This is a genomic window from Acidobacteriota bacterium (assembly GCA_016196035.1).
Classification (GTDB): domain Bacteria; phylum Acidobacteriota; class Blastocatellia; order RBC074; family RBC074; genus JACPYM01.
The window spans coordinates 57672-115342 of sequence record JACPYM010000005.1; the positions used below are offsets into that span (position 1 = coordinate 57672).

The window sequence follows — 57671 nt, forward strand, 5'->3', positions numbered from 1 at the left end:
ATTGGTCTACGTTATAGGCTTGGCCGAAGGGTGGGACGGTATCATTCCAGGTGTAAGCATCGGTCAGCGGATACCAGTTGGTCGGATAGGGGTAATAGGCGACGCGGTTGGGGAAGTTGAGATAGTCAGGGCCGCGATACCGGCTGTTGATCGAACAGCTATTCCATTCGACTTTGGTTTGCGCGCAGGGCTGATGCCAGCCTTTGAATTGATCGGCATCCAGGCGCTTGCCGACGTTGGAATTGACGCCCCAATTGCCCCAGGGCACCGAATGAAACCCCACGTCGCACTCTTCGGCGGTTTGATAGGCGTAGCGGTTGTGATTGACGGGTTCGAGGCGGACGACGCAGCGAGGTTGGGCGAAGGCCGGATGCCCCAACAGCAGCATGGGTAACGCCAGCCAGTGCGCGAGGATAAGCGGTTTATACGGCGAAATGTTCATTTCTTGGTCTGCGATTTTTTCCGGGTCACCTTTTCCCCAGGCAGTTTTTTGCCAGGTGTTCGAGTACGTTGCAGCAAGCGTTCTAAGTCGTCCATCATTTCAGGCAGTTCTAGTGTTTCCGCAAATTGCTTGACCCAATACCTGACACGCTCACGGTCAAGGTTGGGATGCACCTCCAGAATTGCTGCAATGTCAGTGATGTCTTTTGTACGCTGGGCGGTCGCTTTCATGATGACGAGGTCTTCCGGGGTCGGGAAAACAAGCCGCACCGATTCAATCTCGACGTGGGTGGATCGCTCAATCATCTCTTGTTCAAACGGTATCGCCGCTAGCGAAATATCCACCTTGATGGTGGCGTCAGGGGTTTGATGTTGTAGCAGGAGCACCCGCCGCTGTTGAGCGAATTCGAGCGTGCCAGGAAAGCGCGGGGTAAATCCATGAGCGCGGCCGGATTCGAGAAAGGTCTTCAAATCCCGCTCCGCCAGCCAGACCGTGACATGAATGTCTTCAGTCAGCCGTGGCTGCGCGACGAAGGAGACTGCGATGCCGCCGATGATGGTGTAACTGACTTGCGTCTCTTCAAACCAGCGGGACAGCGCCGCCAACGGGGCAAGCATCAATGAAACGGCGTCAGGCTTTTTGCGCATAGGCTTCTTGTAACCGCCGCCAGCGCGCCTGTGCCTCTTCCTCGCCCTGGCGCAGTTTCTCTTCCCAACCCATTGCCCGCCCGAATTGGAAAAGCGTGGCGAGTTGCCGCAGCTTGACCGCTGGCGGCGTCTGGCGAATCTCTTCATTGATAAATTCGTTGACCAGCCGCCAGCGTTCCTTAAAGGCCAGCGCTTCTTCTTTCGTCATTAACATCTGTTTGCCTCCTTGCAGCGCGAGTTTTAGGGCAAGTATCTGCAAAAAGCAAAAGAGCGAATGAAGAGCAGCTTCATTCGCCCTGGCTTTCAAGTTGTTTGAGCGGCCCGGCAAACTGCCGAACCTAGTACACCGTTCAGCCCCGGCCTTCCCAGCCGCTTTGTTTATAAACGCCATGCTCGACGATGACGGGCACGACCGGGTCGCCGCCCGTATAGCCGAACATCTCCTGGCGGTAGGCCAGATTGTCCTGCGCATTGCGTTCGTCAAAGGCGATGCCTTGCGCGTTGTACCACGCTTTGGCTTTCGCGCAGTAAGGGCAATCGGGCTTCGTGTAAATGACTACGTTGCTCATAGCTTATATTCAGTGGTCAGTGGTCAGTGGTCAGTGGTCAGTGGTCAGTGATCGCAGCCAAACTGACCACTAGCCGCTGACCGCCGACTGCTACCTCTTCTCCATCGGCACAAACTCCAGATTCAACTCGCCCAGATATTCCGAACGCGGGCGAATTAGTTTGTTGTTGGCGTACTGTTCCAGAATGTGCGCCGTCCAGCCGGACATGCGGCTGATCGCGAAAATCGGCGTATAAAGATCAAGCGCGATGCCGAGTTGGTAGTAGGTCGAGGCCGAATAGAAATCCACGTTCGGATTGAGGCCCTTTTCGGCTTTGACGATCTCTTCGATGCGGCGCGACATGTCGAACCACTTGGTATTGCCCTGGCGCTTGCCGATTTCCTGGGACATGCGGCGCAAGTGCGTGGCGCGCGGGTCTTCGGTGCGGTAAACCGCGTGGCCGAAGCCCATGACTTTCTCTTTGTTGGCGAGCTTGGTGCGAATCCAATTTTCCGCGCCTTCGATAGTGTTGACGTCCAGCAGCATGCGCATGACCTGTTCGTTGGCGCCGCCGTGCAACGGGCCCGCGAGCGCGCCCATGCCCGCCGTGACCGCCGCATAAACATCGGCCAGCGTGGCCGCCGTGACGCGCGCGGCAAAGGTCGAGGCGTTGAATTCGTGATCGGCGTGCAGCGTCAAGGCGATGTCAAACGCGCGCTCTTCGATGTCGTCCGGCTCTTTGCCGGTGAGCATGTAAAGGAAGTTGGCGGCGAACGAAAGGTCGTTGCGCGGCGCGATGGGCTGCCGTCCGTTACGGATATTGTCGAAGGCGGCGACCAGCGTCGGCGTTTGCGCCATCAGGCGCATGGCTTTGCGCTGATTGGCCTCCATCGTCGAATTGCCAGTGTCCGGGTCGTAAAACGCCAGCGCGGACAAGGCGGTGCGCATGGCGGCCATCGGCACGGCGTCTTTGGGAAAGGCCATCATCAAGCCCAACACCTGAGCCGGCGCGGCGGCGTTGGCCTGGAGTTGCGCCTTGGTTTCAGCGAGTTCGGCCTGGTTGGGCAATTTGCCATGCCAGAGCAGGTGAATGACTTCTTCAAAGCTGCAATGGGTGGCGAGATCGTGGATGTTGTAGCCGCGATAAGAAAGATAGCCTTCGTTACCGTCAATATAACAAATGCTGCTCGGTGCGGCAGGCACGTCGCGTAAACCTGCGCCGGCGGTTGCTGGTTGACTCATAGATTTATTCGTCCTGAATTCAAAATTTCGTTTTTGTGCAAGCTTTTCGTGCAATTTGGCGGACGCCAGATTGCGAAGAACCAGATTGTGAGCGCCAGATCGAGAGCGGTTAAAACGATGACAATGCAAAGATAACAACGCCAGCAAAGACTGTCAAAATAACTGTAGGAAAGAGCCTCATGCAGTGAAGGGAGAAGCCTTTGGCCTCTCCCTTCATCCTCACACTATGCTTTCGGTTTTGGCGGCGCCAGCGTGGTGGCAATAACGACCGAATCGAATCCACATTTGGCGTGTGAGCCGTCGCAGAACGGCTTATTGCTGCTCTGGCCGCAACGGCACAGGCCGACAACGCTACGACCCGCGAGATCGTATTTGTTGCCGTCGCCGTCGTACAGTTCAATCTCGCCTTCCACCCGCAGCGAGCCATTTTTATTCACCGTAATTTTGACTGACATGCATTCTCCGGTTGAGAGCGGTTGGGCAGGCGCGCCGCCTGCGATCCGGCAATTACTTGCCCTTCTTGGAAGCCTTAATCGGGTTCAAGGCGCGTGGCGCGCGCTCTTTCGCCAATTGGTCGGCGTAGGCTTTGCAATCATGGTTGTCAGATTTGTCTTTCATCCAGGCGCTCACATCAATCGAATGAAAGAGCGAAGCAAAAACCGGAAATTCGTGGTTGCATTTTGGGCAATGAATCAAATAGCGCTTTACAGTTGCCATAATAATTACTCCTTAACTTACTGGGTTCTTTTTCGTGATTGTCTTGATGGGATGACCTGCCCGAATCGTGCTGATGAGCCACTGTCAGCTACCACCGACCCTGAGCAAAGGCGAAAGTATACACGACGACCCCTTGTCGGGCTAATCCACCGAAAAAATTTTCTTTCTGAGGCAGTCCGTCGAGATGGGTAGGCTGCCTCAGCATCTGGTTTGCGCTTAAGGCCAGCTTACGGTTTCGCCGCGAAACTGGTTGCGCGCTCAATAAATTCCGCAATGTTATTGTGCAGTGCGGTGCGGTCCTCGTCGCGCAGATACATCATATGCCCGGAGTTGTAGTAATTCAGTTTGACGTTTTTCTGCAACTCGGCGGGCAAGCCCAGATGCAGCATCGTGAACTCGGTCGCAAAGAACGGCGTCGCCATGTCGTAATAGCCGTTCTCGACCTGCACCAGCAATTTGGGATTGGTAATCATCGCTTGCGTCAGGTCGCGCTGCGAGTTGGGCGCGCTGGGAAAGCCGCCGCCACCGCCGCCACCGCGACCGCCACCGCCGGTACGTGTCCAATTCCACGCGCCGCCACCGCTGCTGTTGTTGTATTGCTTGTCTTTGCCGAATTTCAATTCATCGTGGTTGTACATATTGACGAGTGCCGTATATGCGCCGCCGACTGCTGGGCCTTCTGGGTCGCCTTGCGCGGTCGCGGACAGCAAATCCGCAGTGTATCCCGTAAAGCGCGCGTCAATGCGGCCGCTGGTCAATCCGCGACTGCGCAACAACTCGACATTGAATTGGCCGAGCGTGGGGCGCAAATTCGCTTTCAGCAAATAATCTTCGCCCAGCCCGGTGAAGTAGGCGAGCTTCTTCGCGACAGCGGCCTTTTGCGCGGCCGTCAATGCGCTGCCCTTGAAAAGTGCGTCGGCATATTCGGTTTGGGCGTACTTGCGCGCTTCTTCGATGAATTCAGCCTGATTGGCCGGACGAGTCTTGAGCGCCTTGTGGTACCACGCGACGGCGGCGTAACTCGGCAAGTAAAAGATGTAAGGCCGATCATCGCCCGCCGCAAACGTGATCGTCGCCAGATCAAGCACCGAAGAGATCAGGCAAATGCCGTTGAGGTGCATGTTGTAACGGCTTTGCAGCAGATTGCCCAGCACGGCCGAACGGAACGTGCCGTAGCTTTCGCCGATCAGGAACTTCGGCGAATTCCAGCGGTCGTTACGGCTGATGTATGTGTTGATAAAATGACCAAAGGCGGCGGCGTCTTCGTCCACACCGTAAAAATCGCGCTCCGTCCCTTTGCCCGCCGCGCGGCTGTAGCCCGTCCCCATCGCATCAATAAAGACGAGGTCGGTTTTGTCCAACAGGCTTTCGGTATTGTCTATGAGCCGGTACGGCGCGGGCGGCGTGAATTCGCCATTCACCGTCCAGGCGCGGCGCGGCCCAAAGGCGCCCATGTGCAACCACATCGTCGCGGAGCCAGGCCCGCCGTTATACAGAAACGCGACGGGCCGCGTGCTGGGGTCTTTTACATCGCTGCGCGTGTACGCGACAGAGTAAAGCAGCCCTGTTGGCTCGCCCGCATCATTCTTGAGCAGCGTCGTCCCGGCGCTGGCCTTGTAAGGAATCGTTTGTCCACCGATTTGAATCGTATGTTCGGTGACGGACCATTCTTCGCGCGGCGTTTCAGTGGGTGTGGGCCGCGCTTCTTGTGCACGGCCTTCAGGCGCTTGGGCTTGTTGGCGGCCCGGCGGTTGTGCGTAGGCGGTTAGCACCAGCAGGCTCATTCCGCAGGTGCGCAACAGTATTGCGGCCAGACGTTGTATAGACTTCGGCATCTTCTCGTCCTCCAAAAGAGTGGGCAGATTGTTAGGCAATTCGTTGGATGTAACTACGGCGCTCGGCACGAGGGCAGACGCCTTAGCCCGAGCAGCTTGCTAACGGTGGGCGCATTCTATGTGTCTCGTGCTGGCAACGCAATTCGCCAGGCGTCTTACGACAGCCCGACACGCCGTAACAGGTCGGCAAAACGCGGATCGCGGCGCAACGGTTTCAAGCGCGGATCAACTTTTAGCCAAGCCATCTGATCCACGCGTTCCTGGTATCCCTTTTCCAGCCAGGCAAACGCCTGATCCAGATCGCCCAGCGCGCCATAGGCGAGCGCGGCGTCATACGGATAAATGTAACCGCCTTTGGCCGTCGCGATGGTTTGTTTGAGTGTGCGTTCAGCGGTGGTGTGGTCGCCCGCGCTGGCGTAGGTATAAGCGAGCATTAACCCCATATCCATCGCCAAGCCTGCGTCGTTTTGCCGCACGCGTTCGAACAAGGCGATGGCTTTGGCGTATTCGCCCTTCGCCGCATAACAAACCGCTAGGTTCATCTGAATCTGTGGGAGATTCGGCTCAATGGCGAGCATGCGTGTATTCCCGGCGATGGCGGCGGCGTAATCGCCTTTGAGAAAATACGGGAAGGTGTATTCCGGGGCGGTCAGGGGCGAAACCGGGTCGAGCGCGGCGGCGCGTTGCAGCACGGCGATGGATTCATCAAAGCGCCCCATCAACGCCAGATATTTGCCATACCACATCTGCCCATCGGGCAAGCCGGGATTGAGCGCGACGGCGCGTTTCAATTCCTGTTCGGCGGCGGCGAATTGCCAGTCGTACATGAAATGCACGACACCCAGCGCGGTGTGTGCCTCGGCGAGTTCGTTGTCCAACGCGATGGCCTGTTGCGCCGCCGCTTTGGCTTTTGCCATGGCTTCGCCCATGTTCGTGACCGAACTCGATGACCAGTAATAGGCTTCAGCCAACGCCGCATAGGCCAGCGCAAATTTCGGATCGGCCTGGAGCGCCTGCTGAAACGAAGCGAGCGCCTTTGCATACCCTTCGGTGCCGGCGCGATTGCGGTAGTAACGCCCTTTGGCATAAGCCTCCCACGCGGCCTGATTGCTGCTGTAAGGCCGCGCGATGCGCTCGCGTTCATTACCGCTCAGCTTCAACGCCAGCGCCTCGGTGACTTTGGCCGAGATCGTGTCTTGCAGTGTGAAGACATCGTTGCATTGTTGATCGCATTGATAGGCCCAAAGCGATTGGCCGTCGGCCACACGCACCAGCCGCACGGTCACGCGCACGCGGTCGCCGATTTGCTGAATGCTGCCATCCAGCACCGCGTCCACTTGCAAGTCGCGCCCGGCCTGCAACGGATCATTGCCTGCAAATTTCAAGACGGAAGTCGTCGGGCGCACGGCCAGCGCACTGACATTGCTCAGCCGCGTAATCAGCACATCGGCGAGGCCTGTGCCCAGGTAGTCTTCTTTGGCGGGCGCGGTGAGCGATTTGAAGGGCAGCACGGCGAGCGAATGGATGATGGATGGCGGATTTGCAATTTGAGATTTGAGATTTGAGATTCGCTTGGCCTGCCACCAGTAAGCCGCACCCGCCAACAGTAGAACGCAGGCTGTTGCTACCACGATTGTCGCCTGCCTGGCGTGGGGCGGTGGCGCTTCAACAAGCGCGCGTTCGCGCGGCTCCCACTCGCCCAATCGCCCGCTCTCCCCGTCTTCTTCCTCCTCGACCACCACCCGCAGCTTCGCTTCTTGCACGACCAGTTCGGTGACTTCTTCCGCCGCCTCGCGCACTTCGGCCACAAAGCGGTAGCCGCGTCCGGGCACGGTGACGATGAACTGATGTTCGTCTTTGCTCTCGCCGAGCGTCTTGCGCAGGACGGAGATGTTCCGCGTCAGGCCGCTCTCTTCGACAATCGTGTCGCCCCAGACCGCCGTCATCAATTCGTCTTTTTCGAGCACGCGCGCGCGTTGCTCGACCAGCACGAGCAGCGTGTCGAAGGCCTTCGGCGTCAGCGGCAAGACCTCGCCGTCGCGCAGCAGAAGGCGCTTGCGGCCGTCAATCCGAAACTTGCCGAACTCGTAAAAGCTGTTGGCTGGCATAGACATATCCCGCTGTAAGAAATCCGCAGAATTTGTAAGGGCGTTTGTCAGGACTTGTCAGCGGCCGTGTTGCTACTGTCCGCCGCGTCGGAGCCGGGGCGCGTTCCCCAGGTTCATTGAAGACAGCGGCGGGCGACTTTAGCACTGTCGTCCCGGCACGCAAATAACGAAACCAGCGACCGGCAACGGTCAGCGACACACAAGCGTATGACAATCAGACGCCGCGTCGAAATTACGGTTGAAAGCAAGCTCCTGGGTTTGCGCCGCCCGCCGACGGGCAGCCCCACCGCTGCCGTCTGGTGTCCGCACTGTTCGGCGCCGAGCCTGATGCTCGCGCCGGACGAAGCCGCCGTGCTGGCAGGCGTCAGCACGCGCACGATCTATCGCTAGGTAGAAACCGCGCAGCTTCACTTCACGGAAACGCCCGATGGAAGGTTGCTAGTCTGCCCGAACTCGTTGACACAATAACTTTCCGCAAAAGGAGTAAATCATGATGAACTTACCGAAAACATTTATTGCGTTGGTTGTCACCGGCTTGCTGTTGCTGAGCGCTGCCAGCGCGCAGGCCCAAACTGCCAACCCCGTGCTGGCCGCACTCAAGCGCCGCGCGTTAGAAACACCACCCGCCACGTCAACCGACGAGCCAGAACAAAGCAACCTTGAACGCCAAGCTGTCGCGCAATCCGGCATCCTCGACATTCTCGAACGGCAGAAGAAGGCGCTGGTGGGCAGTTGGCTACGCAAAACGCACGCGCCCGATGGCGACCCGTTGACCGACTTCCTGGGCCTCGTTACCTTCCACGATGACGGTACGCTTACTTCAAGCACCGCGATTGACATCACCACCGAGCCCCCCTTTGTCACCAGCGTTGCGCACGGCGCGTGGATGCATCAGGGCGGGCGCGTCTTTGACGTGACCTTTGTTTCTACCGTCAACGATCTGAAAGGCAACCTCATCGCCATAGCCAAATTGCATCAGCGCATCACACTAGATGAGAGCGGCGACAAATATACGAGCCGCTTTACCGTAAGGGTTACAGATGCGGAAGGGCATAGCTTCGATCTCGCGCCGGGCACGGAAGACGGCACGCGCATCAAGGCTGAGCCTTTTCAATAATCCGGCGGCTGGCATCGCGGCCTGACCGTCAAGTGCGAAAGCTCTTTGACAATTGAATCGCTGAAGCAACGGAAAGAAGTGTAGTTGCGATGCGGGGACCGTTAACGCTCCCCGCATCGCAGTGCGTTCAACGGCAAACAAAGCTATTGCGCCAACCCTATGCGTTTTACCAACTCAGCAAAGCGCGGATCGCCGCGTAATGGGTCTAGCGGCGCAAAGGACTGCAACCAGCCCATCCATTCGCATTGATCTTCCCGTGCTTTTTCCAAATAGGCGAACGCCTGATCTTTATCGCCGAGTCCCACATAAACCATCGCCACATCAAACGGCGAGACATATTGTTGCTGCGCCATTTGCTGTAATTCGCGCAACATTTGCAACGCCTCAGCGCGCCTGCCTGCCAGGGCATATTCCCAGCCCAAGGCGCCCACAACTTGCGAAATCGGCATTAGCGGTTTGACTTTCTCCAGTTCGGCAATCGCAGCAGCGTAATTACCTTTGGTGCCGTAAGCCAGCCCCAACATTTCGCGCGAAAACGGATTGTTCGGATCAAGGTCAAGCGCCTGCTGTGCTGCGCTGACTGCTTCGTCAAAGCGACGAGCCATCATATAAGTTGAGGCGATGAAGCTGCCAGCGGTGGGCGAAAGCGGATCAAGTTGTTGCACCCGGCGCAACACCGCGACGCCTTTGTCGGCGTCTTTACCCATAAAGTATTCGCCATAGAAAAACATGGCGGCTACCGAATTGGGACTCAAGGCCATCGCGCGTTGAAATTCGCGTTCGGCGGCAGGATTGAGTTGATGGACAAAAACATGCCCCAACGCGGCGTGGGCTTCGGCCAGCGTGTCATCCAACGCGAGCGCTTTTTCGGCAGCGGCTCTGGCTTTGGGCAAGGCTTCGCGCGGTGACATCAGCCAATCGGAGGCTGCCGCATACGCATCCGCCAGTCCCGCCCAAGCCAGCGCATAATTCGGGTCGAGCCGCAGCGCTTCATTCAATTCTTTGACCGCTTGCCGATTGCCTTCCGGGGTGTATTGCAGCGTGTGGTAACGGCCTTTGAGATAAGCCTGATAGGCGGCGGCGTTGTCGGTGTAGCGCCGCGTCAGCCGCTGCCTTTCTTCGCCTGACAACTGCAACGCCAGCGCGTCGGTCAGCCGCGTTGAAACCATATCCTGCAAGGCAAACATGTCTGTGCATTGCTCGTCGCACTGAAAGGCCCAGAGCGGCTGGCCGTCACTCGTGCGCAGCAAGCGCACCGTCACGCGCACGCGGTTGCCGATTTGTTGGATGCTGCCGTCCAACACTGAATCCACTTTCAAAGCCTGTCCGGCTTGCAGCGCATCTTTCCCGCCGAACGGCAGCACCGAACTGGTCGGGCGCACGGCCAATTGGCTCAGGTTGCTCAGCCGCGTAATCATCACGTCGGCCAGCCCGATGCCCAGGTATTCGTCATTGCTGTTCTGGCCTGGCTGCGGATTGAGCGATTTGAAAGGCAGCACGGCCAGCGTCTTGATTGCGGATTGCGGATTGCGGATTGCGGATTCTTGCCCTCGCCGCCAGTAGGTTGTGCCGATTGCCAGCACGGCAAGCAAGGTTGACGCTAGCGCAATGCGAGCAGTGAGGCGGCGAGGCGCGGGAACGCTGGTGGCAAGGGCTTTCAAAGTCTCCCCCTCTCCCCGTCTCTCCATCTCCCCATCATTCTCTTCTTCTTCAATCACGACGCTGACCTTCGATTGCTGGACGATCAACGTCTCAGCCTCGGCAGCCTCTGGGGCTAGCTCGCGCACCTCAGCCACGAAACGATAGCCGCGTCCCGGAATCGTTTTGATGAAACGCTGTTCGTTCGGCTTTTCGCCCAGCGCCTTGCGTAGCGCCGAAATGTTTTGGGTCAGGTTGTTTTCTTCGACCACCGAATCGGGCCAGAGCAGGGTCATCAACTCTTCTTTTTCGAGCACCCGTTCGCGGTGTTGCAGGAAAACCAGCAGCGTTTCGAGGTTTTTTGGCGTGAGCGCGACTGGCCGTCCCGCGCACAGCAGCGTGCGTTGTGCCGCGTCGAAGCGGAAACCGCCAAATTCATAGCTGGATTTACTCGTTGAATCCACAGGGTTTCAGGCGCCTTTCAGAACTTTCAGCACATTCATACGGCCCGCTAAGGACTTTCAGATTCGTGCTGGCCGATGCTCAGCGCGTATCAAGGCGGTGTTCCGCTGTAGTCGCCAGATGTCAGGCGCCCACCGGCGGAACACACGCACCTTAACCCAAACAGGAGGCGCACGTGAACAGGAAACGGAGAATTGAGATCACGGTTGAAAAAACGCTGCTGATCGTTCGCCGCACTTCGTCGCTGCCGGTTTGGTGCCCTGCATGTCCGGCCCCGGCGCAACTGATTACGCCGGAAACTGCCGCCGCGCTGCTCGGCGTGAGCACGCGCACACTCTATCGCAAGGTAGAAGCCGGTCAATTTCATTTTGTCGAAACGGCGGAGGGCAAGCTGCTGGTTTGCCCGAACTCGTTAATCACAGCAACACCTTAAAGGAGAAAAATCATGCCTAACTTGAAACAGAACCTGAACGCGAAAACTTTTACCCTCACACTGCTCTTTGCCGCGGCGCTCTGCCTGGCCGGGCTAGCGCGGCCAAGCCAGCTTGTGACCAGCGTCCACGCCCAAAGCGCGGGTGAGGGAACGCCAGATCAAGCGCAGGAAAAAGCCGCCGCGAACCAATTCCCGCGCCAGCGCACCTGCAATCTGGGCAGCCTGCAAGGCAATTACGCCGATCAGGCTTCGGCCACGGTGATTCCCGGCGGCCTCGCGCCCGCCGCCTGCACTGGCATCGTGACCTTTGACGGCAACGGCAAACTCACAGCCCGCGAATCGCACAGCTTCAACGGCTTCATCGTGCCGGTGGCGAATTACATCGGCACTTACACACTGAAGGCGGATTGCAGCGGCACGATGACGCTCACGTCGGTGGAACAGGGCTTCACCACCAAACAGAACTTCGTCGTCACCGAAGACAACAAGGAGATTCCCTATGTCGTCCAGGACGAGGGCGTCGTCTCGTTCGGCACGATGAAGAAAATGTAGCTAAATCGAAACACGCAGGATAGGTACACGCCAGCGCTGTATTTTCTATCAGTGTTCCAAACTCGCTTGTTCCGATTTAGCTGGTGATTGTCGCAAGGCCGCCGTTTGGCCCTTTGAGCCAAACGGCGGTGCGCTACAAAATGCTGCAAAAGGAAATCACTTCATGCAACCTCATCACGATGAAAAGGCACTGCTCGCGCGCCTGCAAGCGGGCGAACAAACGGCGCTGGCACAACTTTACGACCATTATGCCGGGACGCTTTACGGGCTGGCATATCGCATCACTGGCAACGCCGCTGACGCCGAAGAAGTCGTGCTCGATGCCTTCACGCAAGCCTGGCGGCAGGCGCAACGCTACGACCCCGCGCGCGGCAGCATCGCCGCCTGGCTCGTCACCATCGCCCGCAGCCGCGCGCTCGACCGCCGCCGCCAACAGCCGCGCGAAAGCTGGCCCGCGCAACCCTGGGCGGCCTTGCCTTTCGCTGAAGACCCTGAAGCTATCGCTACGCAATCTGAGCAGGCCGCTCGCTTGCGCGCCTTGCTCAACGGGTTGCCCGCGAGTCAGCGGCAAGTCTTGGTGTTGGCGTATTTCTACGGCCTGTCGCAGCACGAAATCGCCGCGCAGTTGGGCGAACCGCTGGGCACGGTCAAGACGCGCGCGCGTTTGGGCATGCAAAAGCTGCGCGCGTGGCTGCCAACACCGGCGTGGTCACAGCGTGAGGCGGCTTGAAGCGCGGTTGAGGGCGGCTTCTGCGGCTTCCTCCTCAGAGACCGACGCAGTGCAGCAACGCGGCAAAACGCGCGTCGCCACGCAACGAGTCAAAGGCCGCATCCACCCGCAATTCGGTGAGTTGATCGGAATGTTCCTGCAAGGCGCGGTCGAGCCAGGCCAGCGCCGCTGCGGGTTCGCCCAGCGCGACGTAAACCTTGGCGAGGTACACCGGCGGGACGTAGCGGCGCTGCGCCATTTGCAACAACTGCGCCAGCCGCTCGTGCGCTTCGCGGCGCTGGCCGGCGAGGGCGTAGGCGCGGCCTAAATCCGCGATGAAGTACGGATGCGCCTCGCGCGCGATGGCTTGGCGCAAGGCGGCGATGGCTTCGGCGTAGCGGCCTTGTTGCGTGAGCGCGCGCCCCAGGCCGCGTTGCGCGCGGGTCGAGGCCGGGTCCAGTTCCAGCGTCTGGCGATAGGCCGCCAGCGCGCGATCATACTGGCGGGCGTTGTAATAGACCTTGCCCAATGCGCTGCTCACATAAACCGAGAGCGGGTCGAGTGTCAGCGCGCGTTGCGCGTGGGCCGTGGCTTCGGGGAAGCGCCCTTGCGTCGAGAGAAATTCGCCGTAAACCGCGCGGATCGTCGCATTGTTCGGCGCGAGTTCGAGCGCGCGCCGGAAACCGGTCTCGGCGGCGGGCCAGTCCCAATCGGCCCACCAATTGACCAGCGCCAGCGCGAAGTGAGCTTCAGGCAAGGTGTCATCCAGCGCCAGCGCGCGCGTGGCGGCCTGACGCGCCTGGCGCATGGCTTCGCGCGGATTCTCGTATTGACCGGAGGCGACGGCATAGACATAGCCGATGCCAGCGTGAGCGGGCGCGTAGTTGGGATCGAGCGCGATGGCCTGCTCAAACTGGCCGAGCGCCTTGCCGCTGCCCTCCGCCGTGAATTGCATGAAAAAGTAACGGCCTTTGAGATAGAGCCGGTAAGCCTCGCTATTCTCGGTGTAGCGTTTGCCCAGTTGTTTGCTTTCGGCGTCGCTCAACCGCAGCCGCAAGCCGGCGCTGATGCTTTGCGTGAGTTCTTCCTGCACGAGCATCAGGTCGGCCAGATGGCGTTCGTAATGCGCGCCCCAGAGGCGGCTGCCGTCGCGCGCATCCACCAGTTCCGCGCTGATCGCGAGGGCCTCGCCGCGTTGGGCAATGCGCCCGGTCAGCACGGCGCTGACGCCCAGGCGGCGCGCGACGGCGGGTGGATCGCTCTGTTGTTGTTTGAAGCGCAGGACGGAACTGAGCGCGATCACTTTGAGGTGGGGTAGGCGCGCCAGGCTGTTAATCAATCCGTCGGTCAGCCCGTCGGCCAGATAGTCCGCTTGCGCTTCGGCGCCTGCATTGACAAAGGGCAGCACGGCCAGCGATTCAAGGGCGGGTTGCGTGTGGAACCGCGCGAAAAAATAGGCAGCCAGTCCAAGCGCTAGACCGAGCGCCAGCAGCAGCGGCAAACGCCACGCACGTTGTCGCCACGCGCGCGCCAATGGTCTGACGCCGCGCGGGCGCGTACCGCTTTCCGCAGCCGTGGACAGTTCGGCGGGTTGCGCGTGGGTGTCGAGCCGCGCGTGGCTGGTGGTCAAGGCCGCCTCGCGCCAGGCCGCCGGTTGATGGGGCAAGGCGAGATTGCCGCTCGCGCGCAACTCCTGTTTGAGCGGTTGCAGGTCGGCGAGCAGTTCCTCGGCTGATTGATAACGCGCGGCGCGCTCCTTCTGTAATGCCCGGTCAATGAGCGCGCGGAGCGCCGCGGGCGTTTCAGCCGCGAGCGGTGGCGGTTCGTGCGAGGTCACCGCGCGCATGACTGCTTCGCGTGTGGCGCCCTCGAAGGGGCGACGTCCGGCGATCATCTCGTAAAGCATCACGCCCAGACTGAAAATGTCGGTGCGTTCGTCCACCGCCAGGCCGCGCGCCTGTTCGGGCGACATATATTGCGCTGTGCCGAGCACCGTGCCGGGCATGGTGGCGAAGGGACGTGCTGGCGCGACGGCCTCAATACCCGCGTTATCGCGCGCCGGTTCACCGGCTTCCGCGCGCTTCAATTTGGCAATGCCGAAATCGAGAACCTTGAGATAGCCGTCGGGCCGCAGCATGACGTTTTCGGGTTTGATGTCGCGGTGCACGATGCCGGCGGCGTGGGCGACGGCCAGGGCGTGGGCGACTTGCGTGGCGACATCGAGCGCGCGCGCCAATGACGGCGGCGCGTCGGTCAGCAAGCGGCGCAAGGTGCGGCCCGCGACGTATTCGGTGGCGATGAAGTGCCGGTCGCCCAGCACGCCGATTTCGTGAATGGTGATGATGTTCGGATGGTTGAGCGCCGAGGCGGCTTTGGCTTCCTGCGTGAAGCGGCGCAGGTGCTCGGCGTCCTGCGTGAATTGCGCGGCGAGCAGTTTGAGCGCGACCTGGCGTTCCAGCCGCGTGTCGAAGGCGAGATAAACTTCGCTCATCCCGCCCGCGCCCAACCACGAGAGAATCCGGTAATGGCCGAGCATCTGGCCCACCAGTGCATCTTCGCGCGGCTCGTCCTGTGTTTCAGCCGCCGCGCGGGCGGCGATTTCGAGGGCGGGCGCTTCGATGAACTGCGCGGCGCGCGCATCGAAGCGGAGCAGCGATTCAACCTCACGGCGCAACGCCGCATCGCCCGCGCAAGCCTGTTCGAGCCAGGCCGCGCGTTCGCCAGCGGGTAATTCCAGCGCCGCGTGATAAAGCTGCTCGATGCGTTGCCAGCGTTCCGGCGCTACCTGTTTAGGCCGCATCGCCCTCCTCCTCGCTCAGCTCGCGCAAGAGCCAGGCTTTCGCCAGCCGCCAATCGCGCAGCACGGTGTCGGGCGAGACCTGCAACACCTCGGCGGTTTCTTCCACACTCAAGCCGCCAAAGAAACGCAATTCGATCACACGGCCCTTGCGTTCATCGAGCGCCGCCAGCGCGTGTAGGGCGTCATCGAGCGCCACCAGATCGGGGGCGCGTTCCAGGGTGAACGTCAGCGCTTCGTCGAGCGCGAGAAGCGGCTGCCCGCCGCCGCGTTTGGCGTAGTGCTGGGCGCGCGCGTAATCCACCAGAATCTGCCGCATCAGCCGCGCCGCGATGGCAAAGAAATGCGCGCGGTTCTGCCATTGCACCCGGCGCGCGTCAATCAACCGCAAGTACGCTTCATTGACCAACGCCGTGGTTTGCAGCGTGCGCGCGGCGCGCTGCCCGCGTTCGCGGCGCATATAGCGTTTGGCGAGCCGGTGCAATTCGTCGTGTACCAGGGGGATTAACTGTTCGAGTGCGGCCTGATCGCCCTGGCTCCAGGCGATCAATTGTTCGGTTACTGCTGCTGCCGGAGCGGTCATCGTATTTGCTCCTCTTGGAAAGCGCCAGTCCTCAAATGCTGGCACGTCTGCCAGACGCGCCCAAAATTTGGTAGTGGTGAAATGAGGTGGGATGACGAACCCAACGTAGGGGCAGACCTGCGTGTCTGCCCCGGTGGCATCTACAGCCTTCGATTCCGTCTGACGCGACCGGGGCAGACACGCAGGTCTGCCCCTACGTTATCCCACCCCATTTCACCACTACCCAAAATTTAATTTCACCGGCGTTCAAGTTTTCAGCCACCGCTCCCGCATTAGACCAGCGAGGACGTCAAACCGCGACGCCTTCACAACGCAAGGAACGACGAAAGAGCTTACGAAAGGAATACAACCATGAAAACGAAGACAATGAAAGCAAACCCGCGCGCGCTGCTAGGCGCGCTTATGCTGAGTCTGTGTGTGTTGCTGGGACTGACCGGGCCGGGCCGTTTCCACCCGGTGGCGCAGGCCGCGCTTGCCCAAGCGGGCGCGCCGGAACAACCACCGCCAACCCTCGACGATCGGCTGGCTGAAGTCGCGCGGCGCGTGCCCGCTTTCGGCGGCATGTACATCGGTGAGAACCGGGCGCTGCACGTTTATCTGCTCGACACCACGCAACGCGCGGCGGCAGAGGCGGCCATCATCGAAGTCTTTGGCCGCCCGCGCCTACCCGAAGGCGGCATCGAAGTCGAGCAGGGGCAGTACAGTTTCCTGGCGCTCAAAGCCTGGCACGACCGTCATCGCCTGACCACGCTGACCATTCCCGGCGTCGTCACGACTAGCATCCGCGAATCGAAAAACCGGCTGCAAATCGGCGTGGACAGCGCCAGCGTCATGCCCGCCGTTGAACGCGCGCTCGCGCAATTCGGCGTGCCGCGTCAGGCCGTGGACATCGTCGAGACGCCGCGCGTCGAGTTTCTGCAAGGCTTGCAAGACACACAGCGCCCGGTGCTGGGGGGCTTGCAAATTGATTTCGGCCTCGGCCTTTGCACCACCAGCTTTCTGGCGGCGCGCGCGGGTGCGGCGGGTTTCGTGACCTGCTCGCATTGCACGGCCACGCGCGGCGTGGTGGACGGCACGGTCTATCATCAAGCCGTGAAAAACGGCGTAGCCAATCGCATCGGCGCGGAAATCGCCGACCCGCCGTTTATCGTCAACGGGCCTTGTCCGGGGGGGCGGCTGTGCCGCTTCAGCGACACGGCCTTCGCGCGGCGCAGTCACGGGTTGAATCAGGCGACGCCGCTAATGGCCGGCGATTTCGGCCACATCGCCACGACGCCTTACAACAGCGTTTCGCCCATTCTCACCAAGTTCCGCATCTTCGACGAAGTGGCCTTTCCGCTCGAAGGCGAAACGCTGGCAAAGGAAGGCCGCACCACGGGGATGACTGAAGGCCAGGTCTCTGACACCTGCACAGACATCAATGTCTCCGACAAGAACGGCAACGACAGCGGCATCACGATGCTCTGCCAGAACCGCGTGCAGGCCAATTCCATGCCGGGCGACAGCGGCTCGCCGGTCTTTCGCTGGGAAAGCTCCGCGCTGCAAGGCGGCCTGCCTTCGGCGCATCTTTACGGCACGCTCTGGGGCGGCACCAAGGCGGGCGGCGAATTCGACTTCAGTTCAATGGGCCTGATCGAATCTGAATTGGGCGCGCTGCGTACTTCGATCTTCGATGCGCCCGCCAACAGCGCCCCCGAGGCGCGCATCATCACGCCGTTGACGAACAGCAACGTCGGGCTGGGCGGTTTCGGTATACAGTTGCAGGGCGAAGGTGTGGATTACGAAGACGCCAACCTGACGCTGAAATGGACGTCGGACAAGGAAGGCGCGCTCGGCGGCGGCACTTCGATCTTCCATGCGTTCACGATTCCCGGCACGCAACTCATCACCCTGACCGTGACCGATAGCAACGGCGCGTTTGATGTGGACACGATCACGCTCAAAGTCGGCGCCAACACGCCGCCGACGGTGAAGATCATCACGCCGACGCCGGGCCAGACCTTGTACAAGGGTTTCCAGTATTTCTTCGACAGCAGTTCCTTCGACCCAAACGAAGTGGGCTTCTCACTGGACAAGAACGCGATGAAGTGGACAAGCAGCAATCCCGGCGATCCGTCGCATACGGGTTATCAACCGAGCTTCACTTTCTCGACGCTCGGCCAGCGCACCATCAAGCTGACCGGCACCGATTCGCTGGGCGCGATGGGCACGGACAGCGTCGTCATCAACGTCGTCAACCCGCCCGCCAGTGGGCCGCCGGTCGTGACGATTTCCAATCCGCTCAATAACAACTACCTCGACCCTTACAAGGTCGTGAACTTGCAAGGGACGGCGGTTGACCCGGACGGCAAGAATCCGGTCTCGTACAAATGGGTGCTGCAAAACAGCAACATCACGCTGGGGCAGGGCACGGTCGTCAACGGTCAACAAATCTTTCAGTTGATCAGCACGCCCTGGAAGCCTTCGACCAACACCATCTTCCATTGCGGCGGCTACACGGTGCGCATCTATCTTTACGCGACGGATGCGGACGGGATGACCGGCTCGGCCTTCGTGGATGTTTACCTCGGTTATCCGCCTTGCTAGTCGTGCGGGCGACAGCGCCCGCACGACGTGGTCTGGAAACGCTGTCGCCATTACCGCAAGGCCAATGAGGTTGAATGAACGCTCACCCTTGTCGTAGCGCAGAAATGCGCTACGACAAGGGTGAGCGATTTTCAGCCTAACGCCTTAATTCCGGTAATTCTCAGTTTGGCGTTGTACCGCGGACGAACAGTCCACTGTACAAGTAGCCGGGGTGTGGATTACGCGAGCAGGTAAAGACGGCGGTTTAGCCGATCTCGATCCAGCGTTGTTCGGCGTGCGCTTGTTTGATGGCGTCAATCACTTCCTGACAACGCAAGCCGTCGGCGAAGGTCGCCGCGTGGGCGATCTCGGTGCGGTTTTCGCGCACGGCCTGCACGGCTTCGCGCGCCAGGTGGTAAAACGAGCGCGCCCAGATGTTGTCGGGCAGCCAGGACACTTCGCGCGCGCGGTCGCCCAGTGACAAATCTTCAAAGGGATGATTGAAGCCTTGCGCGGCGGTGAGCGTTTCGTCGCCGTCGAGCACGATGGTGCCGTTGCTGCCGACGATGGTGATGTTGTTTTTGCCGCCGCTGGCATAGAGCGCCGACAGCAGCAGCGTGCCGTGAATCAGCTTGCCGCGCGGCGGCACGATGCGCAGCAGCGCCGAGACATAATCGTCGGTTTCGTTGAGACGCATTTCGCCGGTTTTGGAGTCTTTGCGTTCGGCGACCAGCGTGGTGACGGTGCTGCTGACGGCTTCGATTTCGCCGAAGAGCCAGCGCACGGCGTCAATGGCGTGCGAACCGAGCGCGCCCAGCAAACCGCCGCCCGCGGCCAATTGCGACCACCAATTCCAAGGGCGCAAGGCCGAATGCCGAAACCCGGCGGCAATTGTCAGGCTGACGTGTTGAATGTCACCGGCAAAGCCGCTGTCAATCAGCATCTTCATACGCCGCCAGGTCGGATTGAAACGCAGTTCGTGATCAATGACAGCCAATTGACGTTGATGGCGCGCGGCGCTGTTGAGCATGGCGCGTGCCTCGGCGGCATTGAGCGCCATCGGCTTTTCGCAAATGACGTGTTTGCCCGCCTCCAACGCCGCGAGCGCCATTTGCTGATGCAAATAGGGCGGCGCGCTGATGACGACGAGGTCTACTTCAGCGAGGGCGAGCAGTTCCTGGTAGGTGTGGCAGGTCTGCGGGATGTGGAACTCGGCGGCGGTCTTCTGGGCGTTCTCGTAACTGCCGCTGCACACGGCGGCGAGTTCGGCGCCCTCACACGCGCGAAAGGCGGGCGCTTGCGCGCTGCGCGCGAAGCCGGTGCCAATCAAGCCAATGCCGACAGTGTCACTGTCCATGAAGTTTCCTTGTGAGGTGTTTTAGGCTTTGTTCATTGTTCATTGTTCATTGTTCATTGTTCATTGTTCATTGTTCATTGTTCATTGTTCATTGCGGAATGCGCTGTCGGGCAATGACAAATGAACCCCATGCCTCGCAACGCCGCCTGCCGCGCCCGCGCCGCCTTACGGCCTTACGGACGGATAACGCCGGGCGTGGCGTCAGCCAGATAATTCAGGTCTTGTTGAATGGCCTGCCAGCTTTGCCGGTAACCCGCCGGAAAATTCGGCACGTTGCTGAGCGCCCGTTCAACTGCGTCGGCGCGATTGAGCAAGCGGCTGACCGCCACGCGTTTGGCCTCTGCCGCCATGGGTTCGCGCAAGGGGCGGGCCGCTTCGGCGGCGCGATTGAGCGCATCGCGTAAAACGAGTTGGCTGGTGCTGGCGCCACGCAAGCGCTGCAAGCCGCTGGCGAGCGGGTCAGTGCTCCGGCTCACGTTCGCCCCCACATCCCGTTCATAGGATTGCGCCAACACGTTTAACTGCTGCGCCACCCGCTGGGCCACCGGATCAACCTCGCCTGTTCCGAGTTCTGTGGGAATGAGGTTCCCGCTGCCCAGTGGATGAATGTAGGACTGGGCCAGCGTATTTTGGGCGCCGCGAATCACCACACGTTTGACGCGATGATAAGGATCAGCCCAATTGAAGCGGGTTTCCTGCCGCTGCGGCGCACGCTGATTGGCTGACCAGTTTTGCGTGGCGTAGCCGAGCATCCTGAGATTGAGGATGCCGTTCTGGACACCGAGGCTTTCGATAAACACATCCCAGGTACCATTGGGCGCTTCGGCAACTGCCTGCACTTGAATTTCGCCGCTTTGCGCTTGTGATGCGCGCATACTCAGCACGCGCACGGACTGGCCAAAGCCGCCGCCTGGGGAGCCTGGGTAAGACGCGGGTAGTCTTGAGCCGGGCGGTCTGGGGCCGGGCGGCCTGTAGCCACTGTAGCCGGCACCGCCCGTTGCGCGCCAGCCACCGCACAAGCGCAGGCCGATGGGCAAGTTGGCGGGAATCACGGCATCACGCCCTTTGGCCAGCAACGCGAAGACTAGCCCCGCACCCGCGCCGATCCCCATCCCCAGGCCTGCTCCTAAGACCGTGCCGGTGACTGCGCCGCCCGCCGCGCCGCCCAAGCCCGCCCCACCGGCGATCAAGACCGTGTTGCGTTCGACGTTGGGGCGGCGGTCGGCCAATAGATCGGATCTTTGCCGGGCCGAAGGCGCAGAGGTGAGCCATTGCGATTTTGGATGGGCCGGATGCGCCGCCAGCGTCGCGGCGGGGGTGAGCAACACGACGCGTTGATTGCGTCCTTGTCCAATCAGATATTGCGTAAAGACCACTTCAATCAGCGCGGGCCGCCGCCGTGATTCAGCGGGCGCCTTGAGCGAGGCGATGCCCATAAAGACGCTCCCGCGCGGCAAAATCACCCGGCCATTGTAACCAAGGACATCCTTTTGCGTCGTCGCGGTCACGCGAACGGGGCAGCAGGTGCGCATCTTCTTGGTTTCAATCTCTTGATCCAGGCAAGCCTCGATGACGGTGCACGCGGACACGCCGGGGCCTGCGGGCGGTATACAGCAATCGGGGTCTTGTGACTTCTTTTGCGCGTGGCTGCCCTCTCCCACACCTAACAAAAGCGTGAGGCCGAGCAGCAGGGACAAACAAATTGGCCTGGACAGTTTCATAACGCACCTTTCTGAAACAGACTGAGCGCCCCAGCGCCACCCCAGTACCACCACGGTAATGGATGCGCGCTGTGCCGCCGGCTATTGGTTGAACAGCAGTGGCAAGTTTGCCCGCTCACACCGCTGCAATTTCCGGCTTTTACGCAAAGTGCCTTTTTCGTTGTACTACTTAATTTCCGCTGCGGCGCGCGCAATGTAGTCGCTCATTGCGCCCTTGTAAAGGGGTTGGTTCGCAGCCCGCGCCGAGCTGGCGAGCGCATTGTTTTCGACTCAGCGCGGCGTTACTTGCCCCCCGCCGCAGCGCCTGCGAATTGATTGATCTCGCGTTGAATATCCTGCCAGCGTTGCGTGAATTCCGCCGGAATGCGCGTGCTGGGCAGAATGCGATTGGCGATGGGGACGCCGTTGGTCAACTCGCGCACCGCACGGCGGCTCACGTCCGCAGGCAGCGCCCCACGCAGCACACGCGCCGATTCGGCCAGCCGGTCAAAGGCGTACAGCAACTGCGCTTCGGGTTTGTCTTTGGTGCGCGCGTCATCAAAACTGTAGGTGCCGTCGCCAGCCCGCAACGCCTGCATCCAACGCGCATAATCTTCCACCAGCGCATCCAGTTTGTCAGAGATGCGCGTGCCTGCCGCCGAATACGTTTCTTTGGTCGTGCCGCCGCTGCTCGCGCTGGTGCCGCCGCCACCGCGCGTCAAGGGCACGGTCGCCCGCGCGGTGGTCGGCCCGCGCGCAATGATGCGTTGAATTTTGCGCTCGGGATCATCCACCGTGATGACTTTGGTCGGATAGGAAATCACTTGCGCGGCCATGCCCTGGGGCGGAAAGCCTTTGAGTTTGATTTGCAGGACGCCGTTTTCGACGCTGGATTCCGGCGCCAGCCGCCAGCCGGCGGTCGGCGCCTGACCCGTGATCGAAATCAACAGCTTGCCGTCAGCGTTGCGTTCGGCCAATAGATTGCTGACGTTGACGGCCTGCAACTCCCCGGCGTCGCGTCCGGTCTCCAACGGGACGGGCGCTTTGACGGGGCGGGCTGCCGGACTGTTTTGCGCTGGTCTGGTGGGGCTGGCGCTGCCTTTCGGTGACGACCCCTGACTGTTTTTGTTCGCGGCGCCTTTCAACGGCGGCGCCGGACTAAAAGTGGTGTTCGCCTGGGGACGCGGGCGCGGCACCGAGGTCTCATAGCCTGCTGGCGGTGGATTCTCGTAATTACCGCCGCGTGTTCGTGGCGTTTCATTGAGTGGTTCGAGTGCGCCAGATTCCGCCTGCGCGCCGGACGTGCCGTACAACGCGAGCGGCTGATTTAACTCAACCCCGATGGACATGCCTGGTTCTGCCACAGCCTGTTTACCTTTGGCGAGCAAGGCCGCCGCTACGCCTATGCCCGCGCCCAGTCCCGCGCCCAACACCGCCCCTACAGTGACCGCGCCGATCAGCGCACCCGCGCCCGTGCCCGCGCCGATAAAGGCCACCGTGCGCTTTTTGGTGGAACGCTGGCCTTGCAACGCGCCTTCGTTATCCAACTGCAATTGTGTCTGGCCTTCGGCGGGCACCAGCAGGGCGTTGAGCGGATAATGCTGGTCGCCGATGAGCAATTCGCTGAAGCCGACCTCAATGATGCCGGGCTGGCGATGCATGCGGGCGCGTTGCACAAATTCGACCCGCCCGGTGACCAGGCTGTCGCGCGGCACCAGCAAGCGCCGTTGCTCGTCGAACACAGAAGCTGTCACGCGCGCGCGAAAAACATCGCCGACACGCGCGGACTTGGAATCCAGCCGCGTTTCGACGGCGCAAAGCAAGGTCATGCCTTTGGGCAGGGTGGCCGCGCTCGTCAACAACTGGGCGGGCTGCGGCGCGGCTGTGGTGTCGCTGGTGGGCCGACGCAAACGGTCTTGGGCCTGTGCCGTCAAGGACGGCACGGCCATCAGGGCCATCAAGGATTGAAGCAACAGGGCAGCGCACAATAAGAAGCTACGCCCGGCCAGCCAATAAAATTTCATAACGCACCTCGGGAAAAAGCTGGTTACAAGTCACGTTCGCGGGTCAGCCCAATGCAGGCCTGGCAAGCGCCCAGTGGGCGGAACAGACACCCACGGCAATTGCTTACCTGCATGGTCAAAGGACAAGCTGTTTGATTTGTTGAGGGGGAACCAAGTGTATGCTGGCGGCGTAGGCTTGTAAAGCTGATCTGGCTTGCACCTTCCGCCAAACTTATGCGGGCAGAAGGTGCAAGCCAGGGTTGCGTAAAGTTTTACTTCAGGTTGTACGCGCGGCGACCGCAGTGCTTCAGACGACTGCGCGCACGCGGTTGCAACGCGCTTTAGAGCGGTTCGCATTTCGATGTACGGGAAAATTCGCGGAGCGGGGCGGTACCGCGCGCGTGAGCAAGCGGTGACTAGGCGGTTCGGCCAACGGCATAAGCTCGACGCGCCGCTTGCTCACGCGCGCGGTACCGCCCCAGCGCTACACGTTATCCCGTACATTCAATTATAACCTGCTTTAATTGTCTACTTCGTCGCCTTCCGCATCTTCTTTGCCCTTGAGTGCCTTGGCGACTTTTTTCTCGGCGCTCGAACGGCTCAACTCATAGATGATGTCCTGGCCGTCCCACACCTTGCGCAAAAAATACTGATCGCCATAGCGGCGGAACGAGAGGCGCGATTTCATCTTTTTGTTTTCTTTGTCGCGCACGGCGGTGAAATTGATCGCTTTTTTGCCCTTGTTATTGCTAATGCGCATGACGCCGGTCTCGCTGACCGATTCGATGATGTATTCGCCTTTGGGAAACTTCTTGTTGCCAATGTGAAAGTCAAAGGGAACTTTGGCTTGGATGCGGAAACTGATAAGCGGCACGGCCAGGGTCGAAGCCGAAGCCATAAAAACCATAGCGCCCAACAGCGCCAGTTTGACCAATTGCTTTTTCATAACGATCTCCTGAAAAGAAAAGGCCGCCTCTGTTGGCAGAGAGCCGCACGAACACCTTGCGCTGCCAAAAGCGGCGGCAGATTTGTGAGTTAGAATCCGCGCCCGAGGGTGAAGTAAATTTTATTGGCCTCGTTCGTGTGCGCGAAATCCAAACGAACGGCGAAATCTCTGTTGTAACGGTATTGCACGCCGATGCCGGTGCCGAAGCGCCAGTTACGTGAGTCAAAACGGTCATTGCCGCTGAATTGCGCGGGCAGCCGGGGCCGCTTATCGCCCCAGACCTGACCGCCATCGCCGAAGCCGACGAGATCAAGACCACGCCGGTCTTTCTGTTTCCAGACGGTCTGGCGCAACTCGGTCGAAAAGAGCAGCAGGTTGTTGGCGCGAAAACGGAAGGTATGGAAGCCGCGCACATAGCTGCGCCCGCCCAGTGCAGACTCATCGTAGAAGGGAATCAGGTTGTTGCTGCCGGTGGGGTTCTTCAACTCGACATAATTGCGGACGGCGAGCGAAGTCCAGGGGCTGCCCAAGGGGAGATAGCCGCGCAGATCGGATTCAAATTCCGTCCAGCGATACCCGGTCGCGCGGTCGCCCGTGCCCCGGTTGCCGCCGAGGCGTTCGTACACGTAAAACCCTTTGGTCAGCCCCTTTTCGTTGTTGCGGAAATTGGCCTCGGCATAGACACCGTAAGAAAAAATGTCGAGGTTCGTGCGCAAGCCGGGCGCAAAGCGCAGCGGCTCCGGCGTGGCCGGGTTGCCGGTGAACAGTTGATCCACCGGTTTGTCCTTCTTATCCACGCCGCGATAGGTGGCAGTGTTGGCTTGGCGCACGTAGCCGCCAAGCTGGAAATGTTTCGAGAAATCATAAAAGTAGGCGCCAGTGACGGAGCGTTGTTCAAGATCAAAGTTCGTCTCGAAGGCATCCGTCGTGCGCGGGCCGATGCCGAAGAAGTTGTCCTTGGTGCGGCGCAGGTAGGTGAAATAAACCTCGGCGTGCGAGTTTGCCGAACCGAGCTTGGGCACGTAAAAACCAACCTCGCCCTTGCGGTAAAGCCTAGTCGAAGTCAGCGCGCGCGCCCGCAATTCAAGGCCCGGCAGGCTGTCGGCGGTGGTGAATTCAACGCCGAAGCCACCGAAGCCCGCGCCTTGCTCGAAGCCGCCGAACAAGCCGTTGACATGCTTGACGAGTTTGATGCCGAGCAGGTTTTCGCGGCGCGGGGCATTGCGGTCATAGGTTTTGACGCGGTCGGCGAGTTGGTTGGGCGTTTGCGAAGCCGGTTCGGAAATCGGCGTGGGCGTTGGCGCCGCTGAATTCAGCGGCGCCAACGTAGAGCGCTCTGGCGTGCTGCTCAAGGTCGAAGCGGTTGTGAGCTGCGTGCTCACCTGCTTCAACGGTTGAGAGACATTTGATTGGGCATAGGTGGCGATGGTAAAGGTGAAGGCGCAGAATGCACCGGTGATTGCGCAGGCCGTAGCCTGTATTTGTGGGGTTGTTTTCATAATCCATTCTCCTTAGTCGTTTGCCGCAGTTTTATCTTTTATCTTTGTGTTTGAGGTAGTCAGCGTGCGTTTTGCAATACGGAGAGCGCCCGCTGGCTGGATTCAGTACGTTGCTGCAATTACGCTGTCATCAAGCCTGCGTAGTTTGCCAGATTCGTTTTATTTTGGGCAAATTGATCTGGCGTCGAGGAGTAACGATGGAATTCACGATTGCACCGCTCACCGTGCGCGAGTGGCCGCAAGTGCGCGCGATATATCAAGCGGGCCTGGTGACGGGCCAGGCGACGTTTCAGACCAGCGCGCCCGCTTGGCCGGAATGGGACGCCGGTCATTTGCCGCAGTGCCGTCTGGTTGCTTGTGCGGGCGAAGCCGTGCTGGGTTGGGCGGCGTTGAGTCCCACCTCCAAACGGGCATGCTATGCGGGTGTGGCCGAAGTCAGCGTTTACATCGCCGAAGCCGCGCGTGGCTGTGGCCTCGGCACGGCCCTGATGACCGCGTTGATTGCTGAATCTGAACAGCAGGGCATTTGGACATTGTACTCATCCATCTTCCCGGAAAACGCGGCCAGTTTGCGCTTGCACCTCCGGCATGGGTTTCGCGAAATCGGCAGGCGCGAGCGCATTGCTCAGTTGCACGGCGTCTGGCGCGATACGGTTTTGCTGGAGCGCCGGAGCCGCGTCGTTGGTGTTGATTGAACGGGCCTGAAGTTTGCACTTGTCGCTTCGGAGCGGCGTGTGCCCGTGACACGCGGCGGCCTTGCCAGCTTGCCAGCTTGACAGCCGCAGTGTTGCGGTTAAAGATCGTGCCCGCATTTCATCCCCACAAACAGCAGTAGCCACACCAGCGTTTCCCCCCGCAAAGCCTCTCTTACCAGCAACGTCGGGAGCGGCTCGCCTCGCGCTGCTTTTGAGAAGGCGTCTCACTGACCAACCAGAATTTAGCCAGCTTTTAGGAGGATTTCGGCATGTGGAACGAGTTCAAGGAGTTTATCAATAAAGGCAACGTCTTTGATTTAGCGGTCGGCGTCATCATCGGCGGCGCCTTCGGCAAAATCGTCTCGTCCGTGGTGGACGATTTGCTGATGCCGCTGATCGGCAAGGCGCTGGGCGGCGTGGATTTCGCCAGCGCCAAAATCGTGCTGGGCACCAGGCTGGAAGGCGACAAGGTGGTCGAAATCGCGCTGCGTTATGGCAGTTTCATTCAACACGTGATTGATTTCGTCTTGCTGGCCTTGGTCGTTTTTCTGTTGGTGCGGGCCTACAACCGGATGCGCGCCGCCGCGCCGCCGCCGCCGCCTTCTTCGACCGAGGTGTTGTTGACGGAAATCCGCGATGCCTTGAAAGCGCGCTGATCTCAACAATAGTGCGGCTTACAAAAGGCAGGGTGAGAGGCCCTGCCTTTTGTTTGAGAGTTGCTGAAAAGGTCTGTGGTGTTCTCATGCTCGAAGTCATTGCCTGTTCGGTGGCCGATGCTCTGGCCGCTGAAGCCGGGGGCGCAGACCGGCTTGAATTAGTGCGCGATCTGGAAGTCGGCGGGTTGACCCCGCCCTTCGCGTTGGTGCGAGAAGTGTTAGCGGCGGTGCGTATTCCGGTGCGGGTGATGTTGCGCGAGGAGGAAGATTTTTTTGTCCAGGACGCAAAAAAGATTGAAAGACTTTGCGCCCAGGCCCGTTCATGCGCTGAGTTGTCGGTTGTCCGGTCAAAGGCAGCCACAGCGCAAGTGGATGGGTTGGTGTTAGGGTTTTTGACAGGTCAACGAGATGCCCCGCGCATCAATCACACCTTGCTCGCGCAAGTCTTGGCGAGCGCGCCGGGGACCAAAGCGACGTTTCATCGCGCGTTTGAGGCCGTGCCGGATTCCTGGCAGGCGATTCGAGAACTCAAACGCCATCCGCAAATAGATCGCATACTGACGAGCGGTGATTCCAAAGACATTAACAAAGAATGGCCGCAACGATTGACAGGGCTGGCTGAGTTGGCTCGCGTGGCCGCGCCGGAGATCGCGATCCTGGTGGGCGGCGGCGTCGAGCGGAATACTATCGAGGCACTATGCCAAAAAAAGACGAAGGTCGAATTTCACGTGGGGCGGGCGGTACGCGAACCGTGCACGAACAGCGGAGCGGTGCGCGCCGCTCTGGTGCGGAAACTGGTCAAGTGCTTGCAGGACGGGGCGGCTGTGTGCGGGGGAGAGTTGGAGAGTTGAAGAATTTCTCCCTTGCTCCCCGCCCCTTTGTCGCCCCGTCTTTGCCTGGCGTGCTAGAATGCGCGCGGCTTTTCACCCTTGCAAAGCCCTTAAGTGTTTGGAGTTCGGGCCTGAGCGCCGCCGTGACCAGCGCCCTGGGCGGTGATGGTCTGGTGTGGGCGAATGAAACCGGATTTGGCGCGGGCGATTTTGCCGTCACGAGCGAGACCGCCGCAGAGGCCGAACCCCGATTCGCTCCGGTGCGCGACCGGCTGGCAGAGGCGAAGTTGGCGGAGATGAAGACGGACGATTTCACAGCGCGTTACGCACGCACCATTCAGTCTCTCTGGGAGGGCGTGGTGGAGCGTTACGGCGTCACGCAAGCCGAGTTCGCTCAGCGCTTGCAAGCTGTGCTGACGCGCGCCAACAAAAACGCCGACACTGCCGCAGAACTCGAACACGCCGCCGACGCTTTGACCAGCCTGCGCGCTGACGAATTATGCCTCGCCGTTGCCTGCGAAAAGGGCGATGAAAAAGCTTGGCGCACCTTTGAGACCGAATACAAACACGGCATGCACGCGGCGGCGCGGGCCTTGACCAAAGACGATGCCGAGGGCGAAGACCTGGTGCAATTCGTCTTCGGCGAGCTTTACGGCATCCGGCAGGAGGGCGACCGCCGTTTGAGCAAGCTCGCGCATTATTCGGGGCGCGGTTCATTGGGCGGCTGGTTGCGCGCGGTGATCTATCAGGCCTTCATTGATCGCAAGCGCCAGACGGCGCGCTTTGAGCAGGTCGAAGAGGTCAGCGAATTCGACCGCCTGGCCAATCACTACGCCGATTTGGCGAACGGCGCGAACGGCTATCACGCGCCGCTGCACGCGCCCATAGTGCATCCCGATGACATCGAAGACACGCGCTTGCGCCGCGCCACCGAAGAGGCGATGTCGCAGGCCTTTGCCGCGCTCGATCCCAAAGACCGGCTGATGCTCAACTATTACTATTTCGATGACCTGACGTTGCGCGAAATCGGTTTGCTGATGAGCGTGCACGAAGCGACCATCAGCCGCTGGCTCGCCAAAGCCCAAAAACAGGTCAAAAAGAAAACCGAAGAAATTTTGCAGCGCAACTATGGCTTACGCCGCGCCGAGATCGCCGAGTGTCTGGCCCTGGCGGCGCGTTCAGAAGTGGATGTCAGAAAGCTGATCAGCGAGGCGAGCGCTGCCGTCGTCGAGCGCGCGCCCTGATGATTGCGGCTGAAATTTGATCCGAGTTTGACCGACACGCTTTTCGTCAATACGCAAGCTTAGGCTCTCAAGACGTTCAAGTGGCGACAGGGAAACGGGAGCAGAGCCAGTCTTAACGGTTTGCACCTTTGGAAACCCCCTTTACAAAGTGAAACAGCAGTGGCACACAAACAATACAATCCGGCTGATGATTTTGACCTGATGCTGCGGCGGCATCTGCGGCAGGGCGGCGCGCCGGTTGCGCCCTGTGCGGGCTTCGATGCCGACACGGCCAGCGCCTATGTCGAGCGCGCCCTCGCAGCGCCCGGCCAGCTTCGATTTGAAAAACATTTGGCAAATTGCGCCGCTTGCCGGCGTCACATCGTGGCCTTGGCGCGCTTGAGCGATCAACTTAGCCCCTTGCCCGCGGCGTCACCAGCCGCGCCCGTACAGGTTGCCGAACCGTTGTGGACGCGCGGGCGGCGGGCCGTGGCGCAATGGCTCGATTTCAGCGCCTGGAATTCAGGTTGGACGGCGGCGGCGGGCGTGGCCTGCGCCGTGTTATTTGCCGTGCTGGGCGCGGGCGTTTGGTGGCGCGCACAGGCGCCGCAAGCCGGGCAGGCTGCCAAGGTCGCAGCGCGGCTTGCCGAAACGCCTGCGGCAATGTCCGATACCGCTGAAAGCACGCCGCCACTTTCCGCCAATTCGTTAAATGACGCGGCGAAGAATGCCGCAGCGAACGTGGCCCCGACGACCCCGACAACATTGAACCAGCCCGCTACCAACGAGCCGGTGGTGACCACACAGCCGGGCACGCCACTGATTAGTTTGCTCAAGGCTGAGTCAGCCGCCCCCGCGCGGCCTGCCATTCCGCCGCCAGCCACCACGCCGAATTTCCCGGTCACGGGCAATCCGGCGGCGCTGACCGCCCACACGTCGGAATTGCGCGCGCTGGCAATGGAAGCCAGCGCGCCAACCGTGGCCGCGCCGCCCGTGCCAGCCCCGGCGTTCAATCCGCCCGCGACGGCAATTTCATTCAATCATCAAAATGGCAATCAACCGGCTGGCGGGGTTAGCCCTCTGCATCTGGGTGGTGTCATCCTGCCGGGGGAGATGGGCTTGCAGCCAAGCCAGCCTGAGACAAAAGAGATGGCGAAGGAACTGCTTTTGCCAAAACCGCGCCGCCCTCGCTCAGGAGAAGCGCTTGCGACCAAGGCGGATGCCGGCAAGACCGCCAGCAACAACGAATTATTGAAAGCGCTCAAGGGCCGTTCGCTCGGGTTTATGCCGCTGAAAGGTTCCGATAAGGAAGCCAAAGGCATTGACGCCCGCACTAAAGAGGCCGACCTCAAAGAAGCCCAGGAGCAACCAAAACTCTTGATGAAGCGGCTCAACGGGCACGTCTTTTATTTCGACCACGGTTTCTGGATTGATGAGGATTACAAGTCTGAAACTTCAATGACCATCAAGCGCCTGCAACGTGGCAGCCAGGAATACCAGCAAATCCTGATTCAAAACCCTTCGCTCGAACAGTTCTTCCAACTCGGCCAGGTCATCGTCGTGTGGAAGGGGGTTGTTTACGAAGTTCGGAAGTAGTCAGTAGTCAGTAGGCGAGAGCTGTAAGCCTGACTTGTTCCCTTCTGGCTGTTTCGCCTACTGACTACTGACTACTGACTACTGACTACTGACTACTGACTACTGACTACTGACTACTGCTTCCTATTCCAAACCTTCCCGCCTATAATCCCCGGCGTAATCCCGCTATCTGGCAAAAATACCGTCCGTTCCAAATGAGAGAGGAAGATCAATGAGACAAGCGCTCCGCTTGAGTTTCGGTTTTGTCTTGCTGGCCAGTCTGGCTTTGCCCGTGGCGCAAGCACAGCAGGTGCAAAGCGCCGCCAAACTCAATCCCCAGATCGAAAAGATCGTCGCTGAAATTTCGGCGGCTAACATCGAAGCCAACCTGCGCAAACTGGTGAGCTTCGGTACGCGCCATACCTTGTCAGATCAGGAAAGTGAAACGCGCGGCATCGGCGCGGCGCGGCGCTGGATCAAGGCCGAGATGGATAAATACAGCCGCGAATCCGGGGGCCGTTTGCAAGTGACCGAAGACGAATTCATGCAACCCGCCGGGGGCCGCGTCACCAAAGAAACCAAACTCGTCAACGTCGTCGCCACGTTGCCGGGTGTCCAAGCCGAAGCCAAAGACCGCCTGGTCGTAGTCAGCGGCCATTACGACTCCTGCGTTTGTAAGCAAAGCATGACCGATGCCGAAAGCGATGCGCCGGGCGCGAGCGATTACGCTTCGGGCACGGCGGCGGTAATGGAAATGGCGCGCGTGATGTCCAAATACGAATTCGACGCGACCATCGTGTTTATGACCGTGCCGGGCGAAGAGCAGGGCTTGTTGGGCGCGCATCATTGGGCCGAAGAGGCGAAGAAGAAAAACCTGAACATCACGGCCATGTTCACCAACGACATTATCGGGAACACTCTGGGCGACAACGGCGTGCGAGATAACCGGCGCGTGCGTGTTTTTGCCGAAGGCGTGCCCACGACCGAAACGGAAGCCGAAGCGCGCGCGCGCCAATCGAATGGAGGCGAAAACGACGGCCCTTCGCGGCAGTTGGGCCGTTACATCAAAGAGATTGGCGAACGCTACGTGAGCAATTTTGAAGTGACGTTGATTTTCCGTCGAGACCGTTATGGACGTGGCGGCGATCACAGCGCCTTTTTACAACGCGGCTTTCCGGCGGTGCGTTTTACCGAACCGAATGAAGCCGACACCCGTCAGCATCAGAAAGTGCGCGAGGAAAATGGCATCAAATACGGTGACGTGTTCGAACTGGTTGACCCGGCTTACATTGCGCAAGTCACGCGCGTGAACGCGGCAGCCCTGGCGAGTATGGCGCTGGCGCCAGCCGCGCCCAGTTCTGGCAACGCAGCGTCGAAACCGGCGCGGTGAACGATTTCGTCGTAAAGGGGTATTCCAAAGACGATTACTTTTTTGCGGTGCAAGCCGTGGACAAAGACGGCAACGCCAGTGTGCCAGTGTTCCCGCGCGCGCCGCAAAACAATCGGGGGAGTGCATCAGCAGCGAATCCGGCCACGAACCCGATTCGCTGAGGTCTTGATAATTTAAGTATAGCAATCATCCGTAGTCTTTCCGCAGTGCGAGAGTGTAGTAGTTGCTCCGAAGCGGGCTGGCTGGATAAGCATCCACCCCTTGCTGGCCGCTTCATTGACTAACACCAGTGATCTGAAGGGAGAAAACAAGATGAATTCATGGCTTTGGTTTTTGATTATCGGCGCCGCCGCGGGTTGGTTGGCTGGCACATTGATGCGTGGCGGCGGATTCGGTTTACTTGGCGACATCCTCGTGGGAATCGTGGGTGCGGTAATTGGCGGTTGGTGTTTTGGCTTTCTCGGCATTCATGCTGGCGGCCTGCTTGGTTCGCTGGTCACCGCGACGGTGGGCGCGATCATTTTGATCTGGATTATCCGCATGCTCAAAAAAGCTTGAGGCATTCGGTTGACTGGCGGGCAGGGCGGAGCACGCCGCCTTGCCCGCCGTTTTGAGGTTTTATGCAGTATCGCAAGTTATTATTCGCCATTTTTCTTCTTTGTCTGAACGTTACTTACGCGGCGGCCCAGCAACCTGCCAAAGTGCGCAAGCCTGTCAAAAATCCGCCGCAATATCCGAACATCATTGATCTGGAAGGGCAGCAGCCGCAGCCCACGCAACAGCCGCAAACACAAGTGCCACCCCCCGCCGCTACGACGCCCGCGTTGCAATCCGAGGCGCTGGTGCAAGCCGTGATGGTGTTGGCGGGCGAAGTGCACACGCTGGTGGGCGAAATGCGCGCGCTCAATTTGCGGCAGCAGACGCAGGTGGAAATGGCGCGCATGACGCGGCTGGATTTGCGCGTGGATCATTACGAGCGCGAGTTGAAAACGGTCAAGGACCGCCTCGCCGCGCTGGAAATGGAAGAACAAAATCTGAATCAGTTGATGTCGCGCGAAGGCTTGCTGGCGCAAACCGCGAACATGGCTACGCTCGACCGCGACGCCACCATGCGTCAAATCAAACAGCAACAAGAAACCCGGTTGCGGCTGGTGCTGGAGGAAAAGGAACGCTTGCGCCGCGTGGAAGCAGACCTGACCAAAGAGTTGAACGCGGTGAAAGCGGTTGGTACCGAATCGGAACAACGTATCAAACAGGCCGAAGAGTTGTTGAAAGGCATTTCACCCACGTCACCATCTGACAAACCGTAAAACACCTTGGTTCAAGCATGAAGGAAATGCGCCGCAGCTTGATGCCGATTTACGCAGACTGGGGATGATCTGATGTGCGTAATTCGGCGTTGAGTTGCGGCCAAACTGTTTTTCACTGAGCCATTGCCATCAAAAGACAAACATCATCAGGAGGCACGATGAACGAAGACAATTTGAAACGGCGTGATTTCATCAAAGGCTCGGCGCTGGCGGGGCTGGCGGCACCCTTTCTACCCACTGAAGCATTGAGCGCTACCACCCCACAACGTGCTGCGCTTGGACAAGCCTTGCCCGTCATCATTTCCAGCGCGAACGGCGCGAACGTGCCGAAACGCGGCGTCACCCCGGCAGGCATCAGTTGCCTGGAACGTGCGATGCAAATTTTGAAAGCGGGCGGCGATACGCTCGATGCCGTCGTCGCGGGCGTCAACATTGTCGAGGATGACCCCGATGACAATTCGGTCGGTTACGCCGGGCTGCCCAACGAAGAGTGCGAAGTCGAACTCGATGCCAGTGTTATGCACGGTCCGTCGCGGCGCGCGGGCGCGGTCGCCAGCATCAAAAACATCAAGAATCCGGCCTCCGTCGCCAAACTCGTGCTCGAACGCACCAGCCACATCCTGATCGTCGGCGAAGGCGCGCAGAAATTCGCGCTCAAACACGGTTTCAAAAAAGAAGACCTGTTGACCGAAGAGTCGCGCAAGGCTTGGCTGGCGTGGCGCGAAAGTCTGAATCCCAAAGACAGTTGGGGTCCCAACTGGCACAAGCCCGCCTCCGCTTCCACGCGCAAGGTTTCGCAAACCAACCTTTCGCCTGAAGACGCGCGCCTGCAAAACTGGATTGCCGAGGTTTTGCACTGGCGTCCGACCGGCACCATCAATTGCCTGGCCGTAGACGCCAACAACGACATCTCCGGTGTCACGACGACTTCGGGCCTGGCCTGGAAGATGCCCGGCCGCGTCGGCGATTCGCCGGTGATTGGCGCTGGACTTTACGTAGACAACGAAGTTGGCGCCGCCGGGTCAACCGGGTTGGGCGAAGAGAATATCTACATCAGCGGCGGGCACACCGTTGTCGAAATGATGCGCCAGGGTAAATCGCCGACCGACGCCGCAATGGAAGCCTGCAAACGCGTGGCCGCGCGTTACGGCAACAACCAGCAGGAACTGGCCGACATAGACATCATCTTTTACGCCGTGAATAAGAAGGGCGAATACGGCTCGGCAGCGTTGTGGAACGGGCACCGTAACACACGCGGCGAACTGCAACGCAACAAATTCGCGGTGCACGATGGGAAAGCGGCGAAGCTGTTGGAGACGGCGTATTTGTTTGAGCGGAAGTAAAACGTGGCATTGAATGCTGGCGTATGGGTTACAGATTCAAATGGGATCCAAACAAGGCGGCGGCCAACCTCGTCAATCATCAAGGCGTGAGCTTTGACGAGGCCAGCACTGTCTTCGACCATCCGCCGGCTCGAATCTTTGACGACGAAGTTCACTCGTTTGATGAGCGGCGCGAGATTATCATCGGGCCTTCGATAAACGAGCGGTTGTTGCTGCTCTGCTTTATCGAACAGCCCAACGAAATTATTCGAATCATCAGCGCGCGGTTGCCGACCCCGCGCGAACGTAAAGCTTATGAAGAAAACACCGGTTTCTAAAACACCACCGGCGGAATCACAGGAGATGCTGCCGGAATACAATTTTGACTATCGTCAGGCGCGGCCGAATCGTTTTGCGGGACAGCTCAGTGAGGAACGTCTGGTGGCGTTGGTTGACCAAGACGTTGCACAAGTGTTTACGACCGCAGAGTCTGTCAACAATGTCTTGCGCGCTGTGGTTACAGCGCTGCCTAAAGCTGCAAAGCCAAAAACGGCTCGGAAACAAAAGCACGCCTAGCCCAGCCGCGAACAAGCGGGGCGAATGCGGCTCGGCGTCTCTGTGGAACGGGCAGCGGCACATGCGCGGCGAATTGAGCCGCAACAAATTTGCGGTGTAAGGAAGCGAGGCTGTTGGAGACGGCGTATTTGTTTGAGCGGAAGTGAAGAGTGGCAGTGCGAAGTTCACTTCTAGGTAGGTGGCATGAGGTGTCTAGCATTAGACACCGGTGTCTAGTATTGGATGCTGGTGTCTAATGCTAAATCGGAACAACCAACATTGGGACAGTGCGCCGGTACGGAACCGGGAGCGATAGCGACCGGGTGCTGCCGAATAGGTCTAACACGAAGTCACCCGGTCGCTATCGCTCCCGGTTCCGTACCAATGTTGCGTGTTCTGATTTAGACACCAGAACAGCGGTCGAATTTAACAAGAGGAAACGATGAAGCGAACATGGACAATCATCGGCGTTGCTGATGTTGCTCGCAGCTTTAAGTGGTATCAGTCGCTGTTCGGCCAACCGGAAACGACTCCCGCTCATGATGACTTTGGGCAGATCCTGGACACAGATGGAACGGTCTTGCTTTGCCTTCACCAGTGGGGCGCCCACGAACATCCACCCTTGACTAGCCCCGCTCACGCTCAGCCTGGCAATGGACTACTCTTGTTCTTCCGCGTGGATGACTTCAATGAAACGCTGCTACGGGCTCGCGCGCTTGTCGCTGGATTTGAAGAGGAACCTCATTTGAGCCCCAATACTGGCACCAGCGAGTTCGCACTCCGTGATCCTGATGGGTATTACGTCATGGTCAGCGCGCTTCCTGCGGCTTAATTCAGACTTTAGGCGCTTGAGAGCAAGAGAAAGAAATGGGTGATATGGCAAGGAGTGTGTCAACGCCTTCTTGCTTTCAATTACGAATAAGGCAAGGGAATGAGTGAGAATGACTATCAACAGCTTGTCGAGCGTGTACTGCAAGACTCCGCCAAGCTGATGATTGCCACTGATACCGGCATCGAAGCCGCGCAACAATTGGGCCGACTCGCGGCGCAGGAAGAGATTGACTGGGCCTTGGCGGGCGGGTTGGCGATGCACCTTTATGGCAGCCCGCGCCTGACGAAAGATGTCGACATTATTGCCTCGCGGGACTTGTCGCTGACGCCGCAACATCGGCTGAACTTTGGCGGCAATAGCTATACGCAGCAGGTCGGCAAGTACGCCGTCCAAATTGATTGGATTGTACGGAACGATGGGTATCAGAAGTATTACCGGGCGGCTTTGAAGGAAGCAATTAAACTGTCAAATGGTTTGCGTTTGGTGACACCTGAATGGCTGGTGATTCTCAAGCTCAATGCCGGGCGGCAAAAAGACCTCGACGACATCGTCTTCCTGCTCAGGCAGCCGAACATGGTTGATCGTCCAACCATTAAACAGAAAGTCGTTGAAACGGCTGGCGAGGACGCCTGGCTTGCGATGTTGCCGAATTTTCGCCGCTTATGCGATCTGGCGGATGGCAATACGAAAGAGCCGGGCAAATATTACGATGAGGAGTAGCGCCAGCGTATGCCAAGGCGCAACGCAAATACCTATGGCAATCGAGCTGACCAAAGAAGCAAAGCAGAATGCGCTTGAGTCGCTGCAAAAATACTTTGAGTTGAACATGGAGGAGCCGCTCGGCAACCTGGCCGCAGGCGCGCTGCTCACCTTCATCCTCGAAGAAATCGGGCCGAGCATTTACAACAAAGGCGTCGCCGATGCGCAGGAACGCATGCAGGCGCGCCTGGGCGAGCTTGACTACGAAGTGCACGAAGACGAATTTCAGTACTGGCGCAAGCCTGAGCGGCAGCATAAAGGCCGTCGGTGAGATCGCCTAGATCGGTTTTCACTTCGGTGTATGGCAAAAAGCCGCGCAGCGGTACTGTCCCGGCGCGGCGCGCCTACCGTACACGCAAATGAAAACCGATCTAAGATTCACAGGGGGGAACGCGTATGAAGAAACTTTCCTTGCTCCTTTTGACTTTCATCCTGGGCGGCTTGGTTGTCGTCCCGGGGCTGAGCCGCCCGCAGCGTGTGAACGAACGCCAGGCCATCGAGGCGGAGATGCAAGCCTATGCTCGCGATTTGCGAAGTGGCACGCCAGCCGAAGTCGCCGCGCATTTTACCAAGGATGGCGAATTGCTGTTGCCTGGTACGGACACGCTGCATGGCCGCGAGGCAATTCGGAACTTTCTGACGCCGCTGGCCGGGGCTGTGGAAGTCGAGGCGGTGACGATTACGACTGATCTGATTGAGGCGAGCGGCGCGAGCGCGACGCAATGGGGCGCGTACAAGCAAGTGGCCGGAGAACGTGGGAAAGAGAAGCAAACTTACACCGGGCGTTACGCCGCGCTTTGGCATCAGGAAGACGGACACTGGCGGCTGGCGAAGCTGCTGATGCAGCCGAAATAGAAGGCGGAGGTGACCTATGGCAGACGATGGTTCAAAACAAAGTGCGAGCGTGTGGCCGTTACCGAAGTTTTACTTCCAGGTCAATTGGGGCGGGCAGGTCATGAATTTCCAGGAGGTCTCGGGGCTTGATGTCGAAGCGCAGCCAATCGAGTACCGTCACGGCGACAGCCCTGTGTTCTCAACGATCAAAATGCCGGGAATCAAGAAGTACGGTAACGTGACGATGAAAAAGGGCGTTTTCAAGGGCGATCAAAAGTTTTGGGACTGGTTCAACCAGATCAAGCTGAACACGATCAAGCGCGAGACGGTCACCATCAGCCTGCTTGACGAGACTGGCGCGCCGACGATGGTCTTTACGCTGACCAACGCCTGGCCGACCAAAATCACAGGCACAGACCTTAAATCGGACGGCAATGAAGTTGCCATCGAAACCATCGAGCTTGTGCACGAAGGTCTCACGATTCGCAATGCTTGAGCGTAGAAATGTCGAACGTCCGGTCAGGCGCGCACCGCCCAGGACTTTTGTTCAAAGGTTTGACCACGCGCCGCAACTTTTCTTGAGTGACAGCCAAACCGGCCCTTTGCTATAGTCCCGCTTCGTTCACCTCATCCCCGATACGTTATGGCTCACCAATCGCATCGCAGTTGATTCAAGGAGGAAAAAATTCGTGGAAGTATGTGTTGTCGGTACCGGCTATGTCGGCTTGGTCACGGGGACGTGTCTGGCTTATCTGGGGCGTTCGGTCGTTTGCGTAGACATTGACGAACGTAAAATTGAAATGTTGCGCGCGGGCAAATCGCCGATCTATGAACCGGGCCTGGATCAGTTGATCACCGCCGGCATGCAGCGCGGCAATTTGCGTTTTTCGACCGAGTTGAGCGCGGCGGTCAAAGGGGCCGAAGTGATTTTCATCGCCGTGGGCACGCCGCCGCTGCCGACGGGGAAGGCTGATTTGTCTTACGTCGAGGCCGTCGCGCGCCAAATCGGGCGCGCGCTCGATTGCGAACGCCGCCGCATCGTGGTCAACAAATCCACCGTGCCCATCGGGTCGGGCAATTGGGTTGAGATGATTTTGAAAGAGGGCTTGCAGGACAATTCGGCCTATCGGGAAAAGCTGGCGAGCATGGCTGCGAGCAATGGCGGCACGTCAATGACTTCAGTGAGCCGCAAACTGCCAGGGCTGAAACCGGAAGACTTGTTCCTGGTTGCGTCGAATCCTGAATTCCTGCGCGAAGGTTCGGCGATTACCGACACCTTTTACCCAGACCGTATCGTGATTGGCGCGAGTGATGCTTATGCGGCGGAACGTTTGCGCGCGCTGTACGAACCAATCATCGAGCAAACTTTTGCGCCGCCGCCGACGGCTGCACGTCCGAGCGGCTTTACGGCGGTGCCCGTCGTGACAACCGATCTGGCGTCGGCGGAGATGATCAAGTACGCGGCCAATGCCTTCCTAGCGACCAAGATCAGCTTCGCCAACGAAATCGCCAACATCTGCGAGCGTGTCGGCGCGGACATCACCGAAGTCGTGCGCGGCTTTGGCTTGGACAGCCGCATCGGGCCGAAGTTCCTGAACGCGGGCGTAGGCTGGGGCGGTTCGTGCTTTGGCAAGGACGTGTCAGCCTTGGTGGATATTGCCAAGGAATACGCCTACGACCCGGCGATGCTGCACGCGACGGTGGCGGTCAATCAGCGCCAGCGCCACGTGGCGCTGCAAAAGCTGCAAGCCGAATTGAAGATCATCAAGGGCAAGACGATTGGCCTGCTGGGCTTGGCGTTCAAGCCTGAAACCGATGATCTGCGCGATGCGCCCGCGCTGGACATTGCGCGCGAATTGCTGTCGCGGGGCGCACGGGTGAAAGTCTACGACCCAATTGCGATGGAGGCTTGCCGCAAGCAGCATCCTGACCTGAAGGTCGAATACGCCGAGAACATCCTGCAACTGGCCGAAGAGTGCGATGCCTTGGTGGTTGTGACCGAGTGGGAAGAGTTCCGCTATCTCGAACTTGAACAACTGGGCGAGGTGATGCGGACGAAATTCATCGTGGATGGGCGCAATGTGCTTGACCCGGCAGCGGTGTTGCAAGCTGGATTCACATATCGCGGGATTGGCCGTTAGGCGTAGCTTGGAGGGTGTCTGTTTCAGCGCATCCTGGTCAAAATGCGTGAGCGGGTTCGGGCCGGGCAATTGACGATTCCCAAGCATGCGTTCCAGGCAATGTTGGATGATGCATTGTGGCCTTCGGACTTGAAGCATTGCGTGCTGCACGGCACAATCACTGAGCGTCAATGGGACGAGAAGTGGGGTGAGTGGAAGTACGTCATCGAAGGAGAGGCGCGGGATGGCCGTGTCATTGAGATGGTTGCTAAACTTGGCCCCGATGATACGGTCGTGATTACTGTGTACCTGAGTTTTCAATTTTGACTATGAACGATCTTAAGGCGAAAAATCAAAAGCTGCGCGGTCAGACTAAGGCGATGCGCGTCTGCTCGTTCTGTGGGCAATTGGCGGCGCGCGAAGTATACAAGCCGCAGTTGTTTGAGCGCGACCAACAGTGGTTGGTAGTTGAGCAAGTGCCGACGATGGTTTGCGGCAATTGCGGCGAGACATACTTTACCGGCGGCACGTTGGAGGAGTTGGAACGCATCCTCGATCATCAGGCCGAATTGACCACGTTGCGTCCGGTTCTGGTAGCGCAATTCTCTCAAGCTGCGTAATCAATTTATAAATTTGTTCTTTCAAGGAGCGTAATGCGAATCTTAATCACCGGCGGGGCCGGTTTCATCGGCAGCCACTTGACCGACCGCTTGCTTGGCGAAGGCCATCAAGTCGTCGCGATGGACAATCTCGTCACCGGCGCTGTCAGCAACATCGCGCGTCATCGCGATAATCCAAATTTTGAATTCATCCACCACGACATCAGCAATCATATTCACGTCACTGGCCCGCTCGATTGGGTGCTGAATTTCGCCAGCCCGGCCAGTCCGATTGACTATCTTTTACTGCCGATTCAAACCTTGAAGGTCGGCGCGCTGGGCACGCACAACGCGCTGGGCGTCGCCAAAGCCAAAGGCGCGAAATTCATGCTGGCCTCGACTTCCGAAGTGTATGGCGATCCGCTTGTCCATCCGCAACCGGAAGAATACTGGGGCAACGTCAATCCTGTCGGGCCGCGCGGCGTTTATGACGAAGCGAAACGCTACGCCGAAGCCATCACGATGGCGTATCACCGGCAGCATGGCGTGGATACGCGCATCATCCGCATCTTCAACACCTATGGCGAACGCAACCGCGTGAACGACGGGCGCGTGGTGCCGACCTTTATCAATCAGGCGTTGCGCGGCGAGGCGCTGACGGTGTTTGGCGAAGGGCAGCAAACGCGCAGCTTCCAATACGTGGCCGATCTGGTCGAAGGCATTCGCCGCTTGATGGAAACGCCGTTTAACAAGCCGGTGAATTTGGGCAATCCGGTCGAATTGACGATCTTGCAATTTGCACAACTGATCTTGAAACTGACGGGCAGCGCCAGCCAGATTGAGTATCGTCCGCTGCCCGAGGACGATCCCAAAACGCGCAAACCTGAGATAGCGCGGGCCAAAGAAGTGCTGGGCTGGGAACCGCGCGTGGCTGTGGAAGAAGGCCTGACGCGCACGATTGCCTGGTATCGTACCTTGTTGTGAAGTGAGGAAGAGCGGAAGAGCGGGAGGGTGGCGCAAGCGTTGACTGATCGAATGGTTTCAGGTAAAACTGCACTCGCTTTTGCCCCGCTGGAAGTTTCAGCAGCGCCAACAGTTTAAGTTTGAAAAAGCCCAGGGCTTACGCTAAGCTGCCGCTACATTTTGAGCAGCATTCTTGCTCGCTATTTTTTGAAGTCATCCAATCCACATACACAAGCTTGACCGGCGGCGTAACGGGCCGGTTCCAAGCGGGATTCAAAACAGATTTTTCTGTACACGGGAGGAACCAAATGATTCGCAAACCATCTCTTTTTCGGAAGGCGCTCACTGTCGGGCTGATGTTGACCATGACCAGCTTGGCGACGCTCACGAGCAGCGCGGCCTTGGCCGCGAGCGCTCCGAAAGCGGCGGGCGAATTGATGCTCAACGGAGAGGTGACGCTCAACGGCACTCCGGCCATCGCGGGCGCGACAGTTTTCAGCGACAGCACGCTCAAAACTGCCAACGGCTATGCCTCGCTTAACCTGGGTAAACTGGGTCGCATTGAGTTGGGACCGCACTCGGAAATGTTGGTGCGCTTCGCCCCGACCCAAATCGGCGGCAATCTGCGCGCGGGCCGCGCGGTCGTGAATGCGCCGATGGGCGTGGCTGTTTCAGTGGCGACCGCCAAAGGGACTGCTGTCAGCGAGGGCAAGCAGCCTGCGATGCTCGCCGTTGATGTGAATTGCGGCAATACTCAAGTGGCCGCGTTGCGCAGCGACGCCAAGCTGCTGGCGGATAACAAAGTCGAATATGTGGCGGCGGGCACGACGGCGGTCACGGCGTCTAGCCAGGTTGATCCGAAAAAATGTGCACGGCTGGTTCCGCCGAAGGATGAAAAATTGTCTGACCGGGCGCTGGCCTTGCTGCTGTTGGGATTAGGTGGTGCTGTCGCGGGTATTATCTGTGCGGTGAAGTGCAATGACGATCCGCCCCCGCCCCCGCCGGTCAGCGGCTTCCGCCCTTAAGTGGGTGAGCAGGATGTCAGCCGTGGCTGACGATTGAACTGTTTTGGCGAATTGCGCCGGAACTATCCATTGCGGGTGTTTCCGGCGCATCGCGCAATGACGTTGCGAAATGCTTGAATGCTCCGTAAGGAAACAGCGGGGCGAAAATGCATCAACAAAGCAGCAATAAAAGCAATAAAGAAGATTGAAATAACGCCCCTGCCTCCTCTCCTTCAAGCGTGCGCGTACCCTCTCCCCGTAACACATTCTGGTGACGCGCAATCTGTAATCATGAAATTACGCTCTTCTTTAAGATGAAGAGGTGTGGGTTGGTAAGATGAGCACTGAACGGCATCCCTTCTTAGTTCCCGGTCTCTTGGCTTGCGCCGCGCTCTGGTTTTTTCATGCAGCGGTTAGCGCGCAAGACACGCCTGCCCGTTTGCGCACCGTCAACACCGCGCCCATTGATCCGGCCACCAATAGTTCCACCAATTATCATATCGGCCCTGGCGACGTTCTATTGATCGAAGTCGCAGGCGAACCCGACCTCAAACGCAAAGTCAAAGTCACCGAACTCGGCACGATTCAACTGCCCTATATCAATCACGAATTGAAACTGGGCGGCTTGTCTGAACATCAGGCCGCCGCATTACTCAAAAAAGAGTTCCTCACGATTCTCAAGGAACCCCAAGTCACCGTCTTTATCGAAGAGTACAACGCGCTGGCCGCCGGCATTGCCGGGGCAGTCAAGGAACCCAAGCGCATTGCGTTGACGCGCGAATTACGGCTTTACGATCTGATCGGACTCGCGGGCGGTTTAACCGATAAGGCAGGCGAACTGGTCGAACTGGTGCATACCAAAGGCGAAGAGGGCATCGAGACGATTGACTTGAAGGAATTGTTTCGCAAACCCGAACTCAATCGCGTCATCCGCGACGGCGACTTGGTCAATGTGCCTGAAGCCGGGGTGATTTACGTCACTGGCAACGTCAAAAACGCCGGCCCCTATCCGGTCAAAGAAAACGTCACCTTGACCGAAGCCCTGGCGATGGCAGGCGGTGTGCAACAAGACACGAAGCGCAAAGAAATTCGCCTCTGGCGCGCGAACGGATCGAATAAGAATCAGCGCACCGAGCAGGTCGTCAGCTTGGACGAGATCGAGAAAGACCCGAAGAAAGATATCCTGCTGCGTCCTTATGATGTTGTGCTCGTGCCCGAATCATCCAACAGGAAGCAGGCGCGCTCCATCGTGCAGGCGCTCGCCAGCGGCGTTGCCAGTTCGCTGGGCTGGGGGATTTTGCGGTAGCTGGTAATCAGTAGCCGGTTGGCGGCTTTGATGCTCGCTGAATCCGACTACCGACTACCGACTACCGACTACCGACTACCGACTACCGACTACCGATGAATTACAACGACGACAATCGCAACGCTCTGGTCAATGTCCCGCAACCCAGCAATGAGATGCAGCGGCGGCAGGGCGGCGTGCCCGCTTCGCCAGGAGGATACCCGATTGGGTATCCGGCGGGTTCAGCGCGCTATCCGGCGCTCGAAGTCGAAAAGAACTCATTGCGCGAATACTGGCGCATCGTCAAGCGTCACAAATGGGTGGTGATTTCGACGTTGTTCATTTTAGGTACACTGGTCACGATAGCGACGTACATGACGCGGCCCGTCTATCGCGCCACCGTCAAGGTCAAAATCGGCAAAGAGACCGAACGCGTGCTGAGCGGCCAGCGCATTATGGAGGTCGAGACGGCCAACGTTTTCAATCCGCTGTATATGCAAACGCAGGTTGAAATCCTGCAAAGCCGCGATCTGGCGCGCCGCATCATCAACAAGCTCAAACTCACCGAGCACGACGAATTCAAACTCAAAACCAAGAACCCGCTCAGCGAAAACGAACGCCAGGTCGTGCTGGTCAACACCTTTCAAAACCGCTATGACGTCGCCGTCGGACGCATGAGCCGCGTCGTCTCGATTTCGTTCGACGCCTACAACGCGCAACTGGCTGCCGATGTGGCGAACACCGCCGCCGAACAATACATCGGCTGGTCAATGGAAAACCGCGTGCAGGGCGTCGAGAGCGCCAAGGACTTTCTCAAAGAAAAGCTCCTCGAATCCGAAGCAGAACTGCGCAAATCCGAGCAGGCCTACAGCGCCTATTTGACCGAACACAAAATCATTTCCTTCGATCTGGACAAAGGTAACATCACGCTCGACCGCGCCTCCGAACTCAACAAACAACTCGTCCAGGTCGAGAATGAACGCCGCCAGTCCGAGGCGCTCTATCAGCGCAGCCGCGAGGCCGCGCCCGATGATTTGCCGCAAGTGCTCAACGACACGATGGTGCAAAACATCTCGAAAGAGTTGAGCAAGCAGGAACAGGAACTCGCCAACCTCTCGGCTAAATATCAACCGGGTTATCCGGCGGTCAAACAGGTGCAGGAACAGGTCAACGATCTCAAAGAGCAATTGCAAGCGGCCAAAAAGAACGTCGTCAAAAATATCGAGACGCAATACGAAGTCGCGCGCCGCAAAGAGGCCGACCTGAAAGTCTCGCTTTCACAATCCAAAGGCGAAGCGATTCAGCAAAACCGCGAATCCGTCCAACTCAACGTCATCAAACAGAAGCTGGACATTGACCGCAAAATTTACGACGACCTCTTGCAACGTTCGCGCCAAGCCGGGGTCGAGAGTGAATTCCATCCGACCAACATCCGCGTTGTCCAAACCGCCGAAGTCCCCATCGCGCCCGTCAAACCGAACAAGCCGCTCAACATTGGCTTGAGCGTATTGATTGGCTTGGCGTTAGGCATCGGCTTGGCCTTCTTCATCGAATATCTGAACAACACGATCAATACGGCCGAAGATGTCGAACGCATCACGCACCTGCCGCCGCTCGGCGCGATCCCGTCGCTACAGAGCCTGAGCAAACGCAAAGGGCTGGGCTACGGTTACGGCGCGCGCAAGAGCACCGCGCTGTCGCTGTCGAATGGCAACGGCAGCGACAACAGTCACGAACTGGTGTCGAGCCACGATTCGCTGTCGGCCTATTCCGAATCGTATCGCGCCTTGCGCACCTCGCTACTGCTTTCGTCCGCCGAACACGCGCCGCGCACGATGCTCATCACCAGCAGCCATCCCGGCGAAGGCAAAACGACCATTGTCGCCAATACCGCGATTTCATTGGCCCAAACCGGCGCGCGCGTGATCGTGCTGGATGGCGATATGCGCCGCCCGCGCTGCCACAAGGTATTGAACACCAAAAACGAAGTCGGCCTTTCGACCTATCTCTCGCGCGACATCCCGCTCGATGAAGTCGTGCAGGAAGCCGCCGACATTCCCAATCTGCACGTGATTCCCGCTGGCCCCGTGCCGCCCAATCCGTCAGAGTTGCTCAGTTCGGTCAAGCTGCGCATTCTGCTTTCGCAATTGCAGGATCGTTACGATCACATCGTGATTGATTCGCCGCCGGTGATTCACGTCACCGACGCGCTCATCATTTCCCCCCAAGTAGACGGCGTCGCCCTCGTCGTCAAAAGCGGCCACACGCCGCGCGAAGCCGTCGTGCGTTCCAAACAGGCCCTGATTGACGTCAACGCCAAGATTTTCGGTGTCGTGCTCAACCACGTTGACCTTGAACGCGAAGGGTATTACTACAATTACAAGTATTCGTATTACCACCACGCTGAAGAAAGTAGTCAGTAGTCAGTAGTCAGTAGTCAGCAGCTTTGTGCTAGACCGACTACCGTCTACCGATTACCGACAACTGCCAATGCACAGACGCCTGCTGCTGCTCATCATCGTTCTTGCCCCCGCCCTTTTCTGCGGCGCCTTCATCATCAGGCAATTCTTGGCGACTTCGTTGATCATCTCCGGCAATGAAGGATCGAGCCGTTTAATAGCTGCGGCCTACGCGCCGTCCAATCCTTATGCATTGGCCGCGTATGGTAAATTTCTGCTCTATGACGCTGAAGCTCCCCAACCAGCCACAGGCTTACTCGAACTTGAAAGCGCGGTTAAAGCTTCGCCCTTTGATTACCGGTTTTGGTTGATATTGGCGCGCGGATACGAAAGCGACAATCAAATCGCGCAAGCCGAACGCGCCTACCAACAAGCTCAAACGCTCGCCCCGCGCTATTTCGAGACGCATTGGACGCTCGCCAACTTTTACCTGCGCAGTGCGCGTACAGGAGAAGCCTTGCGTGAATTTCGCGTTGCGTTGGAACTCTCCGGCGAAACGGCTGGCGAAACGGATGCCCGCGCCACGCTCAATGCTTATGAAGCCGTGGCGCAAGGGCTGGGCATGAATCTGGCGGTCTTGCGGCAAATCGCGCCGCCCGACGCGCGGGCGCAAGCCTACCTGGCGAAATACCTGGCCGAGCATCAGGCCCTCGATCCGGCGCTGGAAATCTGGCGCGGGTTGCCCCCCAACGCACCGCGGGAACGCCGCGACATCCTGTCCAGCCTGCTCGCCGCGGCGCAAGCCAACGGGCGTTTTCAAGCAGCGCGCGAACTCTGGCGCACCTTCATGCTCAGCACCGGCACGCCTGATTGGACTGCGCCCAACCTGATCTATAACAGCGGCTTCGAACGCGAATTCATCACCGACCCGGCAGGTTTCGATTGGCAACCAGCCGCGCACGCCGAAGTCTTCTTGCGCCGCGATGATGCACAGGCGCACGCGGGCCGTTACGTCTGGCGCATGACCTTTGCCGCGCAAATGAAAAGCGAGTTGTTCGGCCCCGCGCAATTGCTGGTCGTCGAACCGAACACGCAATACCGGCTGCGTTTCTTCGCCAAGACCACCAAGGCGCCTGACAATGCGCCCTTCATCGAATTGACCGATGCCGTGCGCCCGCAGCTTTTCGCCGTGCGTGCGCCCGTGCCGACCGGCACGCAGGATTGGCGCGAAATCGCGCTGACCTTTACGACGCCGGCTGAAACACGCGCCTTGCGCCTGACGATCCGCGCGCCGCAATTGACCGAGGTCAACACCGGCCATATCGCCGAAGTCTGGCTGGACGATTTCAGCCTGGAGATTTCCCCCTAAACATCAGCCGCAGATGAGCGCGGAAAGACGCTGATTTGGCTTGATCCGCGTTTCTCCGCGTTCGTCTGCGGCGAAGCTTTCGTTGTTGCTGGATAACCTTGATTGAATTTCGTTAGCGATGAAAAAGCTCGACAGCCTTCTGTTCATCAACCTGCTGCTGACCGCCGTGCTGGCACCGCTGGCTTACGGCACCGTCGAGCCGTGGTCGCTGGCGGTGTTTGAATTGAATGCGTTGTTGCTGGGCGTCTTGCTGGCGGCGCGGCTGACGTTTGAGCCGAGCGTTGCCTGGCCCAACTGGCGCTTGGCTGCGCCGTTGCTGGCGTTGCTGCTGCTGGCGGCAATTCAACTGTTGCCGTTGCGTGCGGCAACCTCCGCCAACGATGTTTTCCAAGCCACACAAGACTGGCGCACGCTCTCGCTGGATGCGCAGGCAACGCGCGAGAGTGCCGTCAAGTTGCTGGCGCTGCTTTGTTATTTTGGCGTGGCGTTGCATTTGCTGCGCGACGCGGGACGGCGGCGCAAATTACTTATCACCCTGTCAGCGTTGGGCGGCAGCCTCGCGTTATTTGCCATCGTGCAGAAATTGACCTGGAACGGCAAATTCTATTGGCTGCGCCCGGCGTCACCTTACGTCGCGCCGTTCGGCCCTTACGCCAATTACAACCACTTCGCTGGCTTGATGGAATTGCTTTGGCCGTTGCCATTTGCTTACGCGCTGTTTGCGCGTGTCGAAGCAGGGCAGCGCACGTTGTGGCTGTTTGCCGTTGTGTTGATGGCGGCGGCGTTGCTCTTTTCACTTTCGCGCGGCGGGATGCTGGCCTTTGTCGTGCAATTGGCCGCGCTGCTTTGGCTGGCGCGGCGCTGGCAACGCGACGAACGGCGGCGTTTGCTGAGTGCGCCTGCCATGATCGGTTTGATCGTGTTGTTGATTGCCGTCATGGCCTTGTGGATCGGCGCCGACCGCTTGCTCTGGCGTTTTCAATCGTTAGGGCAGGGCGCGCAGGAATACTCCGTCGTTACGCGACTGGAATACTGGCGCGCGGCGGGGCGCATGTTTCTAGATCATCCCATCGCTGGCGTAGGTCTGGGCGCGTTCCCAGCGGTCTATCCGCGCTATGGTCATTCGTCGGCAAAGCTGGAACGGCTGGAACAAACGCACAACGATTACCTGCAATTGCTGACCGATGCGGGGGCGCTCGGCGGCTTGCTGTTGCTGTGGTTCGTCGTCGCATTGCTGCGTCAAATGCGCCGCCAATGGCTTGAGCTGGTTTATCTGCGCAGTCAGGAGCGCGCGTTGTGGGCTGGTGGATGCATTGCGCTGCTGGGCATCGCGGTGCACAGCTTCCTGGATTTCAATTTGCAGATCGCGGCGAATGCGCTGGTGTGTTTGTTGATTGTGGCTTTGGTCAATGTACCAACTGTCAACGAAGCCTTGCCACAGAGGCACAGAGGCACAGAGTAAGAGAGAGGTTTTTCAATTTCTCTCGCCACCCTCTGTGTCTCTGTGCCTCTGTGGCAACAGCTTCTTGTCAATTGCCCACGCGAATCGTCACCACATTGCATTCCTGTCCTTCAACGATGACGCTCACCTCCAACTCGCCACGCCCGGCCAAGGCGCGCGGCAGTTCCAAATTGATTTGATCCAAACCCGCGAGATCGCCCTGCGCTCCAGCGAAGCCAACGGGGACGTTCACGCCGCCCGCCGTCGCCGTGACATTCGCCAATGATGTGCGGCCACGAATGCCTGTGCCGAACAGCAGCAGGAACAGTTGATCGCCCGCCGCGCCGAATTCGATGGGTTGCGCGACGAAGCGGTTTTGCGCCGCGTCATAACGCGCGACCGGCTCAAAGCTGCGCGCGCCATCGGCCTGGATGCGCAACAGCACCGCCGCCGGTACGCCTTGCCCGCTGGCGTTGGCCGTGAAGAGCGCGGGTGCGACGGGCGTGAGGTTGAGCACATTGGCCGATGTTTGGTTGTCGCTGTTGGTCAGCGTCAACGTCGCCAAGCCAGTCGCCGCCGCGCCGGGCAGCAACAGGTTCGCTTGCGTGGGCGAGACGAAGAAAAAACCGGCTTCGCGTTCGACGCCGAGACTGTCGCGCAGCTTCGCGCGGCTGCCCGCCAGCGTCGTGGGCAAGGGCGTCGTGTTCGCCGCCGCTGTCGCGTTCGTCAAATTCGCGCCAAAGATCGCCGCGATGCTGTCGGGCGCGAGGGCGGCGGCTTTGAAACTGGCGGCGGAAACAGCCGCGAGCGGCGCGGCTTGGATCAATTCAACGCGCACGACCGAACTCACACCGCCCAGCGTTTCGAGCGTCACATACATCCACACACGGCCATCCATTGTTTGCACCAGCGTCGGATCGAAGAAGCCCGTGCCATTGGCAAACAACTGCGCCGCGTCCAGCGCCGCCTGTTGCAAGGGCGTGAACACGCGCCCATCGGTGCTGGCATGCAAGTAAAGCCGCTTGGCGCGCATCGTGACCGAGAGAAAGCCGCCCGCCGCGAGTTTGAGTACAGCGGGGTCTACGTTGGTGTTCTCAGCGGAGGGCGTCGTGACGTTGAGGTCGTTGTAGGGGTTTTCGTATTCAAACGCGAACGTTTGGCCGCCATCGCTCGACAGCGCGGTGCGCGCATTTGAACGCGCCGTACCGCGTGCGACATACATCAGCCGCAGCTTGCCGTCGTTCGTTGCATAGACATCCGGCACGCCGATGAATTGATTGTCCGCCGCCGCGCCGCGCCAGACGGCGTTTGCCGGATTCAAGCTGAATGTGCCGTTGTCGTTTTGCCGCAAGCGATACAACACGGCTTGATTCGTGCCCGGCCCGGCCAGCCCCAGCGAATACAATTCGATCTTGCCGTCGCCGCTTACGCGCGGCAGCGTTTCGGTCGCCGTGAAACCCGTTCCGGCAAAGGCGCTCGCCAGACCGGGAATGGCTTCGCCGTTTGTCGCGTTGTCGCCGTTCGCCGAGCGAAAAAGCCTGAGGCCGCCTTGCCCGCCGACGATCAGCCAGATTTGCCAAGTGTTTTGATAGTTGACCAATCCGACGTTGGGGATGTTGGCGTTGGCGATGCGAAAGCTCGTGTCGGGTTTGGCCGTCCACACTTGCTTGCCGACGCTGAGCAGATTTTCAAACAGCGTCAGCGCGGCATCCAGATAACGCGGCACTTGTTCAAAAACGCCGTGGCCGCCCGCGTTGTCTTCGATGACCATGTCCAGGCTTGCGCCCTGCTGTAACAGCCAGGTGTCGGTGCGCCGCAAGGCCGGGCAGCCATCGCGCTCCGGGTTCGGATCGCGTTCGCCGCACGAAGTGATCCAACGCGTACCCGCCAACGGACGCACGCCGAAACGTCCCGCCACGATGTCGAGATAAAGCGGATAATCTGTCGAAGCGCCGCCGGAATTCGCCACGCTCAACCCGAAAAAGTGATTGCCGCTCAACCGGTCAAACATGGTGACGTAATAGCTATTCGCGCTGCCCCGGCTGAAGCCGTGAAAGAGCGCGCGGCCCGGCTTGAACGCTTGCCCTTTGAGCGCCGCCGCCAACGCGCTGTAGCTTTCGGCGGGGGCGTAATAATCATTCGGCGGCGTGTTGGCCGGGAAATACCATTGCAACGCGAGTACGCCGTGCTGGTGTTGCTGGGCACTGTTGTACCAAAGGAAAAATTCGGTGAAGGCATTGCCCCCCGTGCCGTGCATCGTCACGATCAACGAACGTTTGTCGGCGGGCAAACCGGTTTGCGTTGCCGGATACCAAACCAGATAAAAGCTGCGTTGATCCGCCGTGACGCCGATTTGCGCGCCTTGGTCGAGCGCGAATTGATAGTGTTGCGGATTGTTCGCGCGCGCCCAATCCAGCAGGGCTTGCACGGCGGGCGGATAAGTTTGCCGTGGCGCGGCGTGCAGACGTGGCGCGGCGCTGCTCAAACCAATCAGCAACAACAGCCAGAACTTGAGCGGGCAGCAGCAGGTGAGCTTGCGTGAAATCATTGAACCTCCAAATCACCAAACAAATCTCCGGGCATCTTTAGCGCGCGTTTGGACGAGACCAGGCTGTGGCGGGACGGAAAACTTTTGCGCCTGCCGTGCTCTTGCAAAGTCCTCAAAACACCCGCCAAAGACGCTCCGCTGATTCCCGACTCCTGACCCCTGACTCCTGATAACTTAAAAATACTGGCTGATTTTCAAGCTATCAGGAGTCAGGGGTCAGGAGTCGGGAATCAGCGGAGCCGTTCAAGTGCTCTTGCCGACGATGTTGCAAGAGCACTGCTTGCGCCTCCTAGCGAGCCGCCGCGAGTTGGACAAGCTGGCAGCAAACTACGAAAATGCCCGCATCCTTATGAAAGTTCCGTTACTCGATCTCAAAGCACAACACCAAACCTTGCGCGCCGAGATGCTGGCCGCCGTCGAACGCGTCTTCGACAGCCAGCAATTCATCCTCGGCAGCGAAGTCGAAGCCTTTGAACGCGAGGCCGCCGCCTATTGCCACGTCAAACATGCCATCGGCTGCGGCTCCGGTTCCGATGCGCTGTTGCTAGCTTTGCAGGCGCTCGGCATCGGCCCCGGCGACGAAGTCGTCACCGTCTCGTTCACCTTTTTCGCCACCGCCAGCGCCATCACCCGGCTGGGCGCGACACCGGTGTTTGTGGACATCGCGCCCGACGATTTCAATCTCGATGTCGTCCAACTCGAACGCGCCATCACGCCGCGCACCAAAGCGATCATGCCCGTGCATCTGTTCGGCCAGTGTGCCGAGATGCAAACCATTCTCGACCTCGCCATCCATCACCGCCTGCCCGTGGTCGAAGACGCCGCCCAAGCCATCGGCGCCGATTATCTGGCCTATGGCGAAGATGGCCGCGCGGGCACGATGGGCACGATTGGCTGTTTCAGCTTCTTCCCGTCCAAGAATCTGGGCGGCGCGGGCGAAGGCGGCTTGCTGACGACCAATGACGACGAGTTGGCCGCGCAATTGCGCCTGCTTCGGGTGCACGGCATGCAGCCCAAGTATTACCACCAGGTCATCGGCATCAACTCGCGCCTCGACGCCCTGCAAGCCGCTGTCCTGCGCGTGAAGCTGCCGTATTTGGAAAGCTGGCACGCCGCGCGCCAACGCAATGCGGCGCGCTATGATCAACTCTTTGCCGCCGCGGCGCTCGAAGAAATCACTACGCCCATCACGCGCCCGCAACGCCGCCACATTTTCAACCAATACACGATTCGCGCGGCTCGGCGCGATGAATTGCTGCGGCACCTGCACGCGGCGGGCGTGGGCTGCGAGGTGTATTACCCCGTGCCGCTGCACCAGCAGGAATGCTTCGCCTTTCTCGGCTGCGGCACCGGCGACTTGCCGCAAACCGAACGGGCCGCCGCCGAAGTGTTGTCGCTGCCGATCTATCCTGAATTGACGGCGGAGATGCAGGCGTATGTGGTGGAGCAGGTCGCCGCGTTTTATCGAACTTAGATTGTGTGCGCATAACTCTTCAAGCTGACAATCACGCACAGCGCCGTCGCCTGCGCGCAGGGATGACGGGCGCGGCGACGCTATTGGCCAAAGGTTTTACGCTCTCGCTCAGTCTGCTTGCCTTACCACTCGTTTCGCACTACTTGGGCAAAGAGCAGTTTGGCTTATGGCTCTTGCTGGTTAGTTCGGTGAATTGGGTGATGCTGGCAGACCTGGGCCTGGCGAATAGCCTGGTCAATGAGTTGGCGGCGGCGGATGGGCAGGCCAATCAACAACGCGCCCAACAAGTGGTCGCCAGCGCCTGCTGGCTGAGCTTAGCCAGCGCCGGACTGTTGCTCTTGCTCTTTTTCAGCTTCAATCCCTTCATCAACTGGACGGCTGTTTTCAATGTCGGCCCCGCCGTTGCGCCAGCCGAGCTGGTCGCTGCCGTGATGGTCGTGGTGATCTGCTTCGTCTTGCGCATGTTGGCGTCTGTCATCGGCAGCCTCTACGCGGCCTTTCAGGAAGGCTATCTTTACCAATTGTGGAGCGCCTTGTGCGGTGTGCTGGCATTGGGCGGGTTGCTCAGCGCCATGCGCGCACAAGCCGGATTGGCAGGCTTGCTGGGCGGATTCATTGGCGGTTGGCTGGCGGGCGAATTGATCGCCGCGCTCTATTTTTTCGGCTGGCATCGTCCGGCGTTGCGGCCCGCTTGGCGGCATTTCGATTGGGCGCGGGCGCGGCATTTGTTGCGCAATGGCGCGCAATTGTGGGTCGCGCAAGTGGCAATGCTGGCGTTGTTGCAAACCGATCTGATCATCGTGACGCAATTATTCGGCGCGCCGGCGGTGGCGGAATACGGCACGGCCTTGCGCTTGTTTAACTACCTGGGCGCGGTGCAGGCGGCCTTTGTCGTGCCGCTTTGGGCGGCGTACAGCGAAGCGTTGGCGCGCCGCGATGTCGCTTGGTTGACCCGGACCTTTCGCCATTCCGTCACTTTGAGCTTGCTGGTGGTGGTTCCCGCCGCGCTTGCGCTGGGTTGGCTGGCGCCCTGGCTTTTCCGCTGGCTGGTGACGGCGGACATCAAACCGGGCGCACATTTGTTGCTGGCGTTGGCGGTGGGCGAATGCCTGAACGCCGGCGCGCGTTGCATCGCCATTCTGCTGAACGGCCTCGGCGCGCTGCGTTCGCAAACGATCTTCGGCCCGTTGGCTGGGCTGACGAATCTGGTGTTGTCGTGGGGCTTGGGCAAACTCATCGGCCCGCCGGGCGTGGCGTGGGCAACGGCGCTTTGTTTGGCAGTGTTTTGGCTGGTGATTTTGGGGACGGATGCACGGTTGCGGTTGCGCGCTTTGCACAGCCAAACGGTACCGCGCGCGTGAGCAAGCGGAGCCTGGGCTGTTGGCGCACTGGCTGTTGGCGCATTGTTGTAGTTGTGACGTGCCGCTTGCTGACGCGCGCGGTACCGTACCAGTGGCGCTGCGCGCTTGTTGATACGCATGCAGAATGTTGAGCCAGACAAACAGGCGCTCGCGGAAGCGCGGCCACGGGTGATCGTCTTTTCGCCCGTGCGCGTTGCGTCAGCCGTGTTGCGTGAGGTCTTGCATGACTTGAGAGCGGCGCAACAGCAACGCCTAGCGCTCGAATTCTGGTTTTATGACGATAACGACGATCCGGCTTCGTCCCAGTTGCTGGCCGGGTTTTGCGCGACGCATCCCGCCAGAGTATTGCCCAAACTCGCGCTCGAACCGGCTGCTTATGTGCGCACCGAAGACGCGCACGAATGGAAACCAAATGTCGTTGACCGCATCATTCGCATCAAGAATTTCGCTCTCGCTGAGTTTTTGAAAACAGACGCCGCCGCGCTGTTTTTGGTGGATGCCGATGTTTGTGTGCCGCCGCCGTTGATCGAGCATCTGTTCGCGCTTGATCTGCCCATCGTTTCTGAAGTCTTCTGGACGCGCTGGTGGCCGCAATCACCATACCTGCCGAATGTTTGGGATGTGCACGATGGCCGCTACCATTCACCGGAATCTGTGTTGCGTTTGCGCGATGCCGGGCAATACGAAGTCGGCGGCTTGGGCGCTTGCACGATGCTCAGACGCGTTGCAGTGGAGCGCGGCGTTTCGTTCGCGCGCATCCCCAGCCTGGATTTCAGCGGCGAGGATCGCCACTTTTGCGTGCGCGCCACCTGCTTGGGTTTCCAGTTGTACGCCGATACGGTTTTCCCGCCGTTTCACATTTATCGCGAATCGCAATTGCCCGACGTGGCGCGTTGGCGGGCGCAGCATTATGCGCGGGCGTTCTTTCTGAACTGGCTGGATGATGAGTGGGCGCGCTCCATCCGCGCCAGCGTGGGCGTGGCCGATCACTTGCTGAAACCCAAACTCAAAGAATGGCTGAACCGGTTGAGCGGCAACACGCTGCTGTTGCGCACGCTGGGCGTAGTGAGCAAATTGCTGCGTGCTTGATGACAAGCTGGTGAAAGAACGTGTTGCGCACAAGGATTCGGTTTTAGCCCGCGCAGGCGGGCGGCAGCATAAAGCCCAGGGTGCAGCGCGTCAGCGCGCGGAACCCTGGGAACATTGGCGATTATACGCCAAGCCCGCGAAGGCGGGCGACAGATAGTGGCAAGCGCGCGAATATCTGCCGCCCGCTTCACGGGCTCAAATTTTTAATTAAACGCTACCCTGGGGTTCCGGCTGCGCCTTCACCCCAGGCTTTATGCTGCCGCCCGCCTGCGCGGGCTGAGAAACGGAGGCGATATGGTTACAACGCCTTCCACCAAAAACCATGTGCGGAATTTGCGGCGTAGTCAGCCAAACACCATTATCCGAAACACAAACGGTCGAGCGCATGCGTGCGGCTCTGACGCACCGTGGCCCTGATGGCGCGGGTGAGTTTGTTGGCACGCACGTGCAATTGGGCGCGCGCCGCCTGAGCATCATTGATTTGGATTCAAGCTGGCAGCCGCTATTTAACGAAGACCGTTCATTGGCGCTGGTCGTCAACGGCGAGATTTACAACTACCTAGAACTGCGCGCACAGTTGCAGCAGCGCGGTCATCGGTTCAACACCGCAGGCGATGGCGAGACGATCCTGCATCTTTACGAAGAGTGCGGGCTGGATTGTGTGCAGCATTTGCGCGGCATGTTCGCTTTTGCCTTGTGGGACAACCAGCGGCAACGCTTGCTGCTGGCGCGCGACCGCATGGGCGAAAAGCCGCTCTATCTGTACCAGAGCGGTCAGCAATTGTTCTTTGCCTCTGAGTTGAAAGCCTTGTTGCAGACGGGGCAGATTCGTTTCGAGCTTGATGCGCAGGCGGTCAACCTTTTCTTTCACTACCATTACGTGCCCGAACCATTGACACCGTTGCGGGGCGTGCGCAAATTGCCCGCTGGGCATCTGTTGACGGTTGAGACGGCCAACTGGCGCGTCGAAGAGAAGTGTTATTGGCGGATGGAAGATGCGCCCGCCGTCAGCGGCGAGCCGGGCGCATTGATTCGCGCTGAACTGGAAACAATCAGCAAGCTGGTGGTGCGTGCGGATGTGCCCGTCGGTGTGGCCTTGAGTGGCGGGCTGGATTCCAGCGCGATTGCAGCGCTGGCTACGCGGCAATATCCGGGCACCATGCAAGCCTTCAGCGTGGGCTATGCCGGACAGCCGCGCCAGGACGAGCGCCCGCTGGCGCGCGCATTCGCCGCGCATCTGGGCATCCCCTGTCACGAGATCGAAGTCAGCAGCGCAGACGTCGTCGGCTTCTTTCCGCAATTGGTTTACTGGCAGGACGATCCAATTTCGGATATTGCCGGGTATGGCTATTACGCCGTGATGAAGGCCGCGCGCGCACACGGCGTGCCGGTGATGTTGCAAGGGCAGGGCGGCGACGAATTGTTTTGGGGCTACCCTTGGGCGCGGCGCGCGGTGCAACAATCCCTGCGCAAAGCGGCTTGGCAACCGCACGGCCAGCCTGCGTTGCTTGATTACCTGCGTTTTGAAGCGCCGGAAAGCTGGACGCGCATGGGCTGGTTCCGGTGGGCGCTGGCCGGGGCGGGGTTGCGCAGTTCGCTTGCACAGTTTCAGCGCGACCGGCGCAGCGACCCGGCGCAGCTTGTCTTTTACGACTTGCTGCTTGATTTTACGACCGCCCAGCATGCGGCTCCGGCGTTTTATGCGCGCGAGTTTGCGGCGCAACTCAACGGCGCGCGTGCGACCGATTTGTTCACGTTGCCGCAACCGTGGCCGCCGCTCGATGTTGCATTGACACGCTTGCAATGCCAGACCTACTTGCTGGAAAACGGCGTCGCGCAAGGCGATCGGTTGAGCATGGCTTCTTCGGTCGAGTTGCGGTTGCCCTTGCTCGATTACCGGCTGGTCGAATTGGTGATCGGATTGCGCAAAGGCGCGGCCGATTTTCGCCTGCCGCCCAAAGCCTGGTTGAAAGCCGCCCTGCAAGACATTGTGCCGGATTGGGTAATGCAACGCCCGAAGCGCGGCTTCAATCCGCCCGTGCGCCAATGGCATCAAGCGTTGTTTGCCGCGTATGGCGCGACGCTGGCGGATGGTTATTTGGTGCAAGCCGGTGTGCTCGATCCGGCGTGGGCACGAC

At 59.4% G+C, this 57671-nt stretch carries 54 protein-coding genes (2 of these 54 cut by a window edge); 36 read left to right on the plus strand and 18 right to left on the minus strand.

Translation table 11 applies throughout. The annotated features are described in order from the left end of the window. From HY011_01730 to HY011_01770, 9 genes are all read right to left on the minus strand, one after another. Positions 1 to 442, minus strand: partial view of a hypothetical protein gene (locus tag HY011_01730; GenBank protein ID MBI3421635.1) — the 5' portion only. Its footprint begins 443 nt before the window's first position; the window shows 442 of its 885 coding nt (coding positions 1-442); it begins with the start codon at positions 440 to 442; the stop codon falls past the left edge of the window. Then, positions 439 to 1089, minus strand: a complete 651-nt coding sequence (locus HY011_01735) for a nucleotidyltransferase (protein MBI3421636.1) — start codon at positions 1087 to 1089, stop codon at positions 439 to 441. Before HY011_01735 ends, HY011_01730 begins: the two co-directional genes overlap by 4 nt. Further along, complete coding sequence (locus HY011_01740; GenBank protein ID MBI3421637.1) at positions 1073 to 1303, minus strand: hypothetical protein; 231 nt, start codon at positions 1301 to 1303, stop codon at positions 1073 to 1075. Before HY011_01740 ends, HY011_01735 begins: the two co-directional genes overlap by 17 nt. A 136-nt stretch (positions 1304 to 1439) precedes the next feature. Continuing rightward, positions 1440 to 1658 carry an NrdH-redoxin gene (locus HY011_01745; GenBank protein MBI3421638.1) on the minus strand — a complete coding sequence of 73 codons (219 nt, stop codon included), beginning with the start codon at positions 1656 to 1658 and terminating at the stop codon, positions 1440 to 1442. Positions 1659 to 1748: 90 nt separating this feature from the next. Further along, positions 1749 to 2879 (minus strand): citrate synthase, encoded by a 1131-nt coding sequence (locus HY011_01750; GenBank protein MBI3421639.1) that lies wholly within the window; start codon positions 2877 to 2879, stop codon positions 1749 to 1751. Between the two features lie 224 nt (positions 2880 to 3103). Then, positions 3104 to 3334 (minus strand): CDGSH iron-sulfur domain-containing protein, encoded by a 231-nt coding sequence (locus tag HY011_01755; GenBank protein ID MBI3421640.1) that lies wholly within the window; start codon positions 3332 to 3334, stop codon positions 3104 to 3106. A 52-nt stretch (positions 3335 to 3386) separates the two neighbouring features. After that, positions 3387 to 3596, minus strand: coding sequence for a hypothetical protein (locus HY011_01760; GenBank protein MBI3421641.1), 210 nt, complete (start codon positions 3594 to 3596; stop codon positions 3387 to 3389). A 227-nt stretch (positions 3597 to 3823) separates the two neighbouring features. Further along, the gene (locus tag HY011_01765) at positions 3824 to 5431 is read right to left on the minus strand and encodes a peptidase S10 (GenBank protein MBI3421642.1); all 1608 of its coding nucleotides are present in this window, start codon (positions 5429 to 5431) and stop codon (positions 3824 to 3826) included. A 155-nt stretch (positions 5432 to 5586) separates the two neighbouring features. Beyond that, positions 5587 to 7539: a winged helix-turn-helix domain-containing protein gene (locus HY011_01770; protein MBI3421643.1), complete on the minus strand. Its 1953-nt coding sequence runs from the start codon at positions 7537 to 7539 to the stop codon at positions 5587 to 5589. 207 nt (positions 7540 to 7746) lie between these two features. On the opposite strand from HY011_01770, the gene HY011_01775 reads away from it, so the two are divergent. Then, positions 7747 to 7929: a hypothetical protein gene (locus HY011_01775; GenBank protein MBI3421644.1), complete on the plus strand. Its 183-nt coding sequence runs from the start codon at positions 7747 to 7749 to the stop codon at positions 7927 to 7929. A 100-nt stretch (positions 7930 to 8029) separates the two neighbouring features. Further along, positions 8030 to 8656 carry a hypothetical protein gene (locus HY011_01780; GenBank protein ID MBI3421645.1) on the plus strand — a complete coding sequence of 209 codons (627 nt, stop codon included), beginning with the start codon at positions 8030 to 8032 and terminating at the stop codon, positions 8654 to 8656. Positions 8657 to 8799: 143 nt separating this feature from the next. On the opposite strand, the gene HY011_01785 is transcribed toward HY011_01780, so the two are convergent. Next, positions 8800 to 10758, minus strand: a complete 1959-nt coding sequence (locus HY011_01785) for a winged helix-turn-helix domain-containing protein (protein MBI3421646.1) — start codon at positions 10756 to 10758, stop codon at positions 8800 to 8802. 173 nt (positions 10759 to 10931) lie between these two features. Between HY011_01785 and HY011_01790 the strand changes: the two genes are divergently transcribed. From HY011_01790 to HY011_01800, 3 genes are all read left to right on the plus strand, one after another. After that, the gene (locus HY011_01790; GenBank protein MBI3421647.1) at positions 10932 to 11189 is read left to right on the plus strand and encodes a helix-turn-helix domain-containing protein; all 258 of its coding nucleotides are present in this window, start codon (positions 10932 to 10934) and stop codon (positions 11187 to 11189) included. Positions 11190 to 11201: 12 nt separating this feature from the next. Beyond that, the gene (locus HY011_01795; GenBank protein MBI3421648.1) at positions 11202 to 11741 is read left to right on the plus strand and encodes a hypothetical protein; all 540 of its coding nucleotides are present in this window, start codon (positions 11202 to 11204) and stop codon (positions 11739 to 11741) included. A gap of 163 nt (positions 11742 to 11904) precedes the next feature. After that, positions 11905 to 12471, plus strand: a complete 567-nt coding sequence (locus HY011_01800; GenBank protein ID MBI3421649.1) for a sigma-70 family RNA polymerase sigma factor — start codon at positions 11905 to 11907, stop codon at positions 12469 to 12471. Between the two features lie 34 nt (positions 12472 to 12505). On the opposite strand, the gene HY011_01805 is transcribed toward HY011_01800, so the two are convergent. Together HY011_01805 and HY011_01810 are read right to left on the minus strand one after the other, a co-directional pair. Next, the gene (locus HY011_01805) at positions 12506 to 15250 is read right to left on the minus strand and encodes a protein kinase (protein MBI3421650.1); all 2745 of its coding nucleotides are present in this window, start codon (positions 15248 to 15250) and stop codon (positions 12506 to 12508) included. Then, positions 15240 to 15830 (minus strand): sigma-70 family RNA polymerase sigma factor, encoded by a 591-nt coding sequence (locus HY011_01810; GenBank protein ID MBI3421651.1) that lies wholly within the window; start codon positions 15828 to 15830, stop codon positions 15240 to 15242. Before HY011_01810 ends, HY011_01805 begins: the two co-directional genes overlap by 11 nt. A 351-nt stretch (positions 15831 to 16181) precedes the next feature. On the opposite strand from HY011_01810, the gene HY011_01815 reads away from it, so the two are divergent. Next, the gene (locus HY011_01815) at positions 16182 to 18416 is read left to right on the plus strand and encodes a hypothetical protein (protein ID MBI3421652.1); all 2235 of its coding nucleotides are present in this window, start codon (positions 16182 to 16184) and stop codon (positions 18414 to 18416) included. A 244-nt stretch (positions 18417 to 18660) separates the two neighbouring features. Here the strand turns inward: HY011_01815 and HY011_01820 are convergent, their stop codons facing one another. The 5 genes from HY011_01820 to HY011_01840 form a co-directional block, all read right to left on the minus strand. Continuing rightward, on the minus strand, positions 18661 to 19752 hold the full coding sequence (locus HY011_01820; GenBank protein ID MBI3421653.1) for a Gfo/Idh/MocA family oxidoreductase: 1092 nt from the start codon (positions 19750 to 19752) through the stop codon (positions 18661 to 18663). A 173-nt stretch (positions 19753 to 19925) separates the two neighbouring features. After that, the gene (locus HY011_01825; GenBank protein MBI3421654.1) at positions 19926 to 21473 is read right to left on the minus strand and encodes a hypothetical protein; all 1548 of its coding nucleotides are present in this window, start codon (positions 21471 to 21473) and stop codon (positions 19926 to 19928) included. Positions 21474 to 21754: 281 nt separating this feature from the next. Then, positions 21755 to 23476, minus strand: a complete 1722-nt coding sequence (locus HY011_01830) for a hypothetical protein (protein ID MBI3421655.1) — start codon at positions 23474 to 23476, stop codon at positions 21755 to 21757. Positions 23477 to 23975: 499 nt separating this feature from the next. Next, complete coding sequence (locus tag HY011_01835) at positions 23976 to 24401, minus strand: hypothetical protein (GenBank protein ID MBI3421656.1); 426 nt, start codon at positions 24399 to 24401, stop codon at positions 23976 to 23978. Between the two features lie 89 nt (positions 24402 to 24490). Beyond that, complete coding sequence (locus HY011_01840) at positions 24491 to 25900, minus strand: BamA/TamA family outer membrane protein (GenBank protein MBI3421657.1); 1410 nt, start codon at positions 25898 to 25900, stop codon at positions 24491 to 24493. A gap of 197 nt (positions 25901 to 26097) precedes the next feature. Here HY011_01840 and HY011_01845 point away from each other — a divergent pair, with 197 nt between their 5' ends. The 26 genes from HY011_01845 (at position 26098) to HY011_01970 (ending at position 49082) form a co-directional block, all read left to right on the plus strand. Further along, positions 26098 to 26595, plus strand: a complete 498-nt coding sequence (locus HY011_01845; protein MBI3421658.1) for an N-acetyltransferase — start codon at positions 26098 to 26100, stop codon at positions 26593 to 26595. Between the two features lie 269 nt (positions 26596 to 26864). Continuing rightward, positions 26865 to 27251, plus strand: coding sequence for a large-conductance mechanosensitive channel protein MscL (gene mscL, locus HY011_01850; protein MBI3421659.1), 387 nt, complete (start codon positions 26865 to 26867; stop codon positions 27249 to 27251). 86 nt (positions 27252 to 27337) lie between these two features. Continuing rightward, positions 27338 to 28102, plus strand: a complete 765-nt coding sequence (locus HY011_01855; protein ID MBI3421660.1) for a hypothetical protein — start codon at positions 27338 to 27340, stop codon at positions 28100 to 28102. A 122-nt stretch (positions 28103 to 28224) separates the two neighbouring features. Continuing rightward, positions 28225 to 29325 (plus strand): sigma-70 family RNA polymerase sigma factor, encoded by a 1101-nt coding sequence (locus tag HY011_01860; protein MBI3421661.1) that lies wholly within the window; start codon positions 28225 to 28227, stop codon positions 29323 to 29325. A 159-nt stretch (positions 29326 to 29484) separates the two neighbouring features. Beyond that, positions 29485 to 30900: a zf-HC2 domain-containing protein gene (locus HY011_01865; GenBank protein MBI3421662.1), complete on the plus strand. Its 1416-nt coding sequence runs from the start codon at positions 29485 to 29487 to the stop codon at positions 30898 to 30900. Between the two features lie 211 nt (positions 30901 to 31111). Further along, positions 31112 to 32269, plus strand: a complete 1158-nt coding sequence (locus tag HY011_01870; protein ID MBI3421663.1) for a M28 family peptidase — start codon at positions 31112 to 31114, stop codon at positions 32267 to 32269. Further along, positions 32266 to 32430, plus strand: coding sequence for a hypothetical protein (locus tag HY011_01875; protein ID MBI3421664.1), 165 nt, complete (start codon positions 32266 to 32268; stop codon positions 32428 to 32430). The genes HY011_01870 and HY011_01875 overlap by 4 nt, the downstream gene beginning before the upstream one ends. A gap of 151 nt (positions 32431 to 32581) precedes the next feature. Next, the gene (locus HY011_01880) at positions 32582 to 32827 is read left to right on the plus strand and encodes a GlsB/YeaQ/YmgE family stress response membrane protein (protein MBI3421665.1); all 246 of its coding nucleotides are present in this window, start codon (positions 32582 to 32584) and stop codon (positions 32825 to 32827) included. Positions 32828 to 32889: 62 nt separating this feature from the next. After that, on the plus strand, positions 32890 to 33579 hold the full coding sequence (locus HY011_01885) for a hypothetical protein (protein ID MBI3421666.1): 690 nt from the start codon (positions 32890 to 32892) through the stop codon (positions 33577 to 33579). A 173-nt stretch (positions 33580 to 33752) separates the two neighbouring features. Continuing rightward, a complete protein-coding gene (locus tag HY011_01890; protein ID MBI3421667.1) occupies positions 33753 to 34922 on the plus strand; it encodes a N(4)-(beta-N-acetylglucosaminyl)-L-asparaginase in 1170 nt (389 codons plus the stop codon). Positions 34923 to 34945: 23 nt separating this feature from the next. Then, the gene (locus tag HY011_01895) at positions 34946 to 35239 is read left to right on the plus strand and encodes a BrnT family toxin (GenBank protein ID MBI3421668.1); all 294 of its coding nucleotides are present in this window, start codon (positions 34946 to 34948) and stop codon (positions 35237 to 35239) included. After that, positions 35217 to 35477, plus strand: coding sequence for a hypothetical protein (locus HY011_01900; GenBank protein MBI3421669.1), 261 nt, complete (start codon positions 35217 to 35219; stop codon positions 35475 to 35477). Before HY011_01895 ends, HY011_01900 begins: the two co-directional genes overlap by 23 nt. A gap of 421 nt (positions 35478 to 35898) precedes the next feature. Then, complete coding sequence (locus HY011_01905) at positions 35899 to 36288, plus strand: VOC family protein (protein MBI3421670.1); 390 nt, start codon at positions 35899 to 35901, stop codon at positions 36286 to 36288. 99 nt (positions 36289 to 36387) lie between these two features. Continuing rightward, on the plus strand, positions 36388 to 37008 hold the full coding sequence (locus HY011_01910) for a hypothetical protein (GenBank protein MBI3421671.1): 621 nt from the start codon (positions 36388 to 36390) through the stop codon (positions 37006 to 37008). 34 nt (positions 37009 to 37042) lie between these two features. Further along, the gene (locus tag HY011_01915; GenBank protein ID MBI3421672.1) at positions 37043 to 37318 is read left to right on the plus strand and encodes a DUF2164 domain-containing protein; all 276 of its coding nucleotides are present in this window, start codon (positions 37043 to 37045) and stop codon (positions 37316 to 37318) included. Positions 37319 to 37443: 125 nt separating this feature from the next. Then, positions 37444 to 37902: an SgcJ/EcaC family oxidoreductase gene (locus HY011_01920; protein MBI3421673.1), complete on the plus strand. Its 459-nt coding sequence runs from the start codon at positions 37444 to 37446 to the stop codon at positions 37900 to 37902. Between the two features lie 16 nt (positions 37903 to 37918). Beyond that, positions 37919 to 38377, plus strand: coding sequence for a phage tail protein (locus tag HY011_01925; GenBank protein ID MBI3421674.1), 459 nt, complete (start codon positions 37919 to 37921; stop codon positions 38375 to 38377). Between the two features lie 193 nt (positions 38378 to 38570). Next, positions 38571 to 40022 (plus strand): UDP-glucose/GDP-mannose dehydrogenase family protein, encoded by a 1452-nt coding sequence (locus tag HY011_01930; protein ID MBI3421675.1) that lies wholly within the window; start codon positions 38571 to 38573, stop codon positions 40020 to 40022. Between the two features lie 42 nt (positions 40023 to 40064). Next, positions 40065 to 40328, plus strand: coding sequence for a DUF4258 domain-containing protein (locus HY011_01935; protein MBI3421676.1), 264 nt, complete (start codon positions 40065 to 40067; stop codon positions 40326 to 40328). A 2-nt stretch (positions 40329 to 40330) separates the two neighbouring features. Then, positions 40331 to 40621 (plus strand): type II toxin-antitoxin system MqsA family antitoxin, encoded by a 291-nt coding sequence (locus tag HY011_01940; protein ID MBI3421677.1) that lies wholly within the window; start codon positions 40331 to 40333, stop codon positions 40619 to 40621. 33 nt (positions 40622 to 40654) lie between these two features. Beyond that, positions 40655 to 41584 carry an SDR family oxidoreductase gene (locus tag HY011_01945; GenBank protein ID MBI3421678.1) on the plus strand — a complete coding sequence of 310 codons (930 nt, stop codon included), beginning with the start codon at positions 40655 to 40657 and terminating at the stop codon, positions 41582 to 41584. Positions 41585 to 41871: 287 nt separating this feature from the next. Beyond that, a complete protein-coding gene (locus HY011_01950; GenBank protein MBI3421679.1) occupies positions 41872 to 42588 on the plus strand; it encodes a hypothetical protein in 717 nt (238 codons plus the stop codon). 316 nt (positions 42589 to 42904) lie between these two features. Beyond that, positions 42905 to 43873, plus strand: a complete 969-nt coding sequence (locus HY011_01955; protein ID MBI3421680.1) for an SLBB domain-containing protein — start codon at positions 42905 to 42907, stop codon at positions 43871 to 43873. Positions 43874 to 43968: 95 nt separating this feature from the next. Further along, positions 43969 to 46275 carry a polysaccharide biosynthesis tyrosine autokinase gene (locus HY011_01960; GenBank protein MBI3421681.1) on the plus strand — a complete coding sequence of 769 codons (2307 nt, stop codon included), beginning with the start codon at positions 43969 to 43971 and terminating at the stop codon, positions 46273 to 46275. Positions 46276 to 46342: 67 nt separating this feature from the next. Then, a complete protein-coding gene (locus HY011_01965; GenBank protein MBI3421682.1) occupies positions 46343 to 47620 on the plus strand; it encodes a hypothetical protein in 1278 nt (425 codons plus the stop codon). A gap of 118 nt (positions 47621 to 47738) precedes the next feature. Further along, positions 47739 to 49082, plus strand: coding sequence for an O-antigen ligase family protein (locus tag HY011_01970; protein MBI3421683.1), 1344 nt, complete (start codon positions 47739 to 47741; stop codon positions 49080 to 49082). 67 nt (positions 49083 to 49149) lie between these two features. Here the strand turns inward: HY011_01970 and HY011_01975 are convergent, their stop codons facing one another. Beyond that, positions 49150 to 51609 (minus strand): hypothetical protein, encoded by a 2460-nt coding sequence (locus tag HY011_01975; GenBank protein ID MBI3421684.1) that lies wholly within the window; start codon positions 51607 to 51609, stop codon positions 49150 to 49152. Positions 51610 to 51958: 349 nt separating this feature from the next. Here HY011_01975 and HY011_01980 point away from each other — a divergent pair, with 349 nt between their 5' ends. The 4 genes from HY011_01980 to asnB all read left to right on the plus strand — a co-directional run. Continuing rightward, a complete protein-coding gene (locus tag HY011_01980; GenBank protein ID MBI3421685.1) occupies positions 51959 to 53083 on the plus strand; it encodes a DegT/DnrJ/EryC1/StrS family aminotransferase in 1125 nt (374 codons plus the stop codon). 5 nt (positions 53084 to 53088) lie between these two features. After that, positions 53089 to 54444, plus strand: a complete 1356-nt coding sequence (locus HY011_01985) for an oligosaccharide flippase family protein (GenBank protein ID MBI3421686.1) — start codon at positions 53089 to 53091, stop codon at positions 54442 to 54444. Between the two features lie 117 nt (positions 54445 to 54561). Then, a complete protein-coding gene (locus HY011_01990; GenBank protein MBI3421687.1) occupies positions 54562 to 55533 on the plus strand; it encodes a hypothetical protein in 972 nt (323 codons plus the stop codon). Positions 55534 to 55855: 322 nt separating this feature from the next. After that, positions 55856 to 57671 carry the 5' portion of an asparagine synthase (glutamine-hydrolyzing) gene (gene asnB, locus HY011_01995; GenBank protein ID MBI3421688.1) on the plus strand. 107 nt of this gene lie beyond the right edge of the window, so 1816 of the gene's 1923 nt are visible here — the first part of the coding sequence; its start codon is at positions 55856 to 55858; its stop codon lies beyond the right edge, outside the window.

Bases quoted from the DNA above. Each gene is read 5' to 3' on its own strand.
- HY011_01760 (MBI3421641.1), bottom strand. From the start codon at position 3,596: ATGGCAACTGTAAAGCGCTATTTGATTCATTGCCCAAAATGCAACCAC.
- HY011_01810 (MBI3421651.1), bottom strand. From the start codon at position 15,830: ATGACCGCTCCGGCAGCAGCAGTAACCGAACAATTGATCGCCTGGAGC.
- HY011_01765 (MBI3421642.1), bottom strand. From the start codon at position 5,431: ATGCCGAAGTCTATACAACGTCTGGCCGCAATACTGTTGCGCACCTGC.
- HY011_01745 (MBI3421638.1), bottom strand. From the start codon at position 1,658: ATGAGCAACGTAGTCATTTACACGAAGCCCGATTGCCCTTACTGCGCG.
- HY011_01800 (MBI3421649.1), top strand. From the start codon at position 11,905: ATGCAACCTCATCACGATGAAAAGGCACTGCTCGCGCGCCTGCAAGCG.
- HY011_01915 (MBI3421672.1), top strand. From the start codon at position 37,043: ATGGCAATCGAGCTGACCAAAGAAGCAAAGCAGAATGCGCTTGAGTCG.
- HY011_01950 (MBI3421679.1), top strand. From the start codon at position 41,872: ATGATTCGCAAACCATCTCTTTTTCGGAAGGCGCTCACTGTCGGGCTG.
- HY011_01770 (MBI3421643.1), bottom strand. From the start codon at position 7,539: ATGCCAGCCAACAGCTTTTACGAGTTCGGCAAGTTTCGGATTGACGGC.
- HY011_01920 (MBI3421673.1), top strand. From the start codon at position 37,444: ATGAAGAAACTTTCCTTGCTCCTTTTGACTTTCATCCTGGGCGGCTTG.
- HY011_01825 (MBI3421654.1), bottom strand. From the start codon at position 21,473: ATGAAACTGTCCAGGCCAATTTGTTTGTCCCTGCTGCTCGGCCTCACG.
- HY011_01750 (MBI3421639.1), bottom strand. From the start codon at position 2,879: ATGAGTCAACCAGCAACCGCCGGCGCAGGTTTACGCGACGTGCCTGCC.
- HY011_01740 (MBI3421637.1), bottom strand. From the start codon at position 1,303: ATGTTAATGACGAAAGAAGAAGCGCTGGCCTTTAAGGAACGCTGGCGG.
- HY011_01905 (MBI3421670.1), top strand. From the start codon at position 35,899: ATGAAGCGAACATGGACAATCATCGGCGTTGCTGATGTTGCTCGCAGC.
- HY011_01845 (MBI3421658.1), top strand. From the start codon at position 26,098: ATGGAATTCACGATTGCACCGCTCACCGTGCGCGAGTGGCCGCAAGTG.
- HY011_01885 (MBI3421666.1), top strand. From the start codon at position 32,890: ATGCAGTATCGCAAGTTATTATTCGCCATTTTTCTTCTTTGTCTGAAC.
- HY011_01805 (MBI3421650.1), bottom strand. From the start codon at position 15,250: ATGCGGCCTAAACAGGTAGCGCCGGAACGCTGGCAACGCATCGAGCAG.
- HY011_01775 (MBI3421644.1), top strand. From the start codon at position 7,747: ATGACAATCAGACGCCGCGTCGAAATTACGGTTGAAAGCAAGCTCCTG.
- HY011_01975 (MBI3421684.1), bottom strand. From the start codon at position 51,609: ATGATTTCACGCAAGCTCACCTGCTGCTGCCCGCTCAAGTTCTGGCTG.
- HY011_01880 (MBI3421665.1), top strand. From the start codon at position 32,582: ATGAATTCATGGCTTTGGTTTTTGATTATCGGCGCCGCCGCGGGTTGG.
- HY011_01780 (MBI3421645.1), top strand. From the start codon at position 8,030: ATGATGAACTTACCGAAAACATTTATTGCGTTGGTTGTCACCGGCTTG.
- mscL (MBI3421659.1), top strand. From the start codon at position 26,865: ATGTGGAACGAGTTCAAGGAGTTTATCAATAAAGGCAACGTCTTTGAT.
- HY011_01900 (MBI3421669.1), top strand. From the start codon at position 35,217: ATGAAGAAAACACCGGTTTCTAAAACACCACCGGCGGAATCACAGGAG.
- HY011_01935 (MBI3421676.1), top strand. From the start codon at position 40,065: ATGCGTGAGCGGGTTCGGGCCGGGCAATTGACGATTCCCAAGCATGCG.
- HY011_01940 (MBI3421677.1), top strand. From the start codon at position 40,331: ATGAACGATCTTAAGGCGAAAAATCAAAAGCTGCGCGGTCAGACTAAG.
- HY011_01735 (MBI3421636.1), bottom strand. From the start codon at position 1,089: ATGCGCAAAAAGCCTGACGCCGTTTCATTGATGCTTGCCCCGTTGGCG.
- HY011_01925 (MBI3421674.1), top strand. From the start codon at position 37,919: ATGGCAGACGATGGTTCAAAACAAAGTGCGAGCGTGTGGCCGTTACCG.
- HY011_01910 (MBI3421671.1), top strand. From the start codon at position 36,388: ATGAGTGAGAATGACTATCAACAGCTTGTCGAGCGTGTACTGCAAGAC.
- HY011_01895 (MBI3421668.1), top strand. From the start codon at position 34,946: ATGGGTTACAGATTCAAATGGGATCCAAACAAGGCGGCGGCCAACCTC.
- HY011_01795 (MBI3421648.1), top strand. From the start codon at position 11,202: ATGCCTAACTTGAAACAGAACCTGAACGCGAAAACTTTTACCCTCACA.
- HY011_01835 (MBI3421656.1), bottom strand. From the start codon at position 24,401: ATGAAAAAGCAATTGGTCAAACTGGCGCTGTTGGGCGCTATGGTTTTT.
- HY011_01980 (MBI3421685.1), top strand. From the start codon at position 51,959: ATGAAAGTTCCGTTACTCGATCTCAAAGCACAACACCAAACCTTGCGC.
- HY011_01970 (MBI3421683.1), top strand. From the start codon at position 47,739: ATGAAAAAGCTCGACAGCCTTCTGTTCATCAACCTGCTGCTGACCGCC.
- HY011_01855 (MBI3421660.1), top strand. From the start codon at position 27,338: ATGCTCGAAGTCATTGCCTGTTCGGTGGCCGATGCTCTGGCCGCTGAA.
- HY011_01840 (MBI3421657.1), bottom strand. From the start codon at position 25,900: ATGAAAACAACCCCACAAATACAGGCTACGGCCTGCGCAATCACCGGT.
- HY011_01965 (MBI3421682.1), top strand. From the start codon at position 46,343: ATGCACAGACGCCTGCTGCTGCTCATCATCGTTCTTGCCCCCGCCCTT.
- HY011_01960 (MBI3421681.1), top strand. From the start codon at position 43,969: ATGAATTACAACGACGACAATCGCAACGCTCTGGTCAATGTCCCGCAA.
- HY011_01755 (MBI3421640.1), bottom strand. From the start codon at position 3,334: ATGTCAGTCAAAATTACGGTGAATAAAAATGGCTCGCTGCGGGTGGAA.
- HY011_01945 (MBI3421678.1), top strand. From the start codon at position 40,655: ATGCGAATCTTAATCACCGGCGGGGCCGGTTTCATCGGCAGCCACTTG.
- HY011_01990 (MBI3421687.1), top strand. From the start codon at position 54,562: ATGCAGAATGTTGAGCCAGACAAACAGGCGCTCGCGGAAGCGCGGCCA.
- HY011_01820 (MBI3421653.1), bottom strand. From the start codon at position 19,752: ATGGACAGTGACACTGTCGGCATTGGCTTGATTGGCACCGGCTTCGCG.
- HY011_01870 (MBI3421663.1), top strand. From the start codon at position 31,112: ATGAGACAAGCGCTCCGCTTGAGTTTCGGTTTTGTCTTGCTGGCCAGT.
- HY011_01815 (MBI3421652.1), top strand. From the start codon at position 16,182: ATGAAAACGAAGACAATGAAAGCAAACCCGCGCGCGCTGCTAGGCGCG.
- HY011_01830 (MBI3421655.1), bottom strand. From the start codon at position 23,476: ATGAAATTTTATTGGCTGGCCGGGCGTAGCTTCTTATTGTGCGCTGCC.
- HY011_01955 (MBI3421680.1), top strand. From the start codon at position 42,905: ATGAGCACTGAACGGCATCCCTTCTTAGTTCCCGGTCTCTTGGCTTGC.